General features: G+C 50.9%; 53 protein-coding genes and 1 tRNA gene (2 of these 54 cut by a window edge). 34 read left to right on the forward strand and 20 right to left on the reverse strand.

All coding sequences use genetic code 11. From position 1 onward, the window contains the following. From rng to AC5SV9_RS12060, 5 genes are all read left to right on the forward strand, one after another. On the forward strand, positions 1-719 hold the final stretch of the coding sequence (rng, locus tag AC5SV9_RS12040; RefSeq protein WP_134058318.1) for a ribonuclease G. 748 nt of this gene lie to the left of the window's left edge; 719 of the gene's 1,467 nt are visible here — the last part of the coding sequence; its start codon lies beyond the left edge, outside the window; it ends in the stop codon at positions 717-719. After that, complete coding sequence (locus AC5SV9_RS12045; protein WP_475150065.1) at positions 719-4,591, forward strand: YhdP family protein; 3,873 nt, start codon at positions 719-721, stop codon at positions 4,589-4,591. The genes rng and AC5SV9_RS12045 overlap by 1 nt, the downstream gene beginning before the upstream one ends. Next, positions 4,584-5,429 (forward strand): carbon-nitrogen hydrolase family protein, encoded by an 846-nt coding sequence (locus AC5SV9_RS12050; RefSeq protein WP_475150063.1) that lies wholly within the window; start codon positions 4,584-4,586, stop codon positions 5,427-5,429. The genes AC5SV9_RS12045 and AC5SV9_RS12050 overlap by 8 nt, the downstream gene beginning before the upstream one ends. Further along, the gene (gene tldD, locus AC5SV9_RS12055; RefSeq protein ID WP_273023467.1) at positions 5,426-6,865 is read left to right on the forward strand and encodes a metalloprotease TldD; all 1,440 of its coding nucleotides are present in this window, start codon (positions 5,426-5,428) and stop codon (positions 6,863-6,865) included. Before AC5SV9_RS12050 ends, tldD begins: the two co-directional genes overlap by 4 nt. Before the next feature lie 168 nt (positions 6,866-7,033). Further along, on the forward strand, positions 7,034-8,029 hold the full coding sequence (locus AC5SV9_RS12060; protein WP_475150062.1) for a branched-chain amino acid aminotransferase: 996 nt from the start codon (positions 7,034-7,036) through the stop codon (positions 8,027-8,029). Between the two features lie 199 nt (positions 8,030-8,228). On the opposite strand, the gene yjgA is transcribed toward AC5SV9_RS12060, so the two are convergent. Then, positions 8,229-8,747, reverse strand: coding sequence for a ribosome biogenesis factor YjgA (yjgA, locus tag AC5SV9_RS12065; RefSeq protein WP_475150059.1), 519 nt, complete (start codon positions 8,745-8,747; stop codon positions 8,229-8,231). Between the two features lie 116 nt (positions 8,748-8,863). Between yjgA and pmbA the strand changes: the two genes are divergently transcribed. Continuing rightward, positions 8,864-10,210, forward strand: a complete 1,347-nt coding sequence (gene pmbA / locus AC5SV9_RS12070) for a metalloprotease PmbA (RefSeq protein ID WP_475150058.1) — start codon at positions 8,864-8,866, stop codon at positions 10,208-10,210. Positions 10,211-10,291: 81 nt separating this feature from the next. On the opposite strand, the gene AC5SV9_RS12075 is transcribed toward pmbA, so the two are convergent. The 3 genes from AC5SV9_RS12075 to AC5SV9_RS12085 form a co-directional block, all read right to left on the reverse strand. Continuing rightward, positions 10,292-10,861 carry a PEP-CTERM sorting domain-containing protein gene (locus tag AC5SV9_RS12075; protein WP_475150056.1) on the reverse strand — a complete coding sequence of 190 codons (570 nt, stop codon included), beginning with the start codon at positions 10,859-10,861 and terminating at the stop codon, positions 10,292-10,294. Between the two features lie 419 nt (positions 10,862-11,280). Continuing rightward, positions 11,281-13,458 carry a M3 family metallopeptidase gene (locus AC5SV9_RS12080; RefSeq protein WP_475150054.1) on the reverse strand — a complete coding sequence of 726 codons (2,178 nt, stop codon included), beginning with the start codon at positions 13,456-13,458 and terminating at the stop codon, positions 11,281-11,283. A 157-nt stretch (positions 13,459-13,615) separates the two neighbouring features. After that, on the reverse strand, positions 13,616-15,538 hold the full coding sequence (locus AC5SV9_RS12085; RefSeq protein ID WP_475150052.1) for an ATP-binding protein: 1,923 nt from the start codon (positions 15,536-15,538) through the stop codon (positions 13,616-13,618). Between the two features lie 168 nt (positions 15,539-15,706). Between AC5SV9_RS12085 and AC5SV9_RS12090 the strand changes: the two genes are divergently transcribed. Further along, positions 15,707-15,783 (forward strand) — tRNA-Arg (locus AC5SV9_RS12090). A gap of 695 nt (positions 15,784-16,478) precedes the next feature. Here AC5SV9_RS12090 and AC5SV9_RS12095 read toward each other — a convergent pair. Then, positions 16,479-17,282 carry a hypothetical protein gene (locus AC5SV9_RS12095; RefSeq protein ID WP_475150049.1) on the reverse strand — a complete coding sequence of 268 codons (804 nt, stop codon included), beginning with the start codon at positions 17,280-17,282 and terminating at the stop codon, positions 16,479-16,481. A gap of 208 nt (positions 17,283-17,490) precedes the next feature. Between AC5SV9_RS12095 and AC5SV9_RS12100 the strand changes: the two genes are divergently transcribed. Continuing rightward, positions 17,491-18,105 (forward strand): hydrolase TatD, encoded by a 615-nt coding sequence (locus AC5SV9_RS12100; protein WP_475150047.1) that lies wholly within the window; start codon positions 17,491-17,493, stop codon positions 18,103-18,105. Positions 18,106-18,239: 134 nt separating this feature from the next. Here the strand turns inward: AC5SV9_RS12100 and AC5SV9_RS12105 are convergent, their stop codons facing one another. Both AC5SV9_RS12105 and AC5SV9_RS12110 read right to left on the reverse strand, forming a co-directional pair. Then, entirely contained in the window at positions 18,240-19,766 is a 1,527-nt protein-coding gene (locus AC5SV9_RS12105) for a DUF8808 domain-containing protein (protein WP_475150044.1), read from the reverse strand. 2 nt (positions 19,767-19,768) lie between these two features. Further along, a complete protein-coding gene (locus AC5SV9_RS12110) occupies positions 19,769-20,365 on the reverse strand; it encodes a class I SAM-dependent methyltransferase (RefSeq protein ID WP_475150041.1) in 597 nt (198 codons plus the stop codon). 401 nt (positions 20,366-20,766) lie between these two features. Between AC5SV9_RS12110 and AC5SV9_RS12115 the strand changes: the two genes are divergently transcribed. After that, positions 20,767-21,015 (forward strand): hypothetical protein, encoded by a 249-nt coding sequence (locus AC5SV9_RS12115; protein WP_475150038.1) that lies wholly within the window; start codon positions 20,767-20,769, stop codon positions 21,013-21,015. Between the two features lie 27 nt (positions 21,016-21,042). Here AC5SV9_RS12115 and AC5SV9_RS12120 read toward each other — a convergent pair whose 3' ends face one another. From AC5SV9_RS12120 to AC5SV9_RS12130, 3 genes are all read right to left on the reverse strand, one after another. After that, on the reverse strand, positions 21,043-21,363 hold the full coding sequence (locus AC5SV9_RS12120) for a helix-turn-helix domain-containing protein (RefSeq protein WP_475150036.1): 321 nt from the start codon (positions 21,361-21,363) through the stop codon (positions 21,043-21,045). Continuing rightward, entirely contained in the window at positions 21,360-22,679 is a 1,320-nt protein-coding gene (locus tag AC5SV9_RS12125; RefSeq protein ID WP_475150034.1) for a type II toxin-antitoxin system HipA family toxin, read from the reverse strand. Before AC5SV9_RS12125 ends, AC5SV9_RS12120 begins: the two co-directional genes overlap by 4 nt. Before the next feature lie 159 nt (positions 22,680-22,838). Then, positions 22,839-23,330, reverse strand: coding sequence for a thioredoxin family protein (locus tag AC5SV9_RS12130; RefSeq protein ID WP_475150031.1), 492 nt, complete (start codon positions 23,328-23,330; stop codon positions 22,839-22,841). Between the two features lie 335 nt (positions 23,331-23,665). Here AC5SV9_RS12130 and katG point away from each other — a divergent pair, with 335 nt between their 5' ends. Further along, the gene (gene katG / locus AC5SV9_RS12135) at positions 23,666-25,879 is read left to right on the forward strand and encodes a catalase/peroxidase HPI (RefSeq protein ID WP_475150029.1); all 2,214 of its coding nucleotides are present in this window, start codon (positions 23,666-23,668) and stop codon (positions 25,877-25,879) included. 35 nt (positions 25,880-25,914) lie between these two features. On the opposite strand, the gene AC5SV9_RS12140 is transcribed toward katG, so the two are convergent. Continuing rightward, the gene (locus tag AC5SV9_RS12140) at positions 25,915-26,958 is read right to left on the reverse strand and encodes an oxidoreductase (RefSeq protein ID WP_475150027.1); all 1,044 of its coding nucleotides are present in this window, start codon (positions 26,956-26,958) and stop codon (positions 25,915-25,917) included. A gap of 208 nt (positions 26,959-27,166) precedes the next feature. Between AC5SV9_RS12140 and AC5SV9_RS12145 the strand changes: the two genes are divergently transcribed. The 3 genes from AC5SV9_RS12145 to AC5SV9_RS12155 all read left to right on the forward strand — a co-directional run bounded on the left by AC5SV9_RS12145 (position 27,167) and on the right by AC5SV9_RS12155 (position 30,047). Beyond that, positions 27,167-27,886: a hydrolase gene (locus AC5SV9_RS12145; RefSeq protein WP_475150026.1), complete on the forward strand. Its 720-nt coding sequence runs from the start codon at positions 27,167-27,169 to the stop codon at positions 27,884-27,886. 64 nt (positions 27,887-27,950) lie between these two features. Next, positions 27,951-29,702: an amidohydrolase gene (locus AC5SV9_RS12150; RefSeq protein WP_475150025.1), complete on the forward strand. Its 1,752-nt coding sequence runs from the start codon at positions 27,951-27,953 to the stop codon at positions 29,700-29,702. A gap of 12 nt (positions 29,703-29,714) precedes the next feature. Further along, complete coding sequence (locus tag AC5SV9_RS12155; protein ID WP_475150023.1) at positions 29,715-30,047, forward strand: c-type cytochrome; 333 nt, start codon at positions 29,715-29,717, stop codon at positions 30,045-30,047. A 6-nt stretch (positions 30,048-30,053) separates the two neighbouring features. Here the strand turns inward: AC5SV9_RS12155 and AC5SV9_RS12160 are convergent, their stop codons facing one another. Both AC5SV9_RS12160 and AC5SV9_RS12165 read right to left on the reverse strand, forming a co-directional pair. Next, positions 30,054-30,956 carry a LysR family transcriptional regulator gene (locus tag AC5SV9_RS12160; protein WP_475150021.1) on the reverse strand — a complete coding sequence of 301 codons (903 nt, stop codon included), beginning with the start codon at positions 30,954-30,956 and terminating at the stop codon, positions 30,054-30,056. 26 nt (positions 30,957-30,982) lie between these two features. After that, a complete protein-coding gene (locus AC5SV9_RS12165) occupies positions 30,983-31,381 on the reverse strand; it encodes an OsmC family protein (RefSeq protein ID WP_273022437.1) in 399 nt (132 codons plus the stop codon). Between the two features lie 203 nt (positions 31,382-31,584). On the opposite strand from AC5SV9_RS12165, the gene AC5SV9_RS12170 reads away from it, so the two are divergent. After that, positions 31,585-31,755, forward strand: coding sequence for an entericidin A/B family lipoprotein (locus tag AC5SV9_RS12170; RefSeq protein WP_475150019.1), 171 nt, complete (start codon positions 31,585-31,587; stop codon positions 31,753-31,755). Between the two features lie 22 nt (positions 31,756-31,777). After that, the gene (locus AC5SV9_RS12175) at positions 31,778-32,197 is read left to right on the forward strand and encodes a hypothetical protein (RefSeq protein ID WP_495473513.1); all 420 of its coding nucleotides are present in this window, start codon (positions 31,778-31,780) and stop codon (positions 32,195-32,197) included. Between the two features lie 52 nt (positions 32,198-32,249). Here the strand turns inward: AC5SV9_RS12175 and AC5SV9_RS12180 are convergent, their stop codons facing one another. Then, entirely contained in the window at positions 32,250-33,167 is a 918-nt protein-coding gene (locus AC5SV9_RS12180) for a pirin family protein (protein ID WP_475150016.1), read from the reverse strand. A 318-nt stretch (positions 33,168-33,485) separates the two neighbouring features. On the opposite strand from AC5SV9_RS12180, the gene AC5SV9_RS12185 reads away from it, so the two are divergent. Beyond that, positions 33,486-34,646 carry an efflux RND transporter periplasmic adaptor subunit gene (locus tag AC5SV9_RS12185; RefSeq protein WP_475150015.1) on the forward strand — a complete coding sequence of 387 codons (1,161 nt, stop codon included), beginning with the start codon at positions 33,486-33,488 and terminating at the stop codon, positions 34,644-34,646. 16 nt (positions 34,647-34,662) lie between these two features. Beyond that, positions 34,663-37,773 (forward strand): efflux RND transporter permease subunit, encoded by a 3,111-nt coding sequence (locus AC5SV9_RS12190; RefSeq protein WP_475150012.1) that lies wholly within the window; start codon positions 34,663-34,665, stop codon positions 37,771-37,773. An 82-nt stretch (positions 37,774-37,855) separates the two neighbouring features. Here AC5SV9_RS12190 and AC5SV9_RS12195 read toward each other — a convergent pair whose 3' ends face one another. Both AC5SV9_RS12195 and AC5SV9_RS12200 read right to left on the reverse strand, forming a co-directional pair. Continuing rightward, positions 37,856-38,473, reverse strand: coding sequence for a TetR family transcriptional regulator (locus AC5SV9_RS12195; RefSeq protein ID WP_475150010.1), 618 nt, complete (start codon positions 38,471-38,473; stop codon positions 37,856-37,858). A gap of 141 nt (positions 38,474-38,614) precedes the next feature. Further along, on the reverse strand, positions 38,615-41,314 hold the full coding sequence (locus tag AC5SV9_RS12200) for an Ig-like domain-containing protein (RefSeq protein ID WP_475150008.1): 2,700 nt from the start codon (positions 41,312-41,314) through the stop codon (positions 38,615-38,617). Positions 41,315-41,809: 495 nt separating this feature from the next. Between AC5SV9_RS12200 and AC5SV9_RS12205 the strand changes: the two genes are divergently transcribed. From AC5SV9_RS12205 to AC5SV9_RS12225, 5 genes are all read left to right on the forward strand, one after another. Further along, positions 41,810-42,223, forward strand: a complete 414-nt coding sequence (locus AC5SV9_RS12205; RefSeq protein WP_475150006.1) for a hypothetical protein — start codon at positions 41,810-41,812, stop codon at positions 42,221-42,223. Positions 42,224-42,469: 246 nt separating this feature from the next. Then, positions 42,470-42,667 (forward strand): hypothetical protein, encoded by a 198-nt coding sequence (locus AC5SV9_RS12210; protein WP_475150004.1) that lies wholly within the window; start codon positions 42,470-42,472, stop codon positions 42,665-42,667. Positions 42,668-42,928: 261 nt separating this feature from the next. Beyond that, entirely contained in the window at positions 42,929-43,390 is a 462-nt protein-coding gene (locus AC5SV9_RS12215; RefSeq protein ID WP_475150003.1) for a hypothetical protein, read from the forward strand. 196 nt (positions 43,391-43,586) lie between these two features. Next, a complete protein-coding gene (locus AC5SV9_RS12220; protein ID WP_475150002.1) occupies positions 43,587-44,285 on the forward strand; it encodes a hypothetical protein in 699 nt (232 codons plus the stop codon). Positions 44,286-44,484: 199 nt separating this feature from the next. Beyond that, complete coding sequence (locus tag AC5SV9_RS12225; RefSeq protein WP_475150000.1) at positions 44,485-44,907, forward strand: hypothetical protein; 423 nt, start codon at positions 44,485-44,487, stop codon at positions 44,905-44,907. A 179-nt stretch (positions 44,908-45,086) separates the two neighbouring features. Here AC5SV9_RS12225 and AC5SV9_RS12230 read toward each other — a convergent pair whose 3' ends face one another. The 4 genes from AC5SV9_RS12230 to flgA all read right to left on the reverse strand — a co-directional run bounded on the left by AC5SV9_RS12230 (position 45,087) and on the right by flgA (position 47,955). Continuing rightward, positions 45,087-46,367, reverse strand: a complete 1,281-nt coding sequence (locus tag AC5SV9_RS12230) for a GGDEF domain-containing protein (RefSeq protein ID WP_475149998.1) — start codon at positions 46,365-46,367, stop codon at positions 45,087-45,089. Between the two features lie 32 nt (positions 46,368-46,399). Continuing rightward, entirely contained in the window at positions 46,400-46,831 is a 432-nt protein-coding gene (flgN, locus tag AC5SV9_RS12235) for a flagellar export chaperone FlgN (RefSeq protein ID WP_134058252.1), read from the reverse strand. Continuing rightward, on the reverse strand, positions 46,828-47,121 hold the full coding sequence (flgM, locus tag AC5SV9_RS12240; protein ID WP_475149997.1) for a flagellar biosynthesis anti-sigma factor FlgM: 294 nt from the start codon (positions 47,119-47,121) through the stop codon (positions 46,828-46,830). The genes flgN and flgM overlap by 4 nt, the downstream gene beginning before the upstream one ends. A 63-nt stretch (positions 47,122-47,184) precedes the next feature. After that, complete coding sequence (flgA, locus tag AC5SV9_RS12245; protein ID WP_475149995.1) at positions 47,185-47,955, reverse strand: flagellar basal body P-ring formation chaperone FlgA; 771 nt, start codon at positions 47,953-47,955, stop codon at positions 47,185-47,187. 73 nt (positions 47,956-48,028) lie between these two features. Between flgA and flgB the strand changes: the two genes are divergently transcribed. The 12 genes in view from flgB to AC5SV9_RS12305 are tightly spaced (at most 39 nt apart) and all read left to right on the forward strand, a layout consistent with a single transcriptional unit that may run on beyond the window. Beyond that, positions 48,029-48,412, forward strand: coding sequence for a flagellar basal body rod protein FlgB (flgB, locus tag AC5SV9_RS12250; protein WP_475149993.1), 384 nt, complete (start codon positions 48,029-48,031; stop codon positions 48,410-48,412). A gap of 2 nt (positions 48,413-48,414) precedes the next feature. After that, the gene (gene flgC / locus AC5SV9_RS12255; protein ID WP_475149992.1) at positions 48,415-48,834 is read left to right on the forward strand and encodes a flagellar basal body rod protein FlgC; all 420 of its coding nucleotides are present in this window, start codon (positions 48,415-48,417) and stop codon (positions 48,832-48,834) included. Between the two features lie 12 nt (positions 48,835-48,846). Continuing rightward, positions 48,847-49,515 (forward strand): flagellar hook assembly protein FlgD, encoded by a 669-nt coding sequence (locus AC5SV9_RS12260; RefSeq protein ID WP_475149990.1) that lies wholly within the window; start codon positions 48,847-48,849, stop codon positions 49,513-49,515. A 10-nt stretch (positions 49,516-49,525) separates the two neighbouring features. After that, positions 49,526-50,722, forward strand: a complete 1,197-nt coding sequence (flgE, locus tag AC5SV9_RS12265; RefSeq protein WP_475149989.1) for a flagellar hook protein FlgE — start codon at positions 49,526-49,528, stop codon at positions 50,720-50,722. Between the two features lie 11 nt (positions 50,723-50,733). Next, positions 50,734-51,468 (forward strand): flagellar basal body rod protein FlgF, encoded by a 735-nt coding sequence (locus AC5SV9_RS12270; protein ID WP_226767924.1) that lies wholly within the window; start codon positions 50,734-50,736, stop codon positions 51,466-51,468. A gap of 13 nt (positions 51,469-51,481) precedes the next feature. After that, entirely contained in the window at positions 51,482-52,267 is a 786-nt protein-coding gene (flgG, locus tag AC5SV9_RS12275) for a flagellar basal-body rod protein FlgG (protein ID WP_475149988.1), read from the forward strand. Between the two features lie 3 nt (positions 52,268-52,270). Next, complete coding sequence (gene flgH / locus AC5SV9_RS12280) at positions 52,271-52,933, forward strand: flagellar basal body L-ring protein FlgH (protein ID WP_475149986.1); 663 nt, start codon at positions 52,271-52,273, stop codon at positions 52,931-52,933. Between the two features lie 10 nt (positions 52,934-52,943). After that, complete coding sequence (locus tag AC5SV9_RS12285; protein WP_475149985.1) at positions 52,944-54,038, forward strand: flagellar basal body P-ring protein FlgI; 1,095 nt, start codon at positions 52,944-52,946, stop codon at positions 54,036-54,038. Further along, complete coding sequence (locus AC5SV9_RS12290) at positions 54,039-54,509, forward strand: rod-binding protein (RefSeq protein ID WP_475149984.1); 471 nt, start codon at positions 54,039-54,041, stop codon at positions 54,507-54,509. It abuts the gene before it with no gap. Then, positions 54,506-55,840, forward strand: coding sequence for a flagellar hook-associated protein FlgK (flgK, locus tag AC5SV9_RS12295; protein ID WP_475149982.1), 1,335 nt, complete (start codon positions 54,506-54,508; stop codon positions 55,838-55,840). The genes AC5SV9_RS12290 and flgK overlap by 4 nt, the downstream gene beginning before the upstream one ends. A gap of 10 nt (positions 55,841-55,850) precedes the next feature. Then, a complete protein-coding gene (gene flgL / locus AC5SV9_RS12300) occupies positions 55,851-56,747 on the forward strand; it encodes a flagellar hook-associated protein FlgL (RefSeq protein WP_475149979.1) in 897 nt (298 codons plus the stop codon). Positions 56,748-56,786: 39 nt separating this feature from the next. Then, positions 56,787-57,671: the 5' portion of a hypothetical protein gene (locus tag AC5SV9_RS12305; protein WP_475149978.1), read on the forward strand. The gene runs 141 nt beyond the window's last position; 885 of the gene's 1,026 nt are visible here — the first part of the coding sequence; the start codon lies at positions 56,787-56,789; its stop codon lies off the right edge, out of view.

Below are 57,671 nucleotides of genomic sequence, written 5' to 3' on the forward strand. Positions count from 1 at the left end.
CGCATATGTCGTCTTTACTGGAGTATTACCCCGGTGAGCGGCCAATTTTTGACATGTTTGATGTTGAAAATGAAATTCAGCGCGCGCTGGAGCGTAAAGTCCCGCTGAAAAGCGGTGGCTATCTGATCATCGACCAGACCGAAGCCATGACCACCATTGACGTCAATACCGGTGCTTTTGTCGGCCACCGTAATTTGGACGAGACGATTTTTAATACCAATACTGAGGCAACGCAGGCTATTGCCCGCCAGCTTCGGCTGCGTAATCTTGGCGGCATTATTATTATCGATTTTATTGATATGCAAAATGCTGAGCACAAAAAGCGGGTGTTTCACAGTTTAGAGCTGGCACTGGCACGTGATCGGGCGAAAACCAATATTCATGGCTTCTCCGCTCTGGGGCTGGTAGAGATGACGCGTAAAAGAACACGCGAAAGTCTGGAACATATTCTGTGTTCTGAGTGTCCAGTATGTGAGGGGCGGGGCAGTTTGAAAACGGTAGAAACCGTTTGTTTTGAAGTGTTACGCGAAATAGTGCGGGTAAACCGGGCTTATGCCGCAGACAAATTTGTTGTGTATGTGTCGCCGGCCGTCAAAGACGCGCTGACGAACGATGAGTTTCACAGCCTGGCCGAGCTGCAGGTGTTTATCGGCAAACAAATTAGTATTCAGACCGAACCGCTGTACACCCAGGAACAATTTGATGTGGTGATGATGTAGTGCAAAAGGCAAAGCTGGTTTGCTTTTACTGTTTACACAAAGTCTGGCTCCTCCTGGCCGTGGTGCTGGTGCTACTGGCTGTGCTGATTTCAGTGCTGCGTTATACCCTGCCTTACGCTGATGATTACAAACATCATATCGAACAGTTAATAGAAGACCGCTATGGCGCCAGAGTAGATATCGGCGAGCTTAGTGCTGGTTGGCAAAAGTTTGGCCCGGCGCTGTTACTACATGATGTCAGGTTATACAACGGTACGGAGCAATTGCAACTGAGCATTGCCGAAACCCGGGTCAGGCTGGATTTCTGGCGCAGTATCCTGAACCGCCAGCTGACGGCACAGCATTTTGAACTAAGCGGTCTTAACTACTATGTTGACGCAGCGAGTCTGCTGGCCGGCGATAGCACAGCAAAGCTCGACACGGCGCCGGTACTGGACGCACTGGAGCAGTTGTTTTTCCGGCAGTTAGCCTATTTCTCTGTTGTAGACAGCCAGTTGGTGCTGCAAAACGATGATGACCCCGATCTTATTGTTAATATCAAACAGCTGGACTGGGCCAACAGCGGCAACCGGCACCAGGGGTTTGGTGAGTTATCTCTGGCCGATGTTACCGCCAATACGGTGTCTTTTGTGCTGGATTTACATGGCGATACGCTCGGCGAAGCGCAGGGCCAGTTGTATCTCGACAGTGAGCAGCTCGACGTGCTGCCGTGGTTTGCCAAATTACTGCCGCAAAGCCGCAAATTGCAGCAAGCCAGTATCAATTTTAAAGCCTGGGGCAGCATAGAGCAGGGGTTACTGCGGCGTATTCAGGTAGAGCTTGCTGACAACAGCCTGAGCTGGCAGCGTGACGGCGAGTCACATTCGTTGCGGCTGGGGCAGGGGCAGCTGCTGTGGCAGCCAACTGCTGCCGGCTGGATCCTGTACTCCGGTGCCTTAACACTGGCCGCTGAACAGCAGCAGTGGCAGGATCTGCATTTGCAGCTTGAGCACAGTGACGACACCTGGCTCGGCAGTCTGAGTAACTTCCGGCTTGAGGCCGCTACGCCGCTGGCAAATTTACTGGCGGATGATATTGAACTGTTGAAAAAGCTGGTGGTGTATCAGCCGGGCGGGCATCTGCAACAGCTGCAGTGGCGGATAAAAGATCAAGGGTGGCAACTGGCCGGGCAGTTTGATGAACTGCAGTCGAAGCCAGCGGGTAATATTCCCGGCGTGACGGCGGTCAGTGGCAACTTCTTAGTCAGTGATAAAGTAGCGAAAGTCAGCCTGCAGGCAAAAAGTGGTGAGCTTAGCTGGGATGGCTTGTTTAGCGGGCCTTTCGCGTACGACAACCTTGACGTCACCCTGTATGCTCAGCCAGCTGACGATCGCTGGCGCATACTGATACCCAGTTTTAGCTTCAACAGTGCAGATCTGACGCTTGACGGCAGCCTGGCGCTGGATGAGCGGCTACAGATCCTGGCGCGGTTGCAGCAGGTTGATGCGGCGAGTGCCAGCAAGTATTTTCCGCAGCGTTATATGCCACAGTCTGTCAGGCATTATCTGGAACAGGCAATAACAGCAGGCAAACTTAACGACGCGACCCTGTTATGGCACGGCGTGCCGGCTGAGTTTCCGTACGCAGAGCAGCAGGGCGTGTTCCAGGTTCTGGCCAAATTGGAGCAGGGCGAATTCGTGTTTGCCCCCGACTGGCCAGCAATAAATCAGTTGGCGGCCACGCTGTATTTTGAAAATGCCAGTATGCTGATCCAGTCGCAGCAAGGTGAACTGGGCGGCTTGCAGCTGCAGCAGGGCGTATCTGCCAGCATAGCCGATCTGTTTCACGCCGAGGTAATCAATATCGGTATCCGCCAGCAGTTGCCAGCGCAGGATGTGACAGAACTGATGTTGCAGTCACCACTGCAGCACAATCTCGGTAAAACGTTAGCGCATCTGGGGTTGCAGGGTGAGGTGGCAGGCGATGTGAATCTGGCCATTGGGCTTAAGCAGCCATCAGTGTTAGCCAGCGGTGAAGTCCGTTTTGATGACCTGAGTATGGCATTGCAGGCGCCACAAATGCAGCTGAATAATATCAGCGGTGCTTTAGCATTTGAAAATGAACGCATCCGGGCGGATACGCTGACATTACACTGGCGGGGTTTACCACTAAGTGCTGCGCTGCAGGGCCAGCAAAGTGATAGCGGCTATCAGCTGGCATTACAGCTAAAGGGTGAGCATGATGCGAAATCCCTGCTGCAGGCCTTGTATGCGCCGGCAGCAGATTTGGTTGACGGCAGCACCGATTGGCAATTACAACTGGCACTTAACTTACCTCAGCAGGGCTTTGGCTATAGCGCCAAGCTGCGCTCAACACTGAATGACACCGCGTTATTACTGCCAGCGCCTTACAATAAGGCACCAGGTAATCAGGCTGAACTGCTGATCACCGCAACCGGTGATGCGGAGCGTTCATTACTGGCGGCGCACTATGACAAGCAACTGCATTTTCATGCTGAGCTTATGCATGACAGCCAGCAATTGAGCCGGGTACACCTGATTGCTGCTGAACAGGACAGCGGCCTGAACAGCACCGGCTTTAACGTTAGTCTTGATCTGAATGAGCTGGACTTTATTCCGTGGTTTGAAGTGCTGCAGCAGCAACTGGCGTTTGAGTCAGGTTCAGACCAGGCGCTGTTTCCGCCCTTGTCACTGGTAAGGGGTAAAGTCCGGCATCTGAATATGGCGCCCGGCGTAACGCTGAATAATACCGTATTCGAACTGAGCCAAATGCCGCAACACTGGCAGTTACAGCTTAACGGCACTGAGATTGCCAGCCAGTGGCAGTTTAGCAAAGACTGGCAGCAACAGGGCATCAGTGCGCAGCTGGATTACCTGCATTTACCCTGGCCTGAGCAACCTGCACCGAACAGCGCAGCGGCAGTTAATGCAGAAGCGCTGGCAAAAACAGCACAGCGCTGGCTACTGCAATTGCCGCCATTGACCATCAGCTGCGCAGATTGTGCGGTAGGCAGCTATCAGCTAGGGCAGGTTAGTGCGAGAGCACACAGCACTAACGACCAGTGGTTGCTGACCGAGTTCAGCGCCCGCTATAAACGTAATCAGTTACTGGCCAGCGGCGCCTGGCAAAATGATGCTGAGCTGGGACAAACCCAGTTCAGTGGTAAACTGACCAGCAATAATCTTGGTGCTATGTTGCATGAATACCAGATCACTTCGGCAATATCCGGTAGCAGTGCGGATATTAATTTTGCGCTGAACTGGCCGGGTGCACCGACTCAGTTTGCACTGGCGCATCTGGCCGGCAATGTAAATTACCGCCTTGGTGAGGGTTCGCTTAGTGAAGTCAGCGATCAGGGCGCGCGGCTATTTTCTATCTTCAGCCTCGACTCGCTGGTACGCAAGCTGCGCCTGGATTTTCGCGACGTGTTCTCTAAGGGCTTTTTCTACAACAATATGACGGGCAACCTGGCGGTATCGCAAGGTGTGGTGCAAACCAGCGATGCTGCTATCGATGGTGTGCCGGGTAGCCTGCAAATTCAGGGCTATGCCGATTTAGTCAGCCAAAAGCTGGATTACCAGATGGCATTCTCACCCAAAGTGACGTCCAGCTTGCCGGTCATTATCGCCTGGATGGTGAATCCGGCTACCGGTTTGGCTGCACTGGCGCTGGATGAAGTGTTTCAAAGTGCAGAAGTGATTTCAAAAATTAATTTCACCGTGACCGGCAGCTTCGATGAGCCGGTAGTGACAGAAGTAAACCGCCACAGCAAAGAAATACCGGTGCCGGTGCGGGTTGCCCAGCCTGAAACCATTATCGAACTGCCCTCGGCAGAAGAGGTGCCAGCAAAACGGGAGCCGCCGCATGGCTAAATGGCGTTTATCGGCAATACAGCTTACCAGCACGCCAGAGCCAGAGCAGAATCTGGCGCAGGTGCAGCACTATTTGCAGCAGCTGGCTCAGCAGTTTGGTAATGGTCTGCCGCATTTAGTCGCGTTGCCAGAGTGCTTTGCAGTATTTGGCGGTGGCGATGGTTTACAATTACAGCATCAGGCCCCACTGGGGCAGGGGTTTATTCAGCAGCGCTGTGCAGCGCTGGCGCAGCAGTTTGGCGTTTATCTGCTGGCGGGGTCTTTACCAACCAGCAGCGCGCAGCCTGACCGCTTTTGTGCCAGCAGTATCTTATTCGCCCCCGATGGCAACATAGTGGCCGACTATCAGAAAATGCATTTATTTGATGTCGAAGTCAGTGACGGCACCGGCAGTTACCGTGAGTCGGCATCGACCTGCCCCGGGCAGAAAATCAGCCTGGCAACACTCGGTGAGTTAAAGCTTGGCCTGTCAGTGTGCTATGATGTGCGCTTTCCTGCTTTGATGCAGGCAATGGCGGCGCAGGGTATGAATGTGCTGACGGTGCCGTCGGCGTTTACCCGGGTGACCGGTGCCGCACACTGGCATACGTTATTAAAAGCCCGTGCCATCGAAAACCAGTGTTTTGTGCTGGCGCCGGATCAAACAGGTATACATGCCAATGGACGGGAAACCTATGGTCACAGCTTGATCATTGACCCCTGGGGCACCGTATTAGCGGACGCCGGCACTGAGCCGGGCTGGATCTCCGTTGAAATAGATTTAACAGACTGTGCGCGGTTGCGGCAGAAAATGCCGGTGGCGCACCATAACCGATTTAACAGTGAGCTCAAACCATGACTGCACCCGAGCAGAACCTGATCACCGCTTCCGAGCTGACCGCTGACGATTTGCAGCAAACGCTGGGCTATTTATTCGACCATCAGCTGGATTATGCTGACTTATATTTTCAGTCCAGTGTGCATGAATCCTGGGTACTGGAAGACGGGCTGGTAAAAGACGGCTCTTTCAATATTGAACGCGGTGTCGGTGTGCGGGCCATCAGTGGTGAAAAAACCGGTTTTGCTTATGCCGATACCATTAGCGGCGCGGCGCTAAAACAAGCCGCCACTGCGGCCCGGGGCATCGCAGCGCAGGGCCAGCAGGGTAGCGTCAAAGCATTCAGTAAAAGCGGTAATAGCAACATTTACCTGCCATGTGAGCCGCTGCAAAGCCTGAGCAATACCGACAAAGTGGCGATGTTGCATCAGATTGAAGCCTATATCCGTACTTTAGACAGCCGTGCCGAGCAGGTGATGGTTAGTTTATCCGGTGTTTACGAAGAAGTATTAGTTGCGGCCAGCGATGGCACCTTTGCCAGCGATATCCGGCCATTAGTGCGGCTGAATTGCTCGGTGTTGCTGCAGCAGGGTGACCGGCGTGAGCGCGGCAGCGCCGGCGGCGGTGGCCGTACTGACTATCAATATTTCTCTGAGCTGGTGGACAATGCACCACGCTGGCAGCATTACGCCCGCGAAGCAGTGCGTCAGGCACAGGTTAACCTGACGGCGATAGATGCCCCTGCCGGCACTATGCCGGTGGTGCTGGGCAGTGGCTGGCCTGGCGTTTTACTGCACGAAGCGGTTGGACATGGCCTGGAAGGTGATTTTAACCGCAAAGGTTCGTCTACCTTCTCTGGCCGTATCGGCGAGCAGGTAGCCTCTAAGCTGTGCACCATTGTTGATGACGGCACGCTGGCACACCGGCGGGGTTCACTGAACGTTGATGATGAAGGCGTACCCAGTCAGCACAATGTGCTGATTGAGAACGGCATTTTAAAAGGTTACATTCAGGATAAGCACAACGCTATGCTGATGAAAGTGCCGCCAACCGGCAATGGCCGGCGCGAGTCTTTTGCACATTTACCCATGCCGCGGATGACGAATACTTATATGCTGGCAGGACAGCATGACCCGGAAGAGATCATCGCCAGCGTGAAAAAGGGCATTTACGCACCAAACTTTGGTGGTGGCCAGGTTGATATTACCTCAGGCAAATTTGTGTTTTCAGCGTCAGAAGCCTATCTGATTGAAAACGGTAAAATTACTGCGCCGATAAAAGGTGCAACCTTAATTGGTAGCGGCCCAGAGGCTATGCAGCAGGTGTCGATGGTCGGTAACGATCTGGCGCTGGACGCCGGCGTTGGCGTTTGTGGCAAACAAGGTCAGAGCGTACCAGTAGGCGTTGGCCAGCCAACGTTGAAGCTGGATGCAATGACGGTAGGCGGAACGCAGTAGTTTTTGAATTATTTAGAATGTGAGTTAACCGGATACCCACACCAACACGCCGTAAATACGTCCCTGTAGGCTCGTTTCCGCCCGTCCGGGGCTCCAACGGTTGGCTTAGGGTAGCCGGTTAACGCACAGTGCGGCTTATTACGAATATCAACAGGAATAATTAGCAAGATGGCAGCATTTGGTACCGTATTTACCCCGGAGATGATTATCTCCCATTTTCACAATAACAGCTGGAGCCAGCCTGAACTGGTGGCAACGGACAGTATCAGCCTGCATCCTGGTGCACACGTACTGCATTACTCCAGCACCTGTTTTGAAGGCTTAAAGGCATTTCGTCATGCTGATGGCGGCATCTATGTATTTCGCATGGACAAAAACGTCGCCCGCTTAGCACAGAGCAGCCAGTTACTGGCGCTGCCGCAAATCGATGGCGCTGTGTTACAGCAGATGATCCTGGATATCGTGAAGCGTTACGCAGCAGATGTACCAAACCCACCGGGTTCTATGTATATCCGCCCGACCCATATCGGTACCGAAGCCTCTATTGGCAAAGCGGCGGCACCAAGCCTGGAGTCAATGCTGTATGTATTGTTGTCACCGGTTGGCGACTACTTTGCCGGTGGCGCCAAACCGCTACGTTTATTACTGGAAGACAGCGCCCGTTGTGCTGCCCATATGGGAATGGTAAAAAGCGGCGGTAACTACGCCAGTGCATTACAGCCGATTATGAAAGCCCGTGCCGCGGTGCAGGCTGATCAGGTGTTGTTCTGCCCTAATGGCGATGTACAGGAAACCGGCGCAGCCAACTTCCTGCTGATTGACGGCAACGAAATTATCACCAAAGCGCTCGATAGCTCATTCTTGCACGGCGTAACACGTGACTCGATCTTAACGCTGGCGCGTGATCGTGGTATGAAGGTATCAGAGCGTGAGCTAACGGTAGATGAACTGTTAGAGAGAGCGCAAAAGCCAGGCACAGAAGCGGCGTTGTCGGGTACGGCTGCGGTATTAACCCCGGTAGGTACGCTGATCCACGCCGGTAAAGAGTATCAGGTAGGCTCTGGTCAGGGCGGCGCGACAACTGCAGCTTTACGTCAGGCACTGAATGATATTCAATGGGGCAAAGCGGAAGATAAACACGGCTGGCTGGTTAAGGTCTGCTGACCGCATCGTGGTAGTCCGGGCGCTTGGTGACAAGCGCTATTGTGCTCGCCACAGCGGAATTCGGGGCAATCCTGCCCCTCATCTGGCGGGCCAGCTTGGCTGACGACATTCGTTCCCGACGAATGTCTTACCCGCCTTCGCCAGCGGCGAAAATATCTGTGGCTGTGCAAATAGCGTTGTCACCCGCCGGGTAACCAGATTATTCCTCTATAATCAGAGGCTTAATTAGCTGAAACAGCTCGCGGTAATACTTCGGCGGTTGTTGTTTTTCCTGTTCTTTTTTCGCATTACGAATAAGCTGGCGTAACTGCTGAACATCGACCTCTGGGTAAGCGGCGATAAATTCAGTCACTGCGTCACTGTCTGTAATCAGCTTATCGCGCCAGTTCTCCACTTTATGAAACTGCCGGGTGGCCGCCTGATTGGTATTGCGCAGCAAGGCCAGTGCCTGCTCTATCGGCTCTAAATCACGGGTGCGCATCAAACGACCAATAAACTGAATATGGCGGCGCAACGCTTCGCGTTTGTTACCAAGCTTGTCTGCCAGCTGCAGGGCGTCCTGCATTTCGTCATCCAGCGGTATCTTGGCCCGTGCCGCAGCGCTTAACGCCACCAGCTCTTCGCCTAACTTTTGCAGCTCGTGCATTTCACGCTTTATCTGCGATTTACTTTTGCCTTCTTCTTCGTCCCAGGTATCGCCGTGGATAAAATCGGTCATCTTGTTTCACTCTTAACAGTAATGTTGCTAAGTATACATGATAGTGCTGCCTGGCAGCAGCCAGCTTTCGCAGACTATGATAAGCTTGTGGCAAATTCTTTGGCTGAACCATTATTATGCAATCAACACAACCGACAATCTGGCAGGAAATTGACGAAGTTAAACAGGCCGTAGCCGAGGTACTGGCGCATGCCAAACAGCTGGGCGCCAGCAGTGCTGAAGCGTCAATGAGCCGTACTAAGGGCCTGAGTGTGGAAACCCGTCACGGTGAAGTGGAAACGGTCGAGTTCAACCAGGACGGTGGTCTGGGTATCAGTTTGTATTTTGGCCAGCGCAAAGGCTCGGCATCCACTGCTGATTTAAGCCCGCAGGCGCTGCGCCGCACGGTTGAAGCCGCTGCCGATATTGCCCGTTACACCTCGGAAGACCCACATACCGGTATTGCTGATGCAAGCTGGTTGGAAATGTCACCGCCGGATCTGGATTTATACCACCCGGAAACCATAGGTACCGATGAGGCCATTGCGTTATGTGCCGGTGCAGAACAAGCTGCTTTTGATACCGACAACCGTATTACCAACTCTGAGGGCGCGTCGTTTTCATCACATACCGGCTTAAAAGTGTATGGCAATAGCCATGGCCAGCTGGTCGGCCACCCCAGTTCGCGGCATAGCTTCAGCTGTGTGGTGATCGGCGAAGAGGGCGACGACATGCAGCGCGACTACAGTTTTACCGTCGCACGCCAATACAACAAACTGCTAGACCCGAAACAAATCGGCCGCGAAGCCGCACTGGAAACGATAGCGCGGTTAAATGCGCGTCAGGTGCCGACACAAAAGGTGCCGGTCATTTTCCGTGCCGATATTGCCAGCAGTTTGTTTGGTCATTTAGTGTCGGCCATCAGTGGCGGCAGCATTTACCGTAAATCGAGCTTTTTGCTGGATAAAGTCGGCCAGCAAATTATGGCGCCGGGTATTACTGTTCTTGAGCAGCCCCATTTAAAGCAGGCGCTGGCATCCAGCCCGTTTGATGGTGAAGGCGTGAAAACCCGCGATTTAACCGTGATTGACAGTGGCATACTGACAACCTATCTGACAACCAGCTATTCTGCCCGTAAGCTGGGCATGGCCAGCACAGGTCACGCTGGTGGTATCCATAACTGGTTGATAAGCCACGGCGATGAAGACTTACTGCAGTTATGCCGCACTATGGGTAAAGGCTTGTTAGTGACTGAACTGATGGGGCAGGGCGTGAATACGGTAACCGGTGATTATTCACGCGGCGCCGCCGGGTTCTGGGTAGAAAACGGTGAAATTCAGTTTCCGGTATCCGAGGTCACCATTGCCGGTAACTTAAAAGACATGTTTATGCAGATAGCTGCGGTTGGTAACGACATTGACCGCCGTGGCGGTGTACTGACAGGTTCAGTACTCATCAGCCAGATGCAGGTAGCAGGGAGCTAGTTTAGCGAGCGCGCTGTGAGGTAGATAAAAACACTGACCACCTTAATGGTCAGTGTTTGTCTTCAAGTATGCTCAGATAAATTAGGCTTGCTTCTTAAATTTACGAGAAGCCAAACCCATTACGCCAAGGGCTAATATTGCAAGTGTCGAAGGTTCTGGAACATTTGCGATCTCTCTGGCAGAAAAAGAGCTCACCTGAAAATTCCAGTTAGAGGATGGCTGATTATTATTGAACTGAATATAAGCTACATTGGTAGCTGATAGTGAGAATGTTCCACCGCCTGATGAGAATGACCCCGTTTCCAGTGCTGAATTATCAGCACCAAAAGCAGTCCAGAAACTACCATTGCCTGAACCAAAGTTATCAAGAACGAAGCTGATTTCTTCGACTAAATTTGAGAAAGAAAATTGTAAAATTTGTGCTGTTGGATACCAGCTATTGTTTGAGTTATGAATGCCGCCCGTCGTCACAAAAGGATCACCTGAGCTGTCTACACCGCCAATCAAGTCGAACTCGACACCGGCATAATTAGCATATTGGGTGTTTTGAGTAAGGTCTGCAAAATTGATCTCTATCCATGCGGCGTTAGCAAATCCACTTACCGCCAAAGCAAAAGCCGCAACTACGGTTTTCAAAAATTTGTACTTCATTTGATGTTTCCTTTTCATCCCTTGCCATCGACCTCGGAAGGTCTTTAATTTGAATTAACAGTAAATGTCGATCCCGCCTATTCAAATAATATGCCAATAAATAAATTTTATATAAAACAATGCATTGAAAAGATTTTTCAATTTTTATTGCACCAGGTGTAAAATAAATAGACATTAATGAATCAGTGGCCGTTCTTCAGGCAATCTTATTTTGAAAGCAGGTTGCCGATATATTGCAGGGCCGGTTTAAAAGCAGAAGCCCGGCTTGCTGCCGGTTCGGTTCGTTGTCACAGTGAAAAGGCTATTACTAAAAAATAGTAGCTTCAGATGAGAGAAAACCCGGTTATATAAACCGGGTTTTGGTTGCAGTTAGTGAGAACCGGGTTGCTTTAAGGCAATCGGTTCGACACTCAATGTGCTTAATCTACCTTAGTCTTCAGACCACGACGGATTAACAGCGCATCTGTCGTTGGCTCCTGGCCACGGAAGGCTTTGTAAGACTCCATTGGCAGGCGTGAGTTACCGACAGACAGAATGTTTTTGCGGTAGCTCTGGCCGTTCTCCAGTGTTAAACCACCTTGCTGCTGTACGTAGGCAAACGCATCAGCCGCCAGAATTTCACTCCACATATAGGCGTAGTAACCGGCTGAATAGCCGCCGCCCATAGAGTGTGAGAAAAACGCTGACTTATAACGAGGTGGCACAGCCGCTAAGTTAACACCGTGTTTTTTCAGTGCTGCCGCTTCAAACTCATTTACATCCTGCAGTGGCTCGTCAGCGCTTAGTGAGTGCCACTCCATATCCAGCAGGGCAGCAGACATATATTCCAGTGTGTCGAAACCCTGATTGAAACTGCGTGACTTCATCACTTTGTCCAGCAGTTCAGCCGGGATGGGTTCACCGGTTTTATAGTGCTTGGCGTAGTTTGCTATAACGTCAGGGTGGGCGGCCCAGTCTTCTTCAAAGGTAGATGGGAACTCAACAAAATCGCGCGATACAGACGTACCGGCCAGCGTTGGGTAGTTTACGTCAGAGAACATGCCGTGCAGGCCGTGGCCCAACTCATGGAACATAGTGGTAACGTTATCGTAGCTGACCAGTGTCGGCTCACCTTCCGGTGCCTTTGGAATGTTCATCACGTTAACCACCACCGGCTTTTGCCCCAGCAGTTTAGACTGACCGACAAAAGAGCTCATCCAGGCACCGCCGCGCTTGCCTTCGCGGGCAAAATAATCGGCGTAGAAAATCGCCAGGCTGCTGCCGTCAGCGTCAAACACTTCGTATGCTTTTACATCCGGGTGGTAGGTTGGTAAATCCGGGCGCGGCTCAAAACGGATACCATATAAGCGGTTAAAGGTGTAGAACACGCCATCTTTTAATACCCGGTCAAATTCGAAGTATTGTTTAACTTCGTTTTCATCCAGGTCGTATTTCGCCTGACGTACAAACTCGCCATAGTATTCCCAGTCCCACGGTTGCAGTTCGAAATCACCGCCTTTTTGCTTGATCATTTCCTGAATCGCTGCCGCTTCTTTATTGGTGTTAGCAATAACCGCCGGCACCATAGACCCTAACATATCAAACACGGCCTGCGGTGTTTTCGCCATTTGCGATTCCAGGCCATAGCTGGCCCAGTTGTCGTAACCTAATAACTTGGCACGCTCTGCACGCAGTTGGGCTAAACGGGCCACGATAGGCCGGTTGTCGGTTTCGCCGCTCTGGTTACGGTTAGCCGAGGCTTCCCAGACACGTTTACGCAGCTCACGGTTGCTCAGCTGACTTAATACCGGCTGACGGGTGGTGTTGGTGATGCTTAGCAGATACTTGCCTTCATGGCCGGCTTCTTTAGCGGCATTGGCAGCGGCAGTGATTTGCGAGTCTGATAAGCCGTCTAACTCTTCTTTGGTATCAACGACAACGGCAATTTTTTTGGTTTCAGCCAGCAGGTTTTGCGAGAACTGGTTGGTCAGCTTTGAGTGCTCTTCGTTCAGGGCACGGATAGCCGTTTTCTGCTCTTCAGTCAGCTGGGCGCCAGCGCGGACAAAGCGGTCGTAATACACTTCAATCAGGCGTACAGATTCTGCGTCCAGGCCCAGGTCATTACGCTGGTTGTACAGGCTTTTAATGCGGGCAAACAGCTGTGGGTTCAGGTTAATGTTATCTGAGTGCGCGGCCATTTTCGGCGCCAGCTCAGACTGAATTTCACGCCGCTGCGGGTGCGAACTGGAGCCCGCCAGGTTATAGAAAATACGCGACACACGGGTTAACAGCTCGCCGCTTTTTTCCAGCGCCACCAGCGTGTTGTCAAAGGTTGCCGGTTCCGGGTTGCTGGCAATGGCCAGGACTTCAGTCATATGCTGCTTCATGCCTTCTTCAAATGCCGGCAGGAAGTGCTCATCTTTTATTTCAGTAAAATTCGGCGCTTCGTATTGCAAGGTACTTTTCACCATTAATGGGTTGCTGGAAACCACTTCAGCTGCGGTTGTTGCTTCAGCAGCAGGTTGCTGAGCCGTGGTTTGTTGTGGCGCGCTGTTATCAGAACAGGCGGCCAGCGCGAGCGCAGCGGTCACTGTAGTGGCAATAAGAGTTTTACGCATGAATATCTCCCTGAAAGAGGCTGTCGTTACGGTATGTCGTTATAGTAATTGCCGGCGCTTAGCGCCGGGTTAACCCGAGTATGCCAAAATACTGTGCATACGCACCCGGTTTGCAGCGAGCAGCCAACAAAGTAAGATAAAAGCCCGCTCAGGGCAACTATTGTGGCTGTAATGTGGCGATATAGGGTAAATCAATGTAAAAACAGCTGCCTTGTGGCTGTGCAGGTTCGTAGCCCATGCTGCCCTGCATCTGGTTTATCAGGCTGCGGCTTATTGCCAGGCCAAGGCCGGTGCCTGCATGTGTTCGGGTGTCTGAGCTGTCTGCCTGGCTGAAACGGCTAAACAGCTGTGGTACAAAATGCTCAGCTACGCCTTCGCCCTCATCTTTTACCTGAATACGTACCTGTTCGCCATGGAGGCTGATGCTAACGCTAACCAGGCCTCCGGTAGGGGAGAACTTAACCGCGTTACCTAACAGGTGCTGTAGTACATGTTGCAGGTGCGCAGCATCGGCATTTACCACTAAAGCCTGCAGTCCGGCCGGGCAATTCAGTTGCAGCTTAATACCCGGGTGCAACAGCCTTACCTGCTCCAGGCAGTGGCTGATCAGTGGCTGCAGTTCAACCGGGCGCAACTGCACCGACAAGGTGCCGCTGGCAATACGCTCAACATTGAGTAAATCGTTCACCAGTGCAGTAAGCTGCTGGCAGTTGGTTTGGGCCAGTTGCAACATGCGCTGCTGCGAACCACTCAGCTCACCTAAGGCACCGGATACCGCTAATCCCAGCACACCATTAATCGACGTAAGCGGTGTACGCAGTTCGTGACTGACGGTTGAAATAAACTGTTGTTTTAGCTGCTCTGTCTGGTGCCGGTCTGATAAATCACGCAGTACCAGCAGCTGTTTAGTTTGTTGCTGCAGCCTGATATGGCTGCGGTTAACCGCCATTGGAAACAGGCTGTTATCGCGGCGCCGGCCCTGGGTTTCGTATTCGGTTTTTGCGCTGGACGTGGCACTGTACAGCTCATCCAGCCGGTGCGGTTCGGCCAGTAATTCCGACCAGTGCATACCTGGTAGCGTATTGGCGGCATAGCCAAACATCGGGTAGCACGACAGGTTCACCTGTTCAATAATGCCGTCCTGGGTGGTGGTAATGATGGCATCGGTAACGTTGTCCATCATATTGCGCAGGTACAGTTTACTCTGCTGATGCGCACTGACGCTGTTACGCAGATGCTGGCGCGAGATCAGCAGCCAGGTTAGCAACGTTAGCAACAGCAAAGACGCGCTGTATGCCGCCAGGCGGATTTCGCCGCTGTTATCACGTGGTTTGGCAACAGAGCGCACCGCCATTTGCCATAAAGCCCCGCGCAAACTGATGCTCAGTAGCAGGCTGTCGTCATAAAACAGGCTGCGATCACCATAAAATACCGTGCCGCCGTGGCCCAGTTCGGACAAATTGCGAATGGCAACCTGCACTTCCTGCTCTGCGGTCTGGGTTTCCAGCATATTCCACACCGAGCCGATATCAACCACGGTGCTGACAATACCCCAGTAGTTATCCGCCCCCAAATACACCGGTATCCGGTAAATAAAGGCTGTACCGCCCTGAATCAGATCAATAGGCCCAACCAACCGGGCTTCGCGCTGGGCAATAATGGCGGCAATTTCCGGCCATTGTTCGGTTAAATCAGGGTAGTACAGGCCAATGGCCTGTTCGTTGCCTTTTAGCGGGTACAAATAACGCAGTGTATTATCCGGCGCCACACCAATATTACGGATATGCCGGGCCTGATGTGCCAGCTCTGGCAGCAGCATTTGCATTTCTGTTTCAGAAATTTTGCCGTTATTGGCCTGAATATGGGCAGTCAGGCCAAGTGTAAGGTAAAGCGGAATATTCAGTTCCGACTCAAGCAGTGCCCTTAACTGGCCGGCACTGGCAATTTCGTGGCGAAACTGCAGGCTGCGGGCGTACTGATGCTCGTTCTGCACCAGAGTTTCGGTAGCAAAAACCGTACACAGCAGCAATACCAGTAACAGCGTCCATTGCCAGAACGACAGCAGAAATTTATTCTTCATTCGCTAAAAATAGCACCGGAAATAACATCAGCCCTCACTCTAGCGTTAAGCTGCCGGTGTTGTAAATAAGCTACTGAATGCTAAGTGTTGAAAAAACGCGCAGCCAGGCGATAGACACACACCACAAGGCTGTCTATAATGCGCAGCTTCTGCATAACTGCAGATTGCGCACCCGTAGCTCAGCTGGATAGAGCGCTGCCCTCCGGAGGCAGAGGTCATAGGTTCGAATCCTATCGGGTGCGCCATAAACGTCAAAACCGCCATTTCGGCGGTTTTTTGTTTTGTGTACCCGTGGATTAGAACCTACGTTCGAAAAATCGGCAGGACAGCCGATTTTGACGTCGTGTAAGCGACGCCCGGAGGGTGAGGTGCAGGAAGCACCGAATCAATCCTATCGGGTGCAACCACCGCAGGGTGGTTTTTTTGTTTATGCACTCCGAAGGAGGCGAACCGTTAGGTTCGACACACTAATGTGTCTGGATCACATTAGAACAGCTTTAGCTGGCCCCACTGGGGCGAGTATCAGGATGATACGAGTAAATAAGTCTGGAACGATTTGGAACAGCTTCAGCTGGCCCGGAGGGCGAGGGCAGGACAGCCCGAGTAATCCTATCGGAAACAACCGCCATTTCGGCGGTTTTTGCGTTTATAGTGCCCGTAGATGAGAACCTACGTTCGAAAAATCGGCAGGACAGCCGATGTTGACGTCGTGCAAGCGACGCTCGAAGGGTGAGGTACAGGAAGCACCGACTCAATCCTATCGGGTGCGTCATATAAATCAAGGCTTTAGCTGAAAAGCGAGACTTTTTTATGTCTGAAAGAAAATTTTATAGCGTATTTATAGCAAAGCGTTAAGGTTTATGATCATTCAAACTTACTGCGTGAATATTTGTTTCAAGGTCATAAACTTCTCTAAATCTATCTAGTGCGTGAACCAGCTTCACTCATGAGATTCTGCCTTATTGCCCCCCATTGCTGATATCTTCTCTTTCAGGAATGACGGCAGTGTATTAGTAAGCTGAGCTGATGATGCATCTTGCAGCAGTGAAATCCACAAATAAGGGTTAGATTCAAATAGCTGCCCTTTGACCAGCTGTTGTAGTAACGACTTAATGTAATCAGAGTCAGAGTTTCTGGTGACGGCGGTTACTGTTTGCTGCTCAGTTTCTTTAGGCTTGGCGTCGCCGGCATTTTCATCCGGGTTATGTACTACCCAGGTTGTACCCGAGTTTATTTTTGCCTCTATAAACCTGGATCTGGCCAAACTGAATGCGGCAGTACGTACATCGTCCAGGCTGGTATTGTTATCCAAAGCATACTGATAAGCGTCTGCTAATTTTGCTTTATCAGAGCTGCTGAGAAACGCGTATACCGAGCCGCTGCTGGCATTGACATCAGCTCGTGGCATTTGCCGGATATTTGTTTCTTTAGCAACGTCCTCTACTACCCGTTTTATTTGCTCAGGTGTGTACTCGTAACCTGACTGTTTAGCCAATTCATTTACTGAATCGGCAAGTAATTCAACCCGCTTTTCTGTGGCAATATAAACCGGGCTGGGGTTTTGCTTGGCGTAACTGAGAGACAGTTGGTACAGAGAGTTCAGATGTTGTCCTTGCTCACTTAGCCCGACAGCAACAGTTTTGGCATCTTTTGCTGTGCTGCTATCTGGTGAGGATTTGGCAACCGGATCTTTAGCATTGGTTTTTCCCGCTTCAAAATTCATCTTCTCACTATTAACCAACATTCTTCTCACCTAATTGTTTTTTGCAGCCTTAGTTTACTTTTATGGTGTTTATTAAATGGGGTCAAGCTAAGTTTGTTAACACAAGGTGAAATGCTCTGTTGTTTTTGCACTTTGCCGAACGTGACGGCACACACCAGAATCAAACTGCTTTGCCAGACAATCCCCTTCACTTATGCTACTTTCTGCTCAAACATCTGCGGAGTGCGTTATGGCCTCATCACCTTTTTACTTCTTTCGGCAGCAGCGGTTAACACTGCAATGCGGTAGCCGTTTACCGGCGGCTCAGTCGTTGCTGCAACTGGCCGGGCAAGGCGATTTAATGTCGCAACTGGCAGCTGAACCCACGGCGCAGCAACTGCTGGAGGCAGCCGAGCAGGCTTATCAGGCTGGCTACGAGCAGCAGGCTTCTACCGAGTTTGAATTACAGGGCCTGGCGCTGGGCGGTATTGGTGACCCCTTGCTGCACGCCGATGTACTGGCAGAATTTTTACCGGCCTTTAAGCAAAAACGCCATGGCGTGCCGGTAACGCTGGTTACTTATGGTTTAGTGGCGCCGGGTGATGCGCCGGCATTGTGCCAACAGCTACTTGAGTTGGAAGTTGAAAAGTTAGACATTTACCTGCCAGCCGCTAACCCGCCAGCCTATCAGCAAGCGGTTAAGCCGACGCAATATGGCTTTAGCGAGCTGTGCCAGTTTATCCACACCGCCGGTGAAGCCGGCTTGCAGGTTATTTGCTTTGCTTATGCGCTGGTAGCACAGCAAAGCGAGCTGCGTGCGTTGGCGTTGGATTTAGGTGCCAGAGAGTTTGTGGTTAGGCCGTAAGCTGTCGTTTGACCAATCTTCATACGCGTGGCGTACACGAAAAGGTCGGGTGGCCTATTTTGCCAGCGAGTTCTTCATCATGTTGTTGCGCCGACCCCGTAAGTGAAATCACATGACATATGACCCGGTGTTGTTTATTCAACTACACCTTTTAGTCTGGCGAAAGTGCGCATATTTTCATCTGCTGTCAGTGGTGAATAGTCAGTATTTCTGGCATTTAGCTGGTACTTTCCGTCAGCACTCTTTTTAACGTCACGCAGCAGGTATTGGTTATCACCACTTATATCCTGACGCTCTATCGCCACAGTACAGTTTTGTAATGAACCGGCGCTGGTGGGGCTAATTAGCTCAAGTAGCAGTAGCTGGCCATCTAATATCGGATTTTTACCACCATTCATTGAGTTGCCGCTGGCACGGGCCAGAAAGTGCTTGTCCGGGTTTAGGTTGCCGAAGCTGGCAGGGGCGTCCACATACTCAACCTGGCTGGCATCGCCGGTTTTAAAGTGGCCGCAGGCGATTTTGATATTCGGAAAGTAACGCAGCTGTGTCAGGGCCGTGCCTGCAACCGAGGTTGTCTCATCATTGGCGGCGTTGATGGGGCTTGCTGAAACCCGGGTGACAGTAGGTTCTGTGGTGCCAGCGTAAACAAACTCATCTTTACTTAACCACAATTTAGCGCCATTAGCTTGTGCAACGCCGTAAGCCCAATCACTTACTGCACGCGACTTTGCCGCATCGCAATAAAAATAAGCGCCCAGTTCGTTGCTTAGCAGTTGCTCGTGAAGCACCAGGTTTTGTTCTTGCCAGTTGTCCCGATGCTGCTGCGCCGCCAAATGATCGCGTTTGCTGTTATTGCAGGCGCTGTGAGTGGCGACAAAGTTATGGCCTAAATCGCTAGAGTAACGGGCAAAGGGAATAAAGTGATCAACATCGGCGCTGCTTTGGTCCTTCAACGGTTTATTGCAGTAAAAACACAGGCCTCGCTGAATTTCAATTAATACCGGGCGCGCTTTATTTAAGGCATTGCGGTCAACGCCAAATAAAAATTGCTGTAACTGGCTTTGCGGGCCTATCAGCAATTGGTTGTCTTTAATGTTCTGAATTTTCTGCAGCCAGGCATTTTTTGCCAGATACACCACCAGATCGTAAAAGCGGCGGAATGAATAGGCGATGCCTCTGTTCAGCTTAATAAATTTGCCGTTATCAGTGTGCGGATATAAAAAGCACTCCGCCTGCTTGGACAAAATTTGCAAGCGCCACAATGGGCCGTCTTTTAGCGTTGCCAGCGTAGCGCGGTAAATTTCTTTCCAGTATCGGCTTTGTTTTAACTGGCGGATGTTACGGATATCATTTTGCTGACACTGATACAAAACGCTGATCACTTTCGATTGTTTACCGGTGTTTTGCTTTAGCAGTGCCGCATCACCGTTACTGCCGCTGGCAAATGGCACTGCATGGTGCCAATACAGCAGAATAAATTTATCCACCAGCTCATCCAGTGTGATCACCAGTTCGCTGTCCGGTTGCTGTAGCGGGTGTTCTACACAGACATCGGCAATAGCATGCAACAGTGCAAACTTATAAGTAGCGCTAAAGTCGCCTTCATTTAGCATGCGCTGGATATAAGCGATAAAATCAAGTTGCTGCTGCATACCTGCCATAACTAAACCGCGGCCTTTGTCAGTAAGGCGTTAAGCCAGGTTTCGTTATTACGCTCTGGCCGTTGATCGCACGTAAGCCAGGTTTTGTTGAGTGTTAGCCCCGTTATATCAGCGACCAGCGCTGCTAATGTTTGCTCGTTCATATCGGTAAAACGTCTGCCATTTAGTTCACGCTCTGAGACACCGTATTTAAACGACACATACAGCACTGCACCGGGTTTGAGTGCACGTTGTAAGCGGGTGAAAACATCAGGCAAGGTTTGGTTGGCAACATGCAGCAAGCTGGCACAGCACCAAATGCCATCATAGGTTTCTGCTTCATCCAACTGCTCAAGGGTACACACTGCAACAGTTTGTTGTAAGTGCTCACTGGCAATTTTCGCCATTGCTGCACTGGCATCAAAAGCACTTACGGTAAAACCCTGTTGTTTAAAATAGCTGGCGTCGCGGCCACTGCCGCAGCCAGCATCAAGAATATGGCCGCCGGGTTTTACCATAGGCAGAAACTCAGCATACAGTGCAGACATATCGACGTTAACTGTCCCCTCCGCATATTTTGCTGCATGCTGGTTGTAATAATCTATTGTTTCAGATGACATTTATCTGGCCGCGATTTCGCTACAAACGTCTTGATACTACCTGTGTTCTTTATTATTTCAAAGCGGTACATTTTTGTATTGCTAATGCAGGATCAGTGTATAAGTTAAGTATTAGCAGAGTTGTCTTGTTTGTTTGTTACAGAATCAATGATGCTATAACAGACTTATTTTTAATATCTTTTTAAGCAAGGTCGCAATTTCTGAAGGGGAGAGTAGTTAAGGTAACTATTGCCGCTGCAGAAGCCTATGCCGATAGTTTTGGTGCTGAACAGATCAGAATCAGGCGCCCGGTGAATCTTGATGCTATCCGCTATTATGAAAAGCATGGTTTTACGTATTTTAGTGGTAAAAATAGCAATGTACCGTCCCATCTATAGCGAAATCTTTAGGAGCTATTGGATATGACTAAGAGCAAAAGACCTTCACCAGATTCGCCAGAGTTTGAACAGTGGTTGCTGGAGCGGGCAAAGGAACGGGCGGAAAAACTGTTTACCACAGAAATCCCGGAAGAGCTGGCCGATGTTGGCAGCGGCTTAATTGCCGGCCCTCGCAGTTGGCGGATGTCATGCCGGAAAAAACCATTGCCGAAGATATTGCCATTGATAAGGCGCATAAGCGAAAACATCTTAACACCATTAAATAGCTGCTAATGAGATTGGGTGCCAGAGAGTTTGTGGTTAAAGCTCTGCCGGCGGTTTAAGCAGGCTTTCCAACTCGGTGCGCTGGCGCGGTAACACCGCCAGCTCTAGTCCGAGCAATTTAAAATAACTGCGTAAGCTATCTAACCGCGGATTGCCACTGTCATTTTCTATATCGCTTACAACCTGGCGGCTTAAGCCGGTAAGTTTGCATACTTCAGTTTGCGACATTTGCAAGCCTTCGCTACGCAATACTTTACTAATCTGGCCCAGCGTGGTGTTACCTGCCAACATTTGTTGCACCAGACGCTGCTTTAACGCAAAGCGGTCTGCTGTGGTAATTGTTTTTGCTTTTGTCATGGTAATAACCCCCACTTCTGCAGCCTGGTTTCCAGATAGGCAAAACCCATTACCGGCATTTGCATAATACTGGCAGAGACGCCTCGCTCTGTTAGGCGTTTAGGCAAATTTTGTAGTTTGGCGGCCAATTGGCGCAATTCGGTTTTAAACAATTCAGGTTCTCCATAACCACTCAGATTGTCGCATAAGGACAGCCAGTCAATATCACCGCCGCGCTCAAATTCATTGCTCCAATAGGTTGTACGCATGACGACTTCCGGGTCTGCTTTCATTGGTGCAAAATCATAAATAGGCGCCAGTGAAACCTCTGTCGCATGTTTTAGTACCGCCTGGTTTCTGCCATGGTTGTCAGAATTACCAAACACTACGTTCAGTAAATCACGTTTCAGATATTCTGTGGTTAGCTCTGCTGCAGTTTGGTTATTAACCACCTGTATTAGTGCCTTTAAAACCTCTTCGTGTTTCAAATGGCTGCCTGCTGGTTTATTTAACAGCGAGAATACAGATTCCACACCGTAACGTTGTATAGCGCCAGAGCAAAATTCTCTATCAAAGCGTGGCAACCACAGTGATGGCTGTTTACTGCCTTCGTGTAGCCGCAATTTGGCGATGTCCATACTGGCGAACCCCAGCTCTGCTAATTCACAGTAGTAATGGTACTCTGCCCGCAGAATGTCCTGATCTATTAAAGTGTTACCGCGAGGAAATTTCACCAGATAATGTGCGTCAGCACTATTATCATTTTGCAGGGTGTCTATCCATACCTCGCGCTGCTCGGTTAGCCTGACCAGCAGTTTGGGGGCGGCGCCGCCAGCGCCGGTCGCGCCGCCTGATAATGCACCTCGTTGTCTGGCATAGTTTAAAAAGTCATGGTTGCGTTCTATAACCTGAAGCTGGTCAAAGCGCATCTGTTCCAGTGCAGTTCCCTGATGCTCTGCCGCCATTTCAACAGACTCTTTCAAGCGCAAGTTCCCTATAGGTGCAATAGTGCCGGCTTGCAATAAGGTTAAGTCCTGCACCGCAACGGGCTGTTGCTGCAGGCCCAGCATTTCTAGCCATAGGCTACGGGCATAGCCCATTGGCATAATATCTTCAAACACTGCAGGCCAGCTGTTAAAGCTGTAAACATCCATTGGGTTAACCGGATAATTAGCAGAAAAACTGCGCGAACCTGATTCATCAAAATAGGCTGCTGCATAGGGAGTTAGCGCTTGTAATGCCACTCTGCCAAGCTTGCCGGCATCAGGGTTAGCCAGAGTGATAACAAAAGCATCTTGCCAGAGACCGTCATTAAAGGCTTGTAGTGTAAGCTGCATAAATGTCCTTCACATTGCTATTTATGTCTAATATAGCGCACAAAAAAGCCAAAAGAGACATTTTTTGTCTGATATAGGGCACAATTGTCATTGATAAGACAGTCTTGTGTCTTATATATCAGACGCCGTGAAAAGAAATTTAGCGTTATTTAGTTATTGCTACTTAGTTGCTATCTTTGCCAAATCTTCTGCCAGTGACTGCTGCGGCCGCTCGATAATGCGGCCTAGCTCTTTGCCATTTTGCAGCACTATGATTGTCGGCGTGTACTTTAGGTTGTAGTGGCTGTGCAGTTGCTGCGGATGCTGTTTTTGCCGGTTTACGGCCTGTAACTGCAGGTTGTCTGTGGCGATATTGGCTTGTTGTAGTAGTTTTAACAGCCGTGGTACTTCGCGCTCGCTGTCATGGCACCAGGTGCCAAACAATACCACCAGTTGTAAGCCTTGCAGGTTTTGCATTTGCTCAATCGCTATGGCGTCAGGCTGATAACGGGCGTATTCGGCAGCAAATGCCGGATACTGCTTAAGCAAAGCGCCTGTACTGATGATGCCTTCGGCATCGAAGGTGGCTGTTTCAGCCGCGTTTGCCTGGTGGGGAAGTTGGCTGGTGCAGGCTATTAGTAGTAACGGCAGTGCTATTAGCAGGTATTTCATTGGCTGGCTCTTATGCATCGGTTTAGCTGGCTATCTTAGGTAAGCTGCGCTTGGCTTACAATATTTTACGTATCCCCATGCTGACAAAACATAGTAGTGCCAGATGCTGTTGAATCAACTTTTCCGATTACCTCAATCTGTTTATATCACTGCAATTAATCAGGGGTCAGCTTTAATTTATCAGGCGGATTGATGCTACGGCGCCGGGGGGATTACCGGCGTTGGTGTCGTTCTTTGTTACATCCTCCGTGTGGATGCTGCTATCAACTCGGTAGCAGTGTGTAAACAACCGGGTGCAGTAAACCGATGGCACCCCTTCGGACAAGTATAGAACCATGATAAAGAAAACCGTTCCTATGATTTCAGCGCTGGCACTGGCGATATCACTCAGTGTAAATGCAGCCGGTACCGCCACTACTACCACTAACAGTTTCTGGTGGCCGGATAAACTGGATTTAACGCCGCTTAGGCAAAATGCCGTTGAATCTAACCCTTATGGCGCCGACTACGATTATGTGCAGAAATTTAATGCGCTGGATTTAGACGCGTTAAAGGCCGATATCAAAGCAGTGATGACCCAATCACAGGATTGGTGGCCGGCAGACTATGGCCACTATGGGCCGTTTTTTATTCGTATGGCGTGGCACAGCGCCGGTGTATACCGCATTTTTGATGGTCGTGGCGGTGCCAACGGTGGCCAGCAACGCTTTGAACCGCTGAACAGCTGGCCGGATAACGTTAGCCTGGATAAAGCCCGCCGCCTGTTATGGCCCATTAAACAAAAGTACGGCAGCAGCATTTCCTGGGCCGATTTAATGGTGTTAACCGGTAATGTTGCGCTGGAATCCATGGGCTTTAAAACCTTTGGTTTTGCCGGTGGCCGCACCGATGACTGGGAAGCCGAAGTGGTGAACTGGGGCTCCGAAAAACAGTGGCTGGACAACAAGCGCCGTAATGAAAAGGGCGAGTTGGCGAAGCCATTAGCCGCGGTGCAGATGGGCCTGATTTACGTCAACCCGGAAGGCCCGAATGGTGTGCCAGATCCGCTGGCCTCAGCGAAAGAAATCCGCGATACCTTCGGCCGTATGGCAATGAATGACGAAGAAACGGTAGCATTGATTGCCGGCGGCCATACCTTTGGTAAGGCGCATGGTGCCCATGATGCCAAAAAATGTGTCGATAAAGACCCGGCCGCTGCCGGTGTGGAAGAGCAGGGTTTTGGCTGGAAAAACAAATGCGGTAAAGGCCATTCCGAAGATACCATTACCAGCGGTTTAGAAGGTGCCTGGTCGGCCAACCCTATTGCCTGGACCTCGCAATACCTGGATAACCTGTTTGGCTTTGACTGGGTACAAACCAAAAGCCCGGCCGGCCATATTCAGTGGGTTCCGGCCGATGGCCAGGCTGCCAACCTGGTACCGGATGCGCATATCGAAGGTAAGCGCCATGCGCCTATCATGTTTACCTCGGATCTGGCATTAAAAGAAGATCCGGCATATCGCGCTATAGCACTGCGCTTTAAAAGTGACCCGAAACAGTTTGAACTGGCGTTTGCCAAAGCCTGGTTTAAGCTGACCCACCGCGACATGGGGCCGCAGGCGCGTTATCTGGGTAAACTGGTACCCACCGAAGCGCTGATCTGGCAAGACCCGGTACCGGCTGTTGATCACCCGCTGATTGATGCCAGCGATATTGCCAGCTTAAAAAGCAAAATTCTGGCGTCTGGCTTAACCGTACCGCAACTGGTACGTACTGCCTGGGCCGCAGCGGCCAGCTTCCGTGGCACCGATATGCGCGGCGGGGCTAATGGTGCGCGCTTACGGCTTGACCCGCAAAAAGACTGGGCGGTAAACGACCCGAAAGAGCTGGCCAAGGTGCTGAAAACGCTTGAAAAAATACAAGGCGATTTTAATAAGTCACTAAAAGGCGGTAAAAAAGTATCGCTGGCCGATGTCATAGTACTGGCAGGTGGTGCGGCGGTAGAAAAAGCAGCGAAAGATGCCGGTTACCCTGTCAGCGTACCTTTTACACCGGGCCGTACAGACGCCACCCAGCAACAAACCGATGCAGCGTCCTTTGCGGTACTGGAATTAAAAGCAGATGGCTTCCGTAACTATTACAGCAGCGACGCCGCGTTGTCGCCGGCCGAAGCGCTGATTGACCGCGCTAATATGCTGAACCTGAGCGTGCCGCAAATGACAGCACTGGTGGGCGGCATGCGCGTTCTGAATGCCAATAGCGGCGGCAGCAAACATGGCGTTTTTACTGATAAGCCAGGCAGCTTAACTAACGATTTCTTCGTTAACCTGCTGGATATGTCGACGAAGTGGAGCAAGTCTGACAAAGAGCCTGGGCTGTATGAAGGACTGGATCGTAAAAGCGGCAAGCTGAAATACACCGCCACACCGGTCGACCTGATGTTTGGCTCGCATGCCGAGCTTCGTGCGGTGGCGGAAGTTTACGGTGCGAACGACGGCAAAGAAAAGTTTGTACAGGACTTTGTCAGCGCCTGGACCAAAGTGATGCAGAACGACCGCTTCGATATCTGATAAAGCGGTAAAGCTGGCTTGCAATTAGCACCTGTTTACAACTTGGTGCTAATTGCGATTACCTCACCATTGGCAGCGGATTGCTCTGCCAATTGCAGCAGATACATCACATCACAGGCTTGTTCTGCCGGTACCGGGTTTGGCCCTTCGCCACGCAGCGCAGTGGCAATAGCGCTGTAGTACTGCTGATAACAGCCGGGTGCTAATATCTGCTCTGTTACCGTATCAGCGGTGTACAGCCTGGCAGCACACGGATCCTGGCCCCAGCCGTTACTTAATGGCGTTAACCCCTGTTTTAGCTGCTCTTCCTGCACATCCAGGCCAAACTTTTGCCAGCTGCCCTGATGGCACTGTAAGGTAAAACGCGGCGAGGGCGCGGCGCTTAACATAGAGGCACCAAGGGTTACGCCAAAATGGCCGTAATCCAGGTAGACACTAAACCAGTCATCGGTGGTGGCGCCGGGGCGTAGCTGTTTTAGTGTGGCCTGTAACTGCCGCGGCATACCAAACAACAGCAGGGCCTGATCTAAAAGGTGCGGGCCTAAATCGAACCATAAACCGGCGCCGGGCCCGGCCTGTTCGCGCCAGCGCTGACGCACCTCTGGCCGGAAGCGGTCAAAACGGGATTCTAAATGGGCAATATCGCCCAGTGCCTTTGATGCCAGCAACTGCGTTAGCGCGATAAAGTCGGCATCAAAGCGGCGGTTATGAAACACCGACAGTAACAACTGCTTTTGCTGCGCTAAGGCTGTCAGCTTTTGGGCCTGCTCAAGGCTTAAGGCAAAAGGTTTATCTACCACCACATGCTTACCGGCCTGCAGCGCCAGTTCAGCCAGCGGGGCATGGCTGTCGTTCGGGCTGGCAATGACCACCAGATCAATATCAGCGCGGTGGATAACCGCCTGATAATCAGCGCTGACATCAATGGTGTTGCCCAAATCAGCCTGCACAGAGGCCTGTTGTGATGAACCCACCGCCACCAGCGTTAAACCTGGCGTGGCGTTAATCAGCGGTGCATGAAAGGTTTTACCGGCGTAACCATAGCCAATCAGGGCAACGCGAAACTGAGTTGTGGGCATAAGCGTAATATCATCGTTGTTATACGGGCGCTGGTAATACTATCACAGCAACAGCTTTCTACTTTTCATTCTAATTATGAGAACGAATCGTGCTTAATTTGCAAATTTTAATTCTCTTTGAACGGACTAGAATGATTCACATGGATTGGTTAAGCGGTCCCGTCCAGAAACCGAAACCACTATATTAAACATTATTGAGGATAAAAAAATGTTCAAATTAAATACAGCTGTTACCACCTTAGTTGCGTCTGTTTCTCTGTTAGCCGCAGCTACAATGCCTGCTTTCGCCGGAGCACCGGGCAAAGGGTTATTAACACCGGATAACCATACGCTGATCCTGATTGACCATCAGCCGCAAATGGCCTTTGCCACCCGCTCGCACACCATTGAGGAAGTGCGTAACAATGTCACCGGCCTGGCAAAAGCGGCCAAAGTCTTTAAGGTGCCAACCATTCTGACTACCGTTGCCGCCAAGTCGTTCAGTGGCCCATTATTCCCTGAGTTGCAGGCGGTGTTCCCGGAGCAGACTCCTATCGACCGCACAACCATGAACACCTGGGAAGATAAACGGGTAACGGACGTGGTAAAGAAGTTTAAAAAGAACAAAATTGTTATCGCAGCACTTTGGACAGAGGTATGTGGCGTAGGGCCGGTGCTGTCGGCGATTGATGAAGGCTATGAAGTATACTTTGTTACTGATGCGTCAGGTGGCGTAAGCAAAGAAGCGCACGATATGGCAGTACTGCGGATGGTGCAGGCCGGTGCACAACCTATTACCTGGTTACAGTACATGTTAGAGCTGCAGCGTGATTGGGCCCGCACAGGTTCTTATGCCGACGTCACAGGTATTGCCAAGCAACACGCTGGTGGTTATGGCCTGGGCCTGATTTACGCCACGGAAATGTTTAATGCCAAAGAAGGCCAGTAAGTTCAGCTCAGTCATTCTCATTTAATCACAGGGCCACAGTAGTGGCCCTTATTTCAGGGACACTATGATGAAATATATTGCTAAGACGCTGACGGCCATTGCCGGCATGCTGTCACTCAATGTGCTGTCAGCTGACATGATTGTGCACAACGCGAAAATAGATACCTTTGATGGCAAAAGCTACACCGCGTTTTCTGTCACCGATGGCCGCTTTGAACAACTCACCAATGATGCTGCCGCACTGCTGGCGCAAAAAACTGATGACACCCTGGTAATAGATGCCAAAGGCCGCCGCGTTATCCCGGGTATGAATGACTCGCACCTGCATGTGGTAAGGGGCGGGCGTTTTTATAATCTGGAAACCCGCTGGGAAGGCTTAACCTCGCTGGCCGATGCGCTGGCGCTGATAAAGCACAATGCAGCCAAGACGCCAGCCGGGCAATGGGTGCGGGTAGTTGGCGGCTGGAGCCCGTATCAGTTTGCGGAAAAACGGATGCCGACCTCCGACGAGCTAACCGCAGCGGCACCGGATACGCCGGTATTTGTACTGCATTTATACTCCGGCGGTGTACTGAACCGCAAAGCGATAGACGTGCTGGGGTTAACTGCCGATACTGTTGCGCCCAAAGGCAGTTACTATGAAAAAGATGCCGACGGCAAGCTAACCGGCAGGTTGATTGCCGATCCAAACCCACAGATTTTGTACCAGACCATTGCAGCTTTGCCGCAGCTGTCTGCTGCTGAGCAGTTAAATTCAAGCCGGCAGTTTTACCGCCAGTTACTCAGCCTGGGCCTGACCAGCGTGGTAGATGCCGGTGGGGGTGGCCATGCCTTTCCTGATGATTATCAGGCGTCGACAACTCTGGCAGAAACGGGCGAGCTGCCGCTACGGGTAGCGAATTTCCTGTTTCCGCAAACGCCGGGAAAGGAAATGCAGAGCTTCGAAAGCTGGATGCAGCATTATCAGGCCAATCAGAATTTGCACCTGCATATGGATAACGGCTATGTGATAGAAGGTGGTGGCGAACTGCTGGCGTGGAAAGCATCCGATTATGAAAACTTCCGTGCAGCACGGCCGGAACTGGATAAGGCCGCTGATGCCGAGCTGGAGCAGGTGGTAAGGCTGCATTTGCGCCAGCGCTGGCCGTTTCGGATCCACGCTACTTATGATGAGTCGATTACGCGTATGCTGAATGTGTTTGAGCGTATTAATAAAACGCAGCCACTTAACACAGTGCGCTGGATTATTGACCATGCTGAAACCGTATCTGACGCTAACCTGCTGCGGATTAAACAGCTTGGCGGTGCCATAGCCGTGCAGGGGCGAATGGCGTTTGCCGGTGAGGATTTTGTCCAGCGCTATGGAGCCGGGCAGGCAAAACGTACGCCCCCACTGAAAAAAATGCTGCAGCTGGGTATACCGGTAGGGCTGGGTACTGATGGCACCCGGGTCGCCAGTTTTAACCCCTGGGCCACCTATTACTGGGCTGTGTCGGGTAAAACCGTTGGTGGCTATCAGTTGTATGGCGACGATAACCGGCTGGATCGTTTGACCGCGCTACAACTGTTCACCGCTGGCAGTGCGTATTTATCTGGTGAAGAGCAGTATAAAGGCCAGATAAAACCGGGCATGTATGCAGATTTTGCCGTGCTGAATCAGGATATTCTTACTGTACCTGAGCAACAACTGTTGCACACCCGATCTGAGCTGACCGTGGTGGATGGCAAAGTGCGTTACGCCAGCCAAACGCCGTTCCCGGCCTTGTATCAGGCCGCAGAGCCGGCATTACCTGCCTGGTCACCGGTAAACCAGTAAGGAGGAACTCAGATGAAACTCGTTTTTCCCACTTTACTGCTGGCGCTGCTAAGCCCATGGCTGGCAGCTGATGAGGCCGATTACCGCCGCGGGCAAACGCTGTCGCAGCAATGTTTGGGTTGCCATGGTGAGACCGGTATTGCACCGGTGACGACGAACCCGAACCTGGCCGGACAAAATGCAGAATACCTGCAATATGCATTAACGGCTTACCGCGATGGTAACCGTAAAGGCGGCATGGCGTTTATCATGCAGGCCAATGCCAGTAGTTTGTCCGACAGCGATATTACGGCGCTGGCGCTGTACTTCTCATCGCAGACAGGACGTGATGGCAGTAAACCCTAGCACAGCTCACAGATCGGCAGAGGTTGGCAGGTTGATACTCTGATAACGCAGCTCGCCTAAAAAAGTGCGGGCTGCCGGCCCCAGTTTATCGGCGTCGCTAAACAGCAGGTACAAACTGACTTTGCGGCTGGCGCCGCTGCACAGCGGCAGCCGTTGTAGCCGGCCTTGTGTCAGGTCATCCAGAATGGATGTCAGTGGTAGCCAGGCAAACCCCAGCCCTTGCTTAATCATATCGATAGAAGTGCGCATATGGCTGACGGTCCAGCGTTGGTTAGCGCCCAGCCAGCCTTCATCGTGCCGGTTATGGTGGGCCGAGTCGCGCACTACTATCTGCCGGTAGGATTTTAAATCTTCCAGATTCAGCTCTCTGCCAAGCTGCAATAGCGGGTGCTGTGGGCAGGCAACCGCGACAAACTCTATCTGGCACAGTTCTTCGTTAAACAGCTCTTTTTGCACCACCGGTGATACCGCGATGTCGGCTTCAGCGTTTTCCAGTAACTCTTTCGCGCCGGTCAGAATAGACTCCATCAGCTCAATACGCAGCAGCGGGTACTGCTGTGAGGTATTTTCCAGCGCCTTATACAGCATCGGGTGCGGGAAGATCTCGTCCACCGCAATACGCAATCTGCTTTCAATGCCTTCAGCCAGCGTATGCCCAACCTGTTCCACCCGGGCCGCTTCCTGCAGCAGGTAGTTGGCGCGGCGCAGCACTAACTCACCGGCATCAGTCAACAGCGTTTTACGGCCTTCAACCCGGAATAGCTTAACGCCAAGGCTATGTTCTATTTTCTGAACGGCATTATGAATGCTGGACTGGCTTTTATAAATGGCTTGCGCTGCCTGATTAAAACCGCCGTGCTCGGCGACCATAATAAACATACGCCACTGCTCCAGCGAGATCCTAAGCATAGTGCTTGTTTACCTTGTGCGGCGGCTCAGCTGATGCTGGCATGAATTTCAGTGCTGACGGCTGTCATCAGCTTATGGATGGGACATTTTTCCGCAATGGCACCAAGCTGCTGTTTTTGCTCGCTGCTAAGCGCGCCTTGTAATTTCAATTGCACATTCAGCACATAGACACCCTGGGCTTCACGGCTGTTATCACGCTCTATAATAACGTCAATATAATCCAGCGGCAGTTGCTTACGTTTGGCGTACATCATCACCGTGATAGCTTTACAGGCAGCCAGCGCGGCATCGTATAAATCATGCGGGTCCGGTGCGCTGTCGTCACCACCGAGTTCTTTGCCAACATCAGCAAATACGGTGTGCTGGTTGATACGGATAGTCTGGCGGTAGGTGCCGCTGTCACTTTTACGCAGTTCAATACTCATATATCACCCTTCTGCTGCCGGTATGAATTAATTTCCGTATCCGTTGTAATTACTACACAAGTATACAGCACTAAGCAACAGATATCTCTATAAAAAACAATGACATAGTGTTGGCTTGGTTCTTGCTGTACCACAGCTGAACACCTTGCAGATGCCAGTGTACGCTTTGCAAGTCCTTAGGATCAATCGGGAGGAGCAGTCTGATGAACAGTTTTACTCGTGAACATAGTCGTTTTAATGCAAAGCGTTGCCTGGGTTTTATGCTGGCTGCGCTGCTGAGTATCAGTGTGGTGGCGTGCGCCACTGTTGAAGGTGCAGGCAAAGATATCGAATCGGCCGGTGAAGCCATTCAGGATGCAGCAGACGATAATTAACTTTTAAACAGGAACTTACATCATGTATCGCTATATGAAACCAACATTTATGCTGTCAATGCCCATTGTAGTGTATCTGACCGTTTATGCTGTGGGGATCGCCATGGACAACGATCTTTTCCATTATCTGGCGGTGTATATGGCAGCCTGCTGTGCCATGTTAATGTTGTTTGTTGTTGCGCGTGAAAGTGATGATTATAAAAGTGCACTGGCGGCGGTCGCTTTTGGTGCCAGTGTCTTCTTCGCGTCATCTTATTTTATTCAGATGCTAAGCCAGCCAGCTTATCAGCGCCCCAACTATGCTGCCCCGGTAGCGGTATCGCCAGCGGCGTCGGTTATTCAGCGCTGGTTAGTCGGCCAGGCTCAAAGCCAGCCGGAGCTGATATCGGCTGAAGACACAGAGCCGGCATTGGCGCAAACGCTGGAGCATACTAATGGCTGATACAAAAATGCAGTGTTAACACCCGGCGCTGGTGCCGGGTGTTAACCTGTAATCAGTTTACCGGGTAGGGAATAAACTCTTCTTCATCGCCAACGACTTTGGCGAAACGATCGGCCATCCAGTCCTGCTTCGCCTGCTCAATACGCTCTTTGCGGCTGGAAATAAAATTCCATTCTATAAAACGCTTACCCATACTCTCGCCGCCTATCAGTGCGATACGGCTATCAGCGGTGGCTTCAATTTCTACGCCAGCGGCCTGATGCAGCACGACCATTGCGTGTTCGGGTACTACAGTGTCTTTTAGCCGCAACCCGCCTTTGGCAACGTACACGGCACGTTCAGCACAATCGGGCAGGGTTAAACGCTGACCTTTTTTCATAAAGGCTTCAACGTACAGCGTTTGCGCATAAGTTTTTACCGGTGATGTTTGGCCATAAGCGCTGCCCATCAATACCCGAACGGCAACACCGTCAACGTCGACAGCTGGAATGCTATGGTTGGGGTAGTGATAAAATGCCGGGTCTGTTTCTTCATCCTGTTCCGGTAACGCTAACCATAGTTGCAGGCCATGCAACGTATGTGCGCTGGCGGTCACTTCAGACCGCTCCCGTTCGGAGTGCACTATGCCACTGCCGGCAACCATCAGGTTAATATCGCCCGGTGTAATGGTCTGGTAACTGCCCAGCGAATCGCGGTGCAGAATTTCACCTTCGAACAGATAGGTAACGGTAGCGAGGTTAATATGCGGATGTGGCCGCACATTAATGCCTGAGCCTGCGGCAAATTTGGCCGGGCCCATATGATCGAAAAAGATCCACGGCCCGACCATTTTGCGCTCTTTGGTTGGCAGTGAGCGGCGCACAGAGAAGCCGCCCAGGTCTTTGTCTCGCGGTTTAATCACGATATCAACGGCGCCGCAGCCGCTATCAATGTCACAGTCCAGTTCATCTGTTTTGGTTTCAGTGCTCATGTAGAAGCTCCACGGGTTGCGCTGCATTTTTTGCAGCGTATTAAAATAAATCAACAGTATAGGACAATAGCTGCGAAATAAAGCACGCATAAAACCGGATAAAAACAGTGGTTTTTTTCACCTGTCAGATCACTGTAGCAGCCTGGTCTCTGACAGCGGCTATACTGGTTTCTCTGGTTACTGAACAGCTTTTTTATGGCGTTGGTCGCGCTGGTACAGCTGGATTATTGATTACATACAACCTTGTATGTATATTGCCGTTCTTATTCTGCCTGAACTATACCCGGGATTTTCAGGCAGCCTCTCACAGGAGTTTGTATGCGTGTAAAAATGAAGCTGTTCACTGCACCGGTAGTGGCATTGTTAATGGTGGCCTGCAGTGAGCCCCAGCAGGCAGGTGGTCAGGCTGCGCCTCAGGCGCCCGAAGTAGCCGTAGTGACACTGAGTACCAGTTCGCTGGCGTTAACCACTGAATTGCCCGGCCGCACCACTGATTTCCGTCAGGCTGAGATCCGTCCGCAGGTTAGTGGCATTTTACAGCAACGTTTATTTACCGAAGGCCAGCAGGTTGAGGCCGGCCAGGTGCTGTACAAAATAGACGCCGACCCTTATCAGGCTGCGCTGGCCAATGCCAAAGCGAATTTAGCCAGTGCCAAAGCGGTGGCGCATAACGCCCGTTTAAAAGCCGATCGGCTCAAAGGCTTGCTGGGCAATAAAGCGGTAAGTCAGCAGGATTACGATGATGCCCAGGCCGCGCTGATGCAGGCGGATGCCGCTATTGCCAGCAGTGAGGCCGCGCTGCAGACAGCACAGATAAACCTGAACTATACCCAGATTAAAGCGCCGATTTCCGGCCAGATTGGCCGTTCAGCCGTTACCGAAGGTGCCTTGCTGACGGCTAACCAGGCGCAGGTGATGGCGACAATACGCCAGCTCGACCCGATTTATGTCGATTTAACCCAGTCGAGCAGTGAGCTGCTGAAACTGAAAAAGCAAATGCAGGGCGATGCGCGTGACAGCGTGACGGTTGATTTACTGCTTGATGATGGCAGTGAGTACAGCGAGCAGGGCAGCCTGCAGTTTTCCGAAGTAAATGTTGACCCGAGCACCGGCATGGTAACGCTGCGGGCCGTGTTCCCGAACAAAAACGGCGATTTGCTGCCGGGTATGTTTGTGCGTGCCAGGCTGCATCATGGCACTGACGATCAGGCGCTGCTGGTGCCGCAGGCTGCGGTTAGCCGCACACCCAAAGGCCAGGCTTCGGTGATGCTGGTTAACAGCAACAACGAGGTAGAAGCGCGTTTAATTGAAACCGGCCGTACTGTTGAGCAAAGCTGGCAGGTGACGTCCGGCCTGAGCGCCGGTGATACCGTTATCGTTGCCGGTCTGCAGAAAGTGAAACCCGGTGCCAAAGTCAGAACGGTACAAGCGCAGAATTCTGCTGACAGCAGCAAAAACAGCCCTGCTGTTTCACAATAAGCAGGAGTAGAAACAGATGGCAAATTTCTTTATCAGCAGGCCTATTTTTGCCTGGGTCATTGCGATAGTGATTATGCTGGCCGGCCTGTTGTCAATTAAACAGTTACCGGTTGAGCAGTATCCACGCGTTGCACCACCAGCAATCAGTATCAGTGCCTCTTACCGCGGCGCATCAGCCAAAACGGCAGAGGATGCGGTAACGCAGGTGATAGAACAGGCCATGAATGGCCTGGATAACCTGATGTATATGTCTGCTAACTCAGACTCTTCGGGTAACGTTAGCCTGACGCTGACCTTTGAAACCGGCACAGATGCCGATATTGCGCAGGTACAGGTGCAAAACAAGCTGCAGCAGGCGCTGCCGTTATTACCGCAGGAAGTGCAGCAAAACGGTGTGCGGGTAGCCAAATCTAACGGTGGCTTCCTGATGGTGGTGGGCTTCTTATCAGAAGATAACAGCCTGGCCCGCGACGACATTGCCGATTATGTTGTGGCGAACGTGAAAGACCCGTTAAGCCGCACTGCAGGTGTCGGTAATGTGCAGGTATTCGGTAGCCAGTATGCAATGCGTATCTGGCTTGATGCCAACAAACTGAATGAGTACCAGCTGACACCGGCTGATGTGACCGCAGCTATAGAAGTGCAGAATAATCAGGTCACCGCGGGTCAGTTAGGCGGGGCACCGGCATTGCCCGGCCAGCAGTTTAACGCCGCGATACTGGCGCAAACCCGTTTAACGTCAGCAGAAGAGTTTGGCCAGATCCTGCTGCGCGTTAATGCTGATGGCTCTATGGTGAAATTATCTGACGTGGCCCGCATTGAGCTGGGCGGCGAAGATTATTCGGTAATTGCGCGTTACAACGGCAAAATGGCCACCGGTTTAGCCATTGAGCTGGCCACCGGCGCCAACGCGCTGGATACTGCCGCCGCCGTTAAAGCCAAGCTGGCTGAACTGGAACCCTATTTTCCGCAAGGGCTCAGTACCGTTATTCCGTATGACACCACACCTTTTGTCGAAATATCCATAAGCTCAGTGGTACAAACGCTGATCGAAGCCATTATTCTGGTGTTCCTGGTGATGTACCTGTTTCTGCAGAACTTCCGGGCAACGTTAATCCCAACACTGGCGGTGCCGGTGGTGTTACTGGGTACCTTTGGTGTGATGTCGGCGTTTGGCTTTTCCATTAATACCCTGACCATGTTCGGTATGGTACTGGCCATCGGCTTGCTGGTAGATGATGCCATAGTAGTAGTGGAAAACGTTGAGCGCGTGATGAGCGAAGAGGGGCTGGGCCCGGTTGAGGCGACACGCAAATCGATGGGGCAGATCACCGGCGCGCTGGTCGGTATCGGCCTGGTATTGTCGGCCGTATTTGTCCCTATGGCGTTCTTCGGTGGCGCGACCGGTGCGATATACAAGCAGTTCTCGATTACGATTGTAACGGCAATGGCTCTGTCGGTGCTGGTAGCGCTGATCTTTACCCCGGCGCTGTGTGCCACCATGCTTAAACCGGTTAATGGCGATCATCACAGTAAAGGTGGCTTCTTCGGCTGGTTTAACCGTGGTTTTGATGCATCAAACCGCAAATACCAGCGCGGTGTGGCGGGCATGCTGGCACGGCCTAAGCGCTCTATGCTGGTGTACGGCGCTATAGTCGCTGTGATGGCGGTAATGTTCCTGCGTTTGCCAACATCGTTCCTGCCGGAGGAAGATCAGGGCGTGTTCTTAACCATGGTGCAGCTGCCAACCGGTGCCAGCCAGCAGCGTACCGAAGCGGTGATGGATAAAATTGCTGCACACTACGCGACGGAAGACGCAGTGCAGTCAGTGTTTACTGTGTCGGGTTTCAGTTTTGCTGGTCGTGGCCAGAATATGGGCCTGGCCTTTGTGCGTCTGGCCGATTGGGGCGATCGAGATGCCGCTAACAGTGTGCAGGCTGTTATAGGCCGTGCCTGGGGCTTTTTCGCCACGGTAAAAGAAGCGCAGATTTTTGCCTTTAACCTGCCGCCTATTGCCGAGCTTGGCCGGGCGACGGGTTTTTCACTGTTTTTACAGGACCGCGGCGGTTTGGGCCACGAAGCGTTATTAAATGCCCGTAACCAGCTGCTTGGCATGGCAGCGCAGCAACCTAATCTGGTCAGTGTGCGCCCCAACGGTATGGAAGATGCGCCACAGCTGCAAATTGATGTCGATCAGTTAAAAGCCCAGGCCTTAGGCGTGTCACTGCGCGATATCAACCAGACATTAGCGATTGGCTGGGGTTCCACCTATGTGAATGACTTTGTTGACCGTGGCCGGGTGAAAAAGGTTTATGTGCAGGCAGAAGCCGATTTTCGTATGACGCCGGAAGACATTAAACGCTGGCATGTGCGTAACAGCGATGGTGACATGGTCAGCTTTGCCTCGTTCTCCAGCAGCCGCTGGATCTATGGCCCGCAGCGTTTAGAGCGCTACAACGGTGTGTCAGCGATGGAGATCCAGGGTGAACCGGCACCAGGCACAAGTTCTGGTGATGCGATGGCGACGATGGAGCAACTGATCAGTCAGCTGCCGCCGGGTATAGGTTTTGAATGGACGGCAACCTCGTATCAGGAAAAGCTATCCGGCTCACAGGCACCTGCGTTATATGCGTTATCAATTCTGGTGGTATTTCTGTGTCTGGCGGCGCTGTATGAAAGCTGGAGCGTGCCTTTTGCCGTTATTCTGGTGGTACCGCTGGGTATTGTCGGTGCGTTGACGGCCGCTTATATGCGCGGCCTCGGTAACGATGTGTATTTCCAGGTCGGTCTGTTAACGACGATGGGGCTGGCGGCAAAAAATGCCATCTTAATTGTCGAGTTTGCCCGTGAGCTGCAGCAGCAGGGTAAAGAGTTAACGGCAGCCATTCTGGAAGCAGTAAGGCTACGGCTGCGGCCAATTATCATGACATCTATGGCGTTCTCGCTTGGCGTACTGCCGCTGGTTATCAGCTCGGGCGCGGGTTCAGCCAGCCGCAATGCAATAGGTACCGGTGTACTGGGCGGGATGATTTCAGCTACGGTGCTGGCGGTATTTCTGGTGCCGGTGTTTTATCTGGTGATCATGAAGTTGGTTGGCGCGAAAGCGTCGGATATTAAAACTGTGTAACACGCATTAACGGCAGCAGTGATGCTGCCAAAAGGTTGTACCTTTACCGGCTGTCTTAACCCCACGCGAGCAGCCGGTTTTTTTATGCCTTTTTCAAACCCTGCAGCATCACATCTATCAAAGCGCCAGCGTGTTTATGCAAATCACACTGCTGTGGTTTCAGTAGAAAGTTGCTGATAATACCACCGATATACATATGCAAAGCAAAAGCTGCCAGCCGTGGTGATATGCCGTCGCGCAGCAAGCCTGCCTGTTCTGCCCGTTCCAGAGCCCGCTGCAGTACGGCGACGGTCTGCTCATCCAGCTCATCCTGCTTGGTAACGGCCGGGTTTAGCTCGTCAATATACTCGCAGCGGTGAAACACTATTGTCAGTACACGCAGGTGCTGTTCACTGCTGGCAATCAGCTGCAAGCCATTGGTAAACAACTCAAGAATTTGGCTAAAAGGGTCGTCAGACGGGTTGTTGTCAACTTCGTTCAGCAAATGATGAAAGGGTAGCCGTACCCGCTCCAGCATGGCGTTAAATAAATCGGCTTTATTCTGAAAGTGCCAGTAAATGGCGCCACGCGTGACATTCGCGGCCAGCGCGATTTTTTCCAGCGTAGTACGGGAAACGCCATGCTGAAAAAACAATACTTCAGCGGCATCTAAAATAGCAGCTCTGGTACTTTCGGCTTCGGCTTTGGTGCGACGCGCCATCTTGCTGATTTACACCTGTTATCTGTTTAATATGGCGTCGATTTTAACATAAGCTGACAGTTTCAGCCTAACCATAATCAAATAAGCTGGCGCTGCCATAAGTTCGCGGCTTCAGGTTTGCTAAAGCCGCGGAATCTTGGTTTAACTACGTCTTTTGTTGCTACGGTTTAATGCGATTAACGCCAGTAAACTCAGCAGCACCCAATGCATGCTGCCGCCTGAGCTCTCCTCTGGTTTGGCCGCGACAGCCAGTGTAATGACATGATCAGCTGATGCACCAGCTGTATCACTTACCGTGACACTTACTCGCAGCTCGCCGTTTGTATTCAGTTTGCCGGTAAGTAAACCGTTATTTGATACCGTTAATCCAAGCAGGGCAGACGATAGCCTGAATTGCAGTGCCTGGCCTTCCGGATCGACGAAATACTGAGCCAGCTCTATATGCATAGCTTCGCCCTGAACCACATTGAGTGTTGGCACCTGAGCTTTAACAACGGGCGCCAGGTTCATTGTATATTCGAACGTGAACTTAGCTACCAGATCAGACGGGTCTGCAGCTGTAATGTCGATATAGCCCGAATCAGTTACGCCTTGTCCATTAAATTTCAGTTGATTGTCGCTTAAACTGAAATCAGCAGTAGCGGTCAAAAGGTTGAATGATAATGCAGAGTCTTCTTCATCTGCTATTACAGAGCTTAGCTCCAGTTGAAATGGAACGCCTTGATTTAGTTTAAGGTTTAGCTTGGCTGCGCTAGTTGCATAAGGTGCACTATTGTGGGCCAGACGTACGAGTTTTTTGTTCTGCCCGTCATATACGCCAATAGTGCGACCCAACGCAAGTAATGCCGGGCTGGCTAGCTGGAACTGTTGTTGTAATTGTTGATTATTGAGCTCGAGCTGCTCTGACCATAAGCCTGTAACAGAGTCCTGCTCGAGAACCCGGAGGTCTTGCCAGCCTTGCACGGCTGCAAATCGTTCACCGACCGGAGCCCAACGAGCAATGTTACCCGACAGATACTGGGTGGACAGCAGAGTTAATGATCCATTATCTGCCATCCGGTAGTTTAGCAGATAATTGTCACTGCGCAGCGTGAGTAAATCATCGCGGATATAGTAGCCTGACAGCTGAGGAAAGTCATAACTGCTGTATTGTTCTTGTTGTTGTAGCCGGTTTTGACTGACGATAAATTTACTCATTACACTATTGTATTGGTCAACAGCATAAATATATTCGCCAGCGGCTACTAACATTTGAATCTGTGCAATACCAGACACACCCGAGGCACCATTCACCGCAGCATCTGCAAAACTAAAATGGTAATCTGCGCCAAGAGTCAACAGATTGAGCGTGTCATTATTGGCAATTACCAAAGCTGAGCCAACGCTGACGATATTATTATCAGCGGTATACAAGCTATTGCCATTACGGTCATACAGAGTGCCTGAGCTAAATTGCAGCAATTTGTCATTCGCTTCATCCAGTTGTATGACTGAGTAACGATCGCCCTGGAATAACGCATAGAGGTTATTGCTGATATGCAGTAGCTTACGGGGGTAATAGTAGTTTTGCTCGCCCAGTAGTTGTTCTGGTGTGCTGATTTGTGTCAGCTGCGGCATACCTTGTTGGTCCAGCTTATATAGCCTGTAGTGCTTGCTGCTGCGGTGTAATAGATATTTGTCATTTAAGATCATTACATTACTGGCGTCAGCAAAATCAAAATAAATCTCTTGCTCGCCCGGCGTTACGGTAATATTTACCGTCAGCGAATGTGCAAATAGTTGCAGCAAACCGTTTTGGCCAAGCACAGTAAGCTTGGCACCATTTGCCAGGCTTAAAGCATAATCTTTAACACTACTGCTGAAGCTATCCAGGTTCATAATGGCAAATTGGGTTTGCTGTTGGCTGTTAAACAGAGATACCTGATTGCTGGCCAGAACTAGCACATATTGGTTGTCGATGAAGTGCACTTGTGAGTAATAGCTGTTCAGGTAATTACCGTTCGCTACTTCCGTCAGTTGCCCGGCTACAGTATCCAATTGCAAAATGTAATCTTGCTCCCGGCTACCATACATAACCCTCTGGCCATCGGGGCTAAGTGCCACATAACGGACGTATTGAGAACCAGAACCGTTCACAGCCATACTGTGGTCAGTGATAAACTGCCATTGACCGTTATTATCAAGCTTATACACCATCAGATTTTTTTCATCGTTTTGCCAGCTTGACTGCGCCGCCAGTAAAATGCCGTTTGCAAATGCAATGTAGTCTGGATAAGTAGAGAGCTGCATGGAGCTAAGTACTGCCATAGCCCCGGAGGTTTCATTGATTGTAAACGTTGTGACAATATTGCCATTGCGTGATACGGCAGTTCCGTTATTGATTACCAGCTGCTGACCGTAGCCGACTGTCAGTTCACTGCGGGTTTCAAGAGACGGATTAAATTCTTGATCCAGCACAACAGTGAAAACTTTGTCATTCACCTGGTATAAAAACCAGTTATCTGTGCCAGAGACGTACATCTTAGCAACGGAATCGTATTGCTGCAGACCCAGCTCGCTATTTTTAATTTCCCGCACCAGCTGATAGAAATCACCAACCTGGCTATAAATCGCTATGCCGTGTTGACTACTGACGACTGTAACTTTGTCGCCATGGGCGACGTGGTTGGCATAAGCCAAAGCACCCTCATCGAGCTGACCATCTTTGTGCAATGTGATTGCAGAGGTTATATATTCTTGTGTCTGTTGAATATGGTTATCGTTATAGAGCGGGCTCAGCGTTTGCTCCGCATGCACAGATAACATCGTCAGCAATAAACTTGCTAAAAAAGCGTTACGCATTAGGAATGATTCCACGTAGAAAGATTTATATTTGGATAGTCAGAGTAGAAAGCCACTACCATCATTGGTAAGGGGTAGACAGTCCGTTGTATTTTTAACTGTTTTGAATACAAAACGGCGGGAGTTTATCAATAGGATAATTTTAAGTAAACAGGCTGCTTGGCCGCCAGTCTTTATTCTGGCTGTACTGGAAGATTGTCTTGCTGCAATGTCTGCTACCGGAATATAGCCAAGGGAAACGACCAGTAAGGCAGGGGGAAGGAAATGAGCGGTTTAAATCGCATATTACGGCTAATACCGGCCTCCGGTCAGAATCTTTGGGCAAAGAAGGTGATAGAAAGTCAGCAGCGTTATGAGGGATAACCATATTGGTCGTTTACACTACATTGATAAACATATTAGCTGGACAATTCAACTATGAGATATTGTATTAATAGGTTGGTAGTAGTATTCGCCATCGGTATTTTATATTCGTGTTCTACACAGGCTGAGTTTGTGAATTACATAGGATGCGATTGGGTCGTCCCGTCAGGGTTTGAAGGGGTAGCTGAGAATGAATTTACTAAGTTAGATGATTTATCTAATTTTTCCTCAGTTGACTTTCGCTTGGATGATGACCCTGAAGAAAGAGGAACTGCTAGGATACTAAATGACCCGGCTTTTATTGTAAAACATGAGAAGTATGATATTGGACGCGGAATGGAAACCACTAATTTGTTTATGCATAGGAGAGGTTCAGATTCCTATTCATTTTCTTTTTTTATAAAAAAGGATGGTCATGTTGTGTCTTTGGTTGGTGTTAGTTATGACGATGCCGCTACTTTATCTCAATACTGTATTGAACGATCTTATTTGCGTAGCTTTTATGATGATTTTGAGCAATGGAAACAGGATATTAAAGCGCAATAACTATTACCAGTGTTTTGAGGATATGACAGCTTACCGTGCGACAGTATGGTGGCAGCCGAAATGTGATGAAGTAACATGTTACCAAACAAAGCTTCCGCATCCTGTTCATGCCCTTTACCCATATCGATGTAGGCAAGGCGGCACTAAAACCATTTACCAGCAAGGTGGAGTCGAGGTAATCAAGGAAGGTACAGAAGTATCGTCTGGAGATCAGTAAGGTACGGTTATACATTTTGTGGTGACTAGATGATAAAAAGAAAAAATAAGAATTCAGGAATTGCTATCTGGCTCATCTGTTTATTGGCCCTCCTAGGGGTATTCATATTTAAAGAATTTGTACCTAAGGATTGGATAAAACATTTAGGGCTATTTTTCGTTTGTGTGGGGGCTTTAGGCTTAATTTGGTTTGCCGTAAAGGGCTCTGCATCTAAAACAGATAAATGATATCGATAAGGTGTCTCGGTTTGTGGTTTGGCAGCTCTGTTAACTCACACTTTACGTTGCGAGCGCCACCCGATCCCCAGCTGGCATTTTTCGAGACAGAAGGTCAGCAGCGTTTTGAGGGAATCAATGACTCTGGTCCTATTAGCCGCGGGCTTCAAATCAAATATACCCCAATCAATCGAGAAATAGATATTCACTTTGATAGATTACAAAGAAGTAGTGATCTGCGGGACTTGAATTCTTATTACTAGAGGGCGAAGCATGGTGATTATTCGAATATTACTGATTAGTATGATTGCTTTTTGTGCATCAGCAATTTCTGAAGAGCTGCAATTGTCTCTGGAACAGAGTCAGCAGCGTATACAACTAACCGTATTGAATAGCAGTGAAACGTCATATCAGATTGATGAAAATTCTTTTCGTTTATCATCAAACGGCAGATTGTACTTAGAAATCAGATCGAAAGGCGTAGAGTATAAATTAGCGGTGCTCAAGAATGATCGACAAAAACCGTTCAACTTACCACTATATTGGGGAGACTTTATAGGTCGAATATTTTACTTAAAAAGTGTAAAGCGGGATTATGCCTTGAACGATGGCGCTATTTATACCATGACGGCGTTCCTGTGTAGTCGTGTTAACGCGGATTATGATGACCTAGTGCTCCAAAGAGATCCATCGAGTTGTTTAATTAGTAATTCAGTAGAGTTTCAACTTGAATGAAAGTTTTAGCCTAAGGTTTCGCTTTACTCCCTACTTTGCAAAAGTCATCTGATTCCTGACGGCTTTTTTCGCACTGTACAGCGCTTCGTCAGTGAGTTTTAGCGGACATCAGAGAGGCTTCAGGGGCAGGTCTTGCTTTTTGAGAAGGACCTCAGGGCCTGACCCTTAGCGTTAAATTCAGAATGGTGGAAGAATAATGAATAAGTTCTTTTTATGTGTGCTTGTTTTTGCATTGATAAGCTGTAGTAAGAATGAAGAAGAAAATATTAACTGGACAATTACAGATTGTGCTGACTACAAATCAGTTGAGGGCACATTTCTCAGAAAGCCAGAATTAAAGAAAGACCGAAGTTCGTTGGCTTATTACCTTTTTGTCAAAGGCAAGTGTGAGTTATCGAAGTCTCTATTTATCGACGCAGAGACATCGCTAACTACATCGGCTTTACTGGGTGAGGATTCAGCAACTTTTGAGTTGGCTCGGTATAAATTACTTGCTGAAAGCGATTTATCTTACTTGCCAATTATGCAGAAATTGACTCAATCAAACGAAAGTAACGTTAGTAAGAATGCTTCAATGTTCGTCGGGCTGTTTCTACTCGTAGATATAAGAGCAAAAGGAGTTATGCATGTTTCCGATGATATATTACAAAGTATAGGTTTAGAGCTGATTGAAAAACATAAAGGGTCATTGAGTGGATTTTACTCGTACTACTTTCAGGCAATTTACAAAGGAAGTGATTTAACTCATTTGCAGCGACTTTCCTTGATTCAGGAGGGCGATAAACTGCAAGAGAAAAGTTTGGGTAGCATACAAGTGGGGTGCTCGGATATTTATCGACAGTTTGCCTATTTTGATATTGATAAAAGCAAGTTGTTGAAAAAGTGTCCGGTGTAGTTAGCTGAGCTAAAGTTTGGTGAGGCAAAACAACAATGGGCTTAAGCAATATAGCAAGACCATTGAGACTGGAATACGCTGGCGCGCTGTATCATATCACCAGCCGGGGCAATGAACGCAAAGCCAGTAGGATAAATGGGGTCAGACACTGACCCTATTGGTCCGAACAAGTTTGAGAGGTTGAGGAATGGTGGATAATATGAAATTATTTGTGGGTAGCATTTGTTATCTATGGCTTTTGCCATTTTCTCTTGCTGTTCTCTTGATTTCAGCATTGTTCGTACCAATTTATGAATCAAGGGTTAATTATTTTATCTCGATATTTTCATTTATTTTCTTTTTTATAAATGTTTTCTGGTCTTTTTTGAACTCATTTGTTTTTTGTCGTGGGTTATATCAATCTGGGTATAATGTCAAAGGTGTTTCTTGGGGGTATGCAAAGGCCTTTACGTTTAATATATTCGGTGGATATCATTTTATTGGGTTGATGAAGAAATATGCTGAAGATAAAGGAATAAATTTAGAAATTTTATACAGGTGGAGATTGTTTGATTTCTATTACGTATTTTTCTGTGTTATTGCAGCCGTAGTTTCTTTAATGATGTCAAAGGTTGTTGTTTAGAGTCATATAGGTCAATAGGCATTGATTCTTCGTCATTCGGTGGCTAGTTTTTTATCAGGTCTTTCTAGGAGGAAACCTAAAGTTCTGCTTGCTCCCACCTTTACTTACATGATTGTGCACAGCATCTTACTCCGCGTTTGAAGTCTGCTTACTCTGAAGATTAACTTTCGCTTTACTCCCTACTTTGCAAACGCCACCTGATTACGGCCGGCTTTCTTCGCGCTGTACAGTGCCTCGTCGGCGCGTTTTAGCAGTTGTTCGGTGCTTTCGCCGCTTCGGCGGATAGCACAGCCCAGGCTGATTGTTACGTGCACGGTTTTGCTGCCCGCATTACTGCCGCGTTGCTGTTTGCCGCTTTTACTGTCTTTCGGCCTGTCCTGCTGGCGGATCACCAGTGGGTAGTCGGCTACCCTGGCACGTACCTGTTCCAGCTTTTCTGCCAGTGTTTCGGTTTTATTGTGGCTGAACACCAGCGTAAACTCTTCACCGCCATAGCGGTAGGCGGTTAAGCCGCGTTCGCTGGCCAGCACTGAGCCAAGCAGCTTTAGCACCTGATCACCAACATCATGGCCGTAGGTGTCGTTAAACTTTTTAAAGTGATCAACATCGAGCATGGTGATCGCGCTACGCCGGCCCAGCCGGCTTAAATGGCTGAGCAGCGCGCGGCGCTGCGGCAGTTGAGTCAGCTCATCAATGTAAGCCAGTTGCAGCATTTGGCTGCTCAGGCTTAGCAGCAGGATTAAACAGGCGGCGAGGGTCATCCAGCCCGACATATCGGGCTCTTGGATAAACAGGTAGAACGCCATTACGGCCAGCCAGGCACCAAACTGGCCCCAGCGCTGGCTATTGGCCGCGTAAAAGTTCAACAGGCCCAGCCAGCAACTGGCGACAACGGCTATCCACCATAACTGGCCCCACCCTAATAAAAAGCGCTCAGACACCGGCTGAAAAAACGCCGCCGGCAATGGCAGGGTGGCCTGCCAGTTCGCCAGCGGTAACCACAGCAGCGTCAGTGGCGCCAGCAGCACCACCGCAAGCAGCGCCAGGCCACGTTTGGTCAGCAATTGCGGTTTATGCTGCAACTGTAGCAGCAGCGCGATAATGGTAAAACACAGCGGCAAAAAAACACTCAGCGCCAAAGTGCGCTCGTCGCTTAACGGGCGTTGCAGTGCCTGCTGCACCACCAGATAATGGCTGCCAAGCAAGCACAAACTGTATAACCAGTGCCATTGGCGCATCAGGCTGGCCAGTGCCGCTGTCAGCCCTATGGCCGCGTAAACCAATGCAGGAAATAACGCACTGACAGCCGTCAGCTGCGCCGGAAACTGCCAGTACAACAGTAAAATAAGCGGTAAGGGTAATAAAACGAACAGATGCACCTGAACCTCAACGTTGACTGCCTGGCATACTGCGGCGGTGCGCAGCTGAATATTGGCTGGTAACCTGACTGAGCATGCCATTGCCAGGCTGCAGTGGCAAGCCCGTTATAGGGTTACAATGGCATAGCAGGGTAGCTGGTACGGCTTTGCAAGCCGGTCAGTTTCTGCATCAGCTGGCGCTGGCTGGCCAGTAATTTACCGCTTTTCTCATTTTTTGCCTGACATAAGCGCGATTTTAATGTCAGCTCCTGCAGCAGTTGGCGGGTACCGTGCTGCAGCGGTGCCGGTAAACGGCTGACTAACTGGCGTAAACCGGCAGCGGTGTTAGGCAGGCCAAACTGCTGCAGCAAGCTATCACGCGCACTATGGTTATGTTGCACCGCTGTCATCAGTTCTAATGCTTGTTGGTTCAGCTGTTGCAGTGGCTCACTGCTGCGCCGGCTCATCAGCTCATATTGCTGATCCAGTAACTGGCTAAGGGTATCCAGCCGTTGCACGTCCTGTTGCAAACTGCTGATAAAATGCTTCAGCAGCTCGGCACTCATTTTTTATGCATATCCACAATAGCGTTGACCAAGGCGTCTTCATCCAGTACCAGCTCACCACGGGCAATGGCCTGTTGCAGCTGACGCACTTTATTCATATCGACACCGTCGTGGTTGGCCATATTGGCAAAGCTTTGTTCCAGCGCGCGGCTGGCACCACTGACATTACTGGCCGGGGTGTCGGCTCCGGCTGGGCTGGCTGTTGCTTTGGCCGTGCCCGGGTTTTGCTGCTCTTGTGTCAGGCGGTTTACCGGGTTCACCTGCAAGCTGTGTTTTGGCTCAATTTTCATACTGGGGTTCCTGCAATTCTGCTCTGTTAATAATAAGCGGCGTGCCGGCGCTAAAACTTAAATTTATTTCTGTGCAGATTCGACGTTATTTTCTGCGGTAACGATGGCATCCAGCACCTTACCGGAGCTGATATTCTGCACGCTGATACGCTCGCCCAGTACACCGTCGCTAAGGGCGATGGCGCTGGTACTGACGGCGAAGCCATCGCCACGGTAATGCAGCGTCACCTGAGCACCTTTTTGCACCAGATACGCCGCTTGCAGTAAGTGCCGGCTAACCACATCACCGGCGCTGATACGGCGCTTTACTGTCATACCCAGTAAAGGCGCGGCAGAGAATTCCAGCCCGTGGCGTAGCACGCTGACTTCCTGCGGTTGTATGCTCAACATATCGGCGCTGAGTACTTCGCCGCGCTCCAGCGTTCTGGTTGCCACCACCAGCGGCAGCCACAGTTTAACCTGTGCTACAGCACGGCTTTGCCAGCGCTTGGGGGCCGTGCAGGCCAGGCTGTAACTGAGCCGGCCCAGTGGTGGCTCGCTTTGCTGCGGCCTGTTAATGTCAAGTTCGCTGCAGTTTCGCTCAGCCAGTGAGCCGGGCAGGCTGAGCTGAATGTCCTGCTGTTGCGCTTTTACCCCTAACTGTTGCAGATACTGCGCAAGCTCTGCCTCAACCTGCTGTTGCAGCGCGGTTTCAACCGGCATTGCCAGCAGCGGGCCGCTACACAGGCTTAGCACAGTAAACAGCATAAACGCCAGGAAAGGGCCACGCTTCCGCTGCGGAAGTAATGCTTCCGCTTTTGGCGGCAATATGGCTGAAAAAGCAAAATAATTCATTGATAAATATCACTTTTAAAATGTGGCACAGAGCTTGTAAAACCCAATGACAGCAATGGCAACCTGTTTCTAAGTGAGTAATCTGCACATGTTTGATAAAGCGCTTGGCGTCCACCCGTTTTCACTTCAGCTGCGCATGGACAGAGCCGAAATTATTGCAGGCAATCTGGCCAATGTCGATACACCGGGTTTTAAGGCGCGGGATATCAATTACAAGCACATCATGCAGGACGTAGCGTACCGCGTAGAGCACGGCCAGAACCGGCCGCTGACGGCAGCCGAAGACGGTCATCAGTTGCTGTACCGCACGCCTTATCAGGCCTCAGCTGATGGCAACACGGCTGAACTGAACGTTGAGCAGGCCAATTTCGCTGCCAACACTATGGATTTTCAAACCAGCCTTACATTTTTAAATATGAAAATCAGCGGCTTGCAAAAAGCGATTAAAGGGGAATAAGGATGTCTTTTAACAGCATTTACGATGTCAGTGGCAGCGCGATGCGCGCCCAGGTGATGCGGCTGGATACCATTGCTTCCAACCTTGCCAATGCCGATACCGCCGCGAGCACAGAAGCCGGCGCTTACCGGGCGTTAAAGCCGGTATTTGCCGCGCTGTACAAACAAACGACTGAGCAGCAAAGCCTAGCAGCTGAAGTGCAGATGATGGGTATTACCAGCTCCAGCCGGCCGGTAGAGCAGCGCTACGAGCCTAACAACCCACTGGCAAATGGTGACGGCTATGTATTTTATTCTAACGTCAACGTGCTCGAAGAAATGGCTGACATGATGTCTGCATCGCGCAGCTATCAAACGTCGGTTGAGGTGATGGGCCGGGTGTCCAGTATGCAGCAAAGTGTGCTGCGTCTTGGCCAGCAGTAAAGGAGTAGCAGCGTGAGTGCAATCAGTGGCTTAGGTGCCAGTAATAACAGCGCCGCCAACAACGCTATCGCCGGTAATGGCAATAATGCTGAAGGCTTATCAACCATGTTTCTTGAGCTGCTGGTGGCGCAGATCAGCCATCAGAACCCGCTGGACCCGATGGACGGCACCCAGTACGTCAGCCAGTTAGCTGAATTTGCCAATGTGGAAAGTCTGCAAAGCCTGAAAATTGACTCGGGCAAAAACCTGGAATTGCAGGCCAGCCAGCAAGCGTTGCAGGCTACAGGGTTAATCGGCCAGCAGGTGGATGTCGCAGCTGAAAGCATAGTGCTGGAGCAGCGTAGTGAAATTAAAGGTGCTATTAACCTGGGAGTCGACGCTGATGCTGTTGAGCTGCGGCTTTACAACGCTGAAGGCGAGCTGGTACAGCATCAAAGCCTGGGCTACAGCGGCGTGGGTACGCTGCGTTTCGCGTTTGATGAGCAGGCCGCCGGCGGTTACTACGTGCAGGCTGATGCGGTTATCGCTGGTAAGCCTCAGCCGCTGACCACCCTTCTTAGCGGTGAAGTGGAACGGGTATCGCTGAGTAGCAATAAAGACGACATTATTTTACAGATTAATGGTTTAGGTAATCATTCGCTGCTGGATACCAACCAGCTGGCGCTGGGTGGAAACAGCTAAGGATTTTACTATGTCTATGTTCAATATCGGCTTAAGCGGCCTGAAAACGACACAGAAAGCACTGGAAGTAACCAGTCACAATATTGCTAACTCTGGTACCGCTGGTTTTAAAAGTGGCAGCGCCGAGTTTGCCGCCGTCTATAACGGTGGTCAGCGTGGTGGCGTTGATGTCAGTGACATCAAAGAAAACTTCAGCCGCGAAGGCGGTGTTGTCAGCACAGGTTCGGCGCTGGATTTAGCCATTACCGGCAAAGGCTTTTTTGTGGTTTCAGAAAACGGCCGTATGGCCTATACCCAGGCTGGCCGCTTTGATCTGGACAAAGATCAGAACATCATTAACAGCAGCGGCAACCGCCTGCAGGGTTACGGCATTGATGCGCAGGGTAATCTGGTACCGGGTGTGTTAACCGATCTGAAAATTGAAGCGGCCAATATACCGGCAGAGGCATCTACGGAAGTGGCGTTTTCGCTGAACTTAAGCTCGGCCAGTGACGTGCTGCCCGCAGCCGGTTTCGACCCGGCAGTGGGTAGTAGCTACAACTATTCGCAGTCGAGTGAAATTTTTGACTCGCTGGGCAACAGCCATACCTTAACGCAGTACTTTATCCATACCGCGCCTAATACCTGGGAAACCCGCTACTTTGTTGACGGTGCTGATTTAGCGACGCCGTCGACGCTGACATTTGACCCCAGTGGCCAGCTGTTAACCCCGGCCACACCGTCAACGGTGGCGCTAAGCTATACCCCGACCACCGGCGCCGCTGTGATGAATTTTGGCGTTAACCTGACCAACAGCACCCAGTTTGGCAGCGGCTTTAATATTTATGAAAACGACGCTGACGGTTACACCGCCGGTGAGTTTGCCGGTGTTGCTATTGCTGAAACCGGTGAAGTGTTCGCTACCTTTACCAACGGCGAAACCAAGCTGCAGGGCCAGGTAGTGCTGGCTAATTTTGCCAATGTAAACGGCCTGGAAACCGGCAACAAAACCGTATGGTACGCCACCAATGAATCGGGTGCTGCGCTTTACGGCACACCGGATGCCGGCAGCTTCGGCGCACTGCTGTCCGGTGCCTATGTTGGCTCTAACGTTGATATCAGCGAACAGCTGGTCGATTTGATGGCGTTTCAGCAGAACTATCAGGCCAATGCCAAAACCATCAGCAGCGCTGATGAGATGATGCAAATTCTGTTTAGTGCCACCTAAGGTACCGCATTATGGAACGCTTAATTTACACCGCCGTTTCGGGCGCTGAGCTAAACCAGACGGCACTGCGTGTCAGTGCGAACAATCTGGCCAACGTCAATACGCCAGGCTTTAAAGCCGATATTGAACAGGCGCAGGCAATGATGGTGGCTGGCGATGGCTTTCGTAGCCGTTATCAGGCGCAGTTGCTGCCGGTATTTACCAGCCTGAGTAACGGCCCGGTACAACAGACTGGCCGTGATCTGGACGTGGTATTAAGCGATGGCGGTTTTCTGGCTGTAACCGACGCCGATGGTAACGAAGCCTACACCCGGGCCGGTAATCTGCAGGTTGAGGCCGATGGCCGCCTGACATTAAACGGTTACACCGTGCAGGGCGAGCAGGGCGATATCGTGCTGCCGGAATTTGGTGCTATCGACATTGGCGCCGACGGCACCATTAACCTGCTGCCGGTGGGCGGCGGCGTCATTGAACAGGAAGGCCGGCTGAAACTGGTCAGTGCCGGTGATAACACCCTGGTGAAAGGGCTGGACGGTTTACTCAGGCCACAACAGCAGGACGAACTGGCCGCCGATCTGGCTATTACGCTGCGTACCGGTGCACTGGAAGGCTCTAATGTTAACGCGGTGGAAGAAATGGTCAGCACCATGAATATCAGCCGTCAGTTTGAAATGAATATCCGCATGATGAAAACCGCCGATGAGCTTGCCGTGTCGGGTAACAAATTAATTAGCGGCAACAGCTAACAGGAGCAGCGCAATGAATTCAGCTTTATGGGTAAGTAAAACCGGTTTAGCGGCGCAGGACATGCGCATGACCACTATTTCTAACAATTTGGCCAACGTCAGCACAGCCGGCTTTAAAAAAGACCGCGTGGTGTTTGAAGATTTGTTTTACCAAATTCAGCGCCAGCCAGGCGGTCAGGCTGATGAGCTGAATCAGGTGCCGTCCGGTATTCAGGTCGGTACCGGTGTGCGCGTGAACGGTACACAGAAAATCTTTACCGAAGGCAACTACGAAACCAGTAACAACCCGCTGGATGTCGCCATTACCGGCCAGGGTTTTTTCCAGATGGAAAGCCCGGACGGTGAAATTCTGTATAGCCGCAGCGGCCAGTTTCAACCCAATGCTGAATCGCTGATGGTAAACGCCAATGGTTTGCCGCTGCTGCAAAATATTGCCATTCCGGAAAACGCGACCAAAGTCACCATCGGCAGTGATGGCACGGTAACAGCGGTGCTGGCCAATGAAATTGAACCGGTAGAGCTGGGCCAGATATTAACAGTGAACTTTGTTAACCCGGCCGGCCTGGAAGCGCTGGGCGGTAACCTGTTCCGTGCCACTGCCGCTTCTGGCGAGCCGATTGAGGGCGTGCCGGGTGAAGAGGCGTTTGGTGCGCTGCAACAGGGCGTGATTGAAGGTTCTAACGTTAGCGTGGTGGACGAGATGGTTAGCATGATTGCGGTGCAGCGTGCTTATGAAATGAACGCCAAAGTGGTATCGGCGGCAGATGAAATGCTGCGCTTTATTAACCAGAGCCTGTAACTGATGAAAACCTTAACTGTGCTGTTGTTGCTTAGCCTGCTGGCAGGTTGTGCCAGCCCGTCTGAACCTGTGCACCAGGCTGACTGGGAGCAAGTGGTGGCAGCGCGCAGCAGTAACGAGGCCGAGCCTGGCCTGACAGAGGGTAGCCTGTACAGCGACCGTTATATGTTTACGCTGTACGAAGACAAACGCGCCTATCGCGTGGGTGACATTCTGACGGTCGAGCTGAACGAGCGCACCCAGTCGAGTAAAAGCGCCGATGCCAGTGTTGATAAAAATACCGGGATCAATGTGGGGGTGCCGCTGGTAGGTAACCTGAATACATCTGAGCTGGCGATGGAGCTGAATTCGCGTTCACGCTTTGACGGTGAAAGCACCGCCAGCCAGCAGAACTTTTTGCGGGGCTCCATTACTGTGCGTGTTACCGATGTACTGCCAAACGGCGCACTGGCTATCCGCGGTGAAAAATGGATCAAGCTGAACCAGGGCGATGAATATATCCGCTTGCAGGGCCTTGTGCGGCCGGAAGATATTGATGTCACCAACCGCGTGTCGTCACAGCGCATTGCCGATGCCCGTATCAGTTATTCCGGTAAAGGCGAAATGGCCCGCGCCAGTCAGGCTGGCTGGTTCACCCGCTTATTTAATTTACTGAACCCGTTTTAACCGAGGTGTTATGAAAACGCTTATTGCCGGTTTGTTATCAAGCTTACTTGCTCTGCCCGTTGTGGCCAGGCCGCTGCTGGATCTGGTGGATATTCAGGGCGTACGCGATAACCAGCTGGTTGGCTACGGCCTGGTGGTGGGGTTGCCCGGCTCGGGTGATAAAACGCAGATTAAATTTGCCGCCCAGTCACTGAACAATATGCTGAAACAGTTTGGTGTGCAGCTGGACGAAAGCAGTTTACCTAAATCGAAAAACGTCGCCGCGGTGGCTGTTACCGCCACGCTGCCGGCTAATGCCAGCCCGGGTCAAACGCTGGATGTGACCATTATGTCACTGGGTGATGCGAAAAGTCTGCACGGCGGCAGCCTGATGCTGACACCGCTGCGCGGTGTTGACGGCAAAGTGTATGCATTGGCGCAGGGCAACCTGGTGGTAGGCGGTTTAAATGCAACCGGTCAGAGCGGTTCATCAGTCACGGTAAACGTGCCGACAGCTGGCATCATTCCGTCCGGGGCTATTGTCGAGCGCTCAGTTGCCCAGCTGTATCAGCCGGACAGTGAAATTACGCTGAATTTACGCCAGCCGGATTATCAGACGGCGCGCAATCTTGTCACCGCCATTAACGACGTGTTTGGCCCGGATGTGGCGCGTGCAGAACATAAAGGCAAGCTGAAAGTCAGTGCACCGGCCGATGCCAACAGCCGCATTACCTTTATGTCGATGTTACAGGATATTGATGTGCAGGAAGGGCGGCAGCGGCCAAGAGTGGTGTTTAACAGCCGCACCGGCACTGTGGTAATGAATGATGTAGTACGGGTTAAACGCGCTGCCGTCAGTCACGGCAGCTTAACGATAACCATCAGCGAGCAGCAGGGTGTCAGCCAACCTGGCCCGTTTAGCAACGGTACCACCACGCCGGTGCAGAACAGTGCCGTCAACGTGGAAGAACGTGCCGCCAATATGATGCTGTGGCCTGAAGGCAGCTCGCTGGAAGAAATTGTGAAAGCCATAAACGCGCTGGGGGCAACGCCGGCGGAACTGATGTCTATTCTGATTGCGCTGGACAACGCCGGCGCACTGGATGCTGAACTGCTGGTGATTTAAATGAATATAACCCCGTTATCCGGTTCATCGTTATCTGGTCTGGCGATAGACCCTCGTGCAGTCGCTGGCATTGACGCCAGTCAGGACGCCGCCAGCCGGTTAAACCAGGCGGCTGAGCAGTTTGAAGCCATCTTTTTGCAGTTAGTGTTAAAAAATATGCATGCCGGCACGGATGCCATTGCCGGTGAACACGGCATGTTTGCCAGCAATGAAGCGCAGACCTTCCGTGATATGCACGACGCGCAGCTGGCACAGTCGCTGGCGTCGAACCAGCAGCTTGGCTTGTCAGAAGCCATAGTAAAGCAGCTTGGTGCCGGCCTTTCGCAAAGCGAAAATAAATTTAAGCAACTTGTCGATGCTGTCGCTATGCCTGATAAGGGGGCGTTGACTCTGGTGACGCCGCAATACAGCAATAATGCGTTCAGCCAGCCATTATGGCAGGCAGATCCAAGTGGGAATTCCGGTTTATGAGCATGCTTTTAAACGGCGTATCAGGCCTTAATGCGGCTAACAGCGCGCTGGGTGCTGTCAGCCAAAACGTCGCAAATGCGGCGGTTAAAGGCTACAGCCGGCAGACGGTGTATCTGGAAACTGCGGCTGGTGGCCTGAACGGCGTTAAAGTGACCAAAGTTGACCGTATTGTTAACAGCTTTTTGAATGATGATATCTGGCGTACCAGCGCAGACACCGGCTATTACGAAGGCTTTCAGAACTATATTGGCTATCTGGAACAAATTCTGGGTACCGAATCGCTGAACCTGAATGATGCGGTCGCCGGTATCCGCGCGTCGTTTAACGCCGCTATGTCTGCACCGGATTCTGCCGCTTACCGCCAGCAGGCGTTATCGTCGGCGCAGTCGCTGGTACAGGATATTGCGCAGATCAACGGTGCCTTATCTGATCAGCAGGCCAAGCTGGGTAAAGAGCTAAGCGATCTGGCAGATAACAGCAGTTCTTTGTTACAGCAGATTGCTGAAATGAATAGCAAAATCAGTAAAGCGATGGCGCTTGGCCAGCCGGTGGCAGAACTGTCTGATGCGCGCGAGAATCTGGTGACCGAGTTATCCGGCTATCTTGGCGTAGATATTACCGATGTCGGTGACGGTAATCTGAATATCAGTAGTAAAAATGGCGCACCCTTAGTGGTGGGCAGCAAAGCCGCTGCTGTCAGCGTGACCGGCACCAGTGTTGATGTCAGTTTTAACAGCCAGAACTTCGCGCTGAACGAATTTGTTGGCGGGCGCATCGGCGGTTTGCTGAATGTCGATGCCACTGTGTTGCAGCCCAGTAAATTACAGCTCGAAACTATTGTTAGCAGCGTTGCTGACTCGGTCAACACGGCATTGTCGGAAGGCTTTGATTTAAATGGCTTGCCCGGTGAGCCACTGTTTGTTTACAACCCGGCCGATGTATTGGGCACCTTTGGTGTTAACGCCGCGCTGGAACCTGATGATCTGGCCTTTACCGGCCGGGTGGATGATGGCTTTGGCAACTGGATCCCCTCGGGTGGCCGTGGTGACAACGGCAATATCGCCAATCTGGTGTCAGCACTAAATGGCTCTATGACCGGTTATGACACCCTGATTGGCGACCTGGCGATTCAGAGTAAGCAGGTGCAAAGCAGCGTAAAAACGGCGCAGTTGTTAAAAGACAATGCCTTAGCGGCGCGCGACAGCGTCAGCGGCGTCAATCTGGATGAAGAGGCCGCCAACCTGATGTTTTATCAGCAGTTATATGATGCCAACGCCAGAGTGATCAGTACCGCAGATCAACTGTTCAAAACCCTGATTAATATTTTCTGAGGTCGCTGAAATGCGTGTAAGCAGCAATCAATATCACCTGACAACGATCCGCAATATTCAGCAGTCAACGGCTGAATACAGCAAGCTGTCTACCCAACTGGCGACTAATCAGCGTATTCAGAAGCCCTCAGACGACCCGCTGGGCTCGGTAATGTTGCTGACACTGAACAGTGAGCTGACCAAACTGGATCAGTACAAAAGCAACATGAATGCGGTGCATTTTACTCTGGGGCAGCAGGAAACCCAGCTTAGCAGTATCGTTAATACGCTGTACTCTATTCAGGAAATTGTCACCACGGCAGCCGATGGTTCGGTCGGGCAGGCTGAGATGGAAGCTTACAGCCAGGAACTGTCAGTGCTGTTTCCAGCCATTGTCGATTTACTCAATGCCAAAGATGGCAACGACAACTATTACTTCTCCGGCAGCTTAACCGATGTTAAACCTTTTGAGCGCGACGGCGCCGGCGTGTATCAGTACTTAGGCGATGACAGGGTGCGCGATGTTGCCGTGTCAGATAATTCCAGCGTGCCAGCCAACATCACCGGCGATAAACTTGACCCCGGCGTCACCTTTTTAAATGAAATGCAAACCTATCTGGACCTGATCGCTACCGCGCCGGCTGCTGGTGTAGGGAATGAGTCGCGTGACCTGTTAGGCCATATCAGTAATTTTCTGGCCAGCGTCAGCGGTGAGATTACCCGTATTGGCGGCACTTTAGCGTCATTGGATGAAATGGCACTGGGTAATGATGATATAGCGCTGTTCACTGAGAATCTGCGCGATGACATTAAAGAAGTGGATTACCCCGAAGCGTATGTGCAGATGAATCAGGCGATGGCATCGTATGAATCATCACTGAAGGTGTATTCCAGCGTGTCACAGCTGACATTGTTTTCCTATGTCTGATGCTGATATCTGAGCGTATTTGCCGGTAGGGAGACGATAATGCAGCTGTCAAATGCGGTAGAAAAGGTAAACAACAGTGCACTGACCCCACTTAGTGCAACGGACAAAGCTGCGGTAGTAAAAGCGGTGCAGCAGGATGATGCCGGGCAAAAGGTGCCGCTGTCACGCCAGTCCCGGCAAATTCAGGTATTAAGTAAATGGGCGCTGGCCGCTGATGTGTCTAAACAGCTGAGCCAGACTGATCAAACTGAGCGTAGCATCCGGCTGGCTTATCAGGAACTGGAAAACCTGCGACGGCAGCTGAATTCGCCTGCCGCCGCCAGATTATCCGCCGACCAGCAACAACAGGCGCAGCAAAAACTGCAGCAACTGGAGCAAAAACTGGCTCGCAGTGATTCCGGCCTGAACGCCCAGCTGATGCCGGCCGGCACAGCCCCGGCGCCGGTAAGCGCCAGCTTAACTAACAACATTGATCTGTTGTCTGAGCGACGCCAGGGCGAGCAGGTGAATATTCTGCTTGGCCGCAGTGGCGGTGCGGTCAGTATCAGCCTGCCTGCCGGGCAAAGTGTCAGTGAAAACCTGCAAAGTGTGCAGCAAGCCTTTGCACCGCAGCAAATCAGTGTCAGCACAGATAATCAGCAGCAACTATATTTTTCAACCGAAGCCCGTAATGCCCGTAAGTTGCAGGAACCCTGGCTGTTAACCGGCCAGGGTGTGCGGGTGGCGGCCGGCAACCCGGTTAGTGTCGCGTTGCAACCGGCCGACAGTGCGCTGACACAACTGAGCAAAGCGGCTGGCAAGGCGGACAACGTGCAGGCGTATCAGCAACAGATCCAGTTAGTACAGCAGCAGTTAAAAGATGCACTGGGCAAAGTGCAGGCGCAGCGCGCCGCGTTACAGGCTCAGTTAGCGGCGATATCGCAG

This window comes from Rheinheimera sp. ATLC3, from assembly GCF_059429535.1.

Excerpts from the sequence above, each read along its gene's own strand:
- AC5SV9_RS12050 (WP_475150063.1), top strand. The coding sequence starts at position 4,584 with ATGGCTAAATGGCGTTTATCGGCAATACAGCTTACCAGCACGCCAGAG.
- tldD (WP_273023467.1), top strand. The coding sequence starts at position 5,426 with ATGACTGCACCCGAGCAGAACCTGATCACCGCTTCCGAGCTGACCGCT.
- AC5SV9_RS12060 (WP_475150062.1), top strand. The coding sequence starts at position 7,034 with ATGGCAGCATTTGGTACCGTATTTACCCCGGAGATGATTATCTCCCAT.
- yjgA (WP_475150059.1), bottom strand. The coding sequence starts at position 8,747 with ATGACCGATTTTATCCACGGCGATACCTGGGACGAAGAAGAAGGCAAA.
- pmbA (WP_475150058.1), top strand. The coding sequence starts at position 8,864 with ATGCAATCAACACAACCGACAATCTGGCAGGAAATTGACGAAGTTAAA.
- AC5SV9_RS12075 (WP_475150056.1), bottom strand. The coding sequence starts at position 10,861 with ATGAAGTACAAATTTTTGAAAACCGTAGTTGCGGCTTTTGCTTTGGCG.
- AC5SV9_RS12080 (WP_475150054.1), bottom strand. The coding sequence starts at position 13,458 with ATGCGTAAAACTCTTATTGCCACTACAGTGACCGCTGCGCTCGCGCTG.
- AC5SV9_RS12085 (WP_475150052.1), bottom strand. The coding sequence starts at position 15,538 with ATGAAGAATAAATTTCTGCTGTCGTTCTGGCAATGGACGCTGTTACTG.
- AC5SV9_RS12095 (WP_475150049.1), bottom strand. The coding sequence starts at position 17,282 with ATGTTGGTTAATAGTGAGAAGATGAATTTTGAAGCGGGAAAAACCAAT.
- AC5SV9_RS12100 (WP_475150047.1), top strand. The coding sequence starts at position 17,491 with ATGGCCTCATCACCTTTTTACTTCTTTCGGCAGCAGCGGTTAACACTG.
- AC5SV9_RS12105 (WP_475150044.1), bottom strand. The coding sequence starts at position 19,766 with ATGGCAGGTATGCAGCAGCAACTTGATTTTATCGCTTATATCCAGCGC.
- AC5SV9_RS12110 (WP_475150041.1), bottom strand. The coding sequence starts at position 20,365 with ATGTCATCTGAAACAATAGATTATTACAACCAGCATGCAGCAAAATAT.
- AC5SV9_RS12115 (WP_475150038.1), top strand. The coding sequence starts at position 20,767 with ATGACTAAGAGCAAAAGACCTTCACCAGATTCGCCAGAGTTTGAACAG.
- AC5SV9_RS12120 (WP_475150036.1), bottom strand. The coding sequence starts at position 21,363 with ATGACAAAAGCAAAAACAATTACCACAGCAGACCGCTTTGCGTTAAAG.
- AC5SV9_RS12125 (WP_475150034.1), bottom strand. The coding sequence starts at position 22,679 with ATGCAGCTTACACTACAAGCCTTTAATGACGGTCTCTGGCAAGATGCT.
- AC5SV9_RS12130 (WP_475150031.1), bottom strand. The coding sequence starts at position 23,330 with ATGAAATACCTGCTAATAGCACTGCCGTTACTACTAATAGCCTGCACC.
- katG (WP_475150029.1), top strand. The coding sequence starts at position 23,666 with ATGATAAAGAAAACCGTTCCTATGATTTCAGCGCTGGCACTGGCGATA.
- AC5SV9_RS12140 (WP_475150027.1), bottom strand. The coding sequence starts at position 26,958 with ATGCCCACAACTCAGTTTCGCGTTGCCCTGATTGGCTATGGTTACGCC.
- AC5SV9_RS12145 (WP_475150026.1), top strand. The coding sequence starts at position 27,167 with ATGTTCAAATTAAATACAGCTGTTACCACCTTAGTTGCGTCTGTTTCT.
- AC5SV9_RS12150 (WP_475150025.1), top strand. The coding sequence starts at position 27,951 with ATGATGAAATATATTGCTAAGACGCTGACGGCCATTGCCGGCATGCTG.
- AC5SV9_RS12155 (WP_475150023.1), top strand. The coding sequence starts at position 29,715 with ATGAAACTCGTTTTTCCCACTTTACTGCTGGCGCTGCTAAGCCCATGG.
- AC5SV9_RS12160 (WP_475150021.1), bottom strand. The coding sequence starts at position 30,956 with ATGCTTAGGATCTCGCTGGAGCAGTGGCGTATGTTTATTATGGTCGCC.
- AC5SV9_RS12165 (WP_273022437.1), bottom strand. The coding sequence starts at position 31,381 with ATGAGTATTGAACTGCGTAAAAGTGACAGCGGCACCTACCGCCAGACT.
- AC5SV9_RS12170 (WP_475150019.1), top strand. The coding sequence starts at position 31,585 with ATGAACAGTTTTACTCGTGAACATAGTCGTTTTAATGCAAAGCGTTGC.
- AC5SV9_RS12175 (WP_495473513.1), top strand. The coding sequence starts at position 31,778 with ATGTATCGCTATATGAAACCAACATTTATGCTGTCAATGCCCATTGTA.
- AC5SV9_RS12180 (WP_475150016.1), bottom strand. The coding sequence starts at position 33,167 with ATGAGCACTGAAACCAAAACAGATGAACTGGACTGTGACATTGATAGC.
- AC5SV9_RS12185 (WP_475150015.1), top strand. The coding sequence starts at position 33,486 with ATGCGTGTAAAAATGAAGCTGTTCACTGCACCGGTAGTGGCATTGTTA.
- AC5SV9_RS12190 (WP_475150012.1), top strand. The coding sequence starts at position 34,663 with ATGGCAAATTTCTTTATCAGCAGGCCTATTTTTGCCTGGGTCATTGCG.
- AC5SV9_RS12195 (WP_475150010.1), bottom strand. The coding sequence starts at position 38,473 with ATGGCGCGTCGCACCAAAGCCGAAGCCGAAAGTACCAGAGCTGCTATT.
- AC5SV9_RS12200 (WP_475150008.1), bottom strand. The coding sequence starts at position 41,314 with ATGCGTAACGCTTTTTTAGCAAGTTTATTGCTGACGATGTTATCTGTG.
- AC5SV9_RS12210 (WP_475150004.1), top strand. The coding sequence starts at position 42,470 with ATGATAAAAAGAAAAAATAAGAATTCAGGAATTGCTATCTGGCTCATC.
- AC5SV9_RS12215 (WP_475150003.1), top strand. The coding sequence starts at position 42,929 with ATGGTGATTATTCGAATATTACTGATTAGTATGATTGCTTTTTGTGCA.
- AC5SV9_RS12220 (WP_475150002.1), top strand. The coding sequence starts at position 43,587 with ATGAATAAGTTCTTTTTATGTGTGCTTGTTTTTGCATTGATAAGCTGT.
- AC5SV9_RS12225 (WP_475150000.1), top strand. The coding sequence starts at position 44,485 with ATGAAATTATTTGTGGGTAGCATTTGTTATCTATGGCTTTTGCCATTT.
- AC5SV9_RS12230 (WP_475149998.1), bottom strand. The coding sequence starts at position 46,367 with ATGGCATGCTCAGTCAGGTTACCAGCCAATATTCAGCTGCGCACCGCC.
- flgN (WP_134058252.1), bottom strand. The coding sequence starts at position 46,831 with ATGAGTGCCGAGCTGCTGAAGCATTTTATCAGCAGTTTGCAACAGGAC.
- flgM (WP_475149997.1), bottom strand. The coding sequence starts at position 47,121 with ATGAAAATTGAGCCAAAACACAGCTTGCAGGTGAACCCGGTAAACCGC.
- flgA (WP_475149995.1), bottom strand. The coding sequence starts at position 47,955 with ATGAATTATTTTGCTTTTTCAGCCATATTGCCGCCAAAAGCGGAAGCA.
- flgC (WP_475149992.1), top strand. The coding sequence starts at position 48,415 with ATGTCTTTTAACAGCATTTACGATGTCAGTGGCAGCGCGATGCGCGCC.
- flgE (WP_475149989.1), top strand. The coding sequence starts at position 49,526 with ATGTCTATGTTCAATATCGGCTTAAGCGGCCTGAAAACGACACAGAAA.
- AC5SV9_RS12270 (WP_226767924.1), top strand. The coding sequence starts at position 50,734 with ATGGAACGCTTAATTTACACCGCCGTTTCGGGCGCTGAGCTAAACCAG.
- flgG (WP_475149988.1), top strand. The coding sequence starts at position 51,482 with ATGAATTCAGCTTTATGGGTAAGTAAAACCGGTTTAGCGGCGCAGGAC.
- flgH (WP_475149986.1), top strand. The coding sequence starts at position 52,271 with ATGAAAACCTTAACTGTGCTGTTGTTGCTTAGCCTGCTGGCAGGTTGT.
- AC5SV9_RS12285 (WP_475149985.1), top strand. The coding sequence starts at position 52,944 with ATGAAAACGCTTATTGCCGGTTTGTTATCAAGCTTACTTGCTCTGCCC.
- AC5SV9_RS12290 (WP_475149984.1), top strand. The coding sequence starts at position 54,039 with ATGAATATAACCCCGTTATCCGGTTCATCGTTATCTGGTCTGGCGATA.
- flgK (WP_475149982.1), top strand. The coding sequence starts at position 54,506 with ATGAGCATGCTTTTAAACGGCGTATCAGGCCTTAATGCGGCTAACAGC.
- flgL (WP_475149979.1), top strand. The coding sequence starts at position 55,851 with ATGCGTGTAAGCAGCAATCAATATCACCTGACAACGATCCGCAATATT.